The 55710-nt window shown below is 65.6% G+C and carries 50 protein-coding genes and 1 tRNA gene (2 of these 51 running past the window's edge); 14 read left to right on the forward strand and 37 right to left on the reverse strand.

Translation table 11 applies throughout. The features are described from left to right. A protein-coding gene (locus MA09_RS18095) for an aldo/keto reductase (protein WP_036251524.1) crosses the window boundary here: on the reverse strand, positions 1-143 show its beginning. It extends 781 nt beyond the left edge of the window; 143 of the gene's 924 nt are visible here — the first part of the coding sequence; it begins with the start codon at positions 141-143; its stop codon lies off the left edge, out of view. A gap of 103 nt (positions 144-246) precedes the next feature. Here MA09_RS18095 and MA09_RS23820 point away from each other — a divergent pair, with 103 nt between their 5' ends. Beyond that, complete coding sequence (locus MA09_RS23820; RefSeq protein WP_152594699.1) at positions 247-1527, forward strand: sialidase family protein; 1281 nt, start codon at positions 247-249, stop codon at positions 1525-1527. A 9-nt stretch (positions 1528-1536) separates the two neighbouring features. Here MA09_RS23820 and MA09_RS18105 read toward each other — a convergent pair whose 3' ends face one another. Beyond that, positions 1537-1875: a hypothetical protein gene (locus MA09_RS18105; protein WP_036251525.1), complete on the reverse strand. Its 339-nt coding sequence runs from the start codon at positions 1873-1875 to the stop codon at positions 1537-1539. 75 nt (positions 1876-1950) lie between these two features. Here MA09_RS18105 and MA09_RS25600 point away from each other — a divergent pair, with 75 nt between their 5' ends. Beyond that, positions 1951-2058, forward strand: a complete 108-nt coding sequence (locus MA09_RS25600) for a hypothetical protein (RefSeq protein WP_152594708.1) — start codon at positions 1951-1953, stop codon at positions 2056-2058. 16 nt (positions 2059-2074) lie between these two features. Here MA09_RS25600 and MA09_RS18110 read toward each other — a convergent pair. Beyond that, a tRNA-Gly gene (locus MA09_RS18110) sits at positions 2075-2148 on the reverse strand. Between the two features lie 244 nt (positions 2149-2392). On the opposite strand from MA09_RS18110, the gene MA09_RS18115 reads away from it, so the two are divergent. After that, entirely contained in the window at positions 2393-4096 is a 1704-nt protein-coding gene (locus tag MA09_RS18115) for a caspase family protein (protein ID WP_036251527.1), read from the forward strand. A gap of 1 nt (position 4097) precedes the next feature. Beyond that, on the forward strand, positions 4098-4979 hold the full coding sequence (locus MA09_RS18120; protein WP_036251529.1) for a hypothetical protein: 882 nt from the start codon (positions 4098-4100) through the stop codon (positions 4977-4979). A gap of 5 nt (positions 4980-4984) precedes the next feature. Here MA09_RS18120 and MA09_RS18125 read toward each other — a convergent pair whose 3' ends face one another. The 19 genes from MA09_RS18125 to MA09_RS18215 form a co-directional block, all read right to left on the reverse strand. Then, on the reverse strand, positions 4985-6016 hold the full coding sequence (locus tag MA09_RS18125; protein ID WP_036251531.1) for a TraB/GumN family protein: 1032 nt from the start codon (positions 6014-6016) through the stop codon (positions 4985-4987). Positions 6017-6100: 84 nt separating this feature from the next. Then, positions 6101-8131: a methyl-accepting chemotaxis protein gene (locus MA09_RS18130; protein WP_081897670.1), complete on the reverse strand. Its 2031-nt coding sequence runs from the start codon at positions 8129-8131 to the stop codon at positions 6101-6103. 16 nt (positions 8132-8147) lie between these two features. Next, positions 8148-8939 (reverse strand): TorF family putative porin, encoded by a 792-nt coding sequence (locus MA09_RS18135; protein ID WP_051933585.1) that lies wholly within the window; start codon positions 8937-8939, stop codon positions 8148-8150. Between the two features lie 171 nt (positions 8940-9110). After that, a complete protein-coding gene (locus MA09_RS18140; RefSeq protein WP_036251533.1) occupies positions 9111-10607 on the reverse strand; it encodes a UdgX family uracil-DNA binding protein in 1497 nt (498 codons plus the stop codon). Beyond that, complete coding sequence (locus MA09_RS18145) at positions 10604-11833, reverse strand: putative DNA modification/repair radical SAM protein (protein ID WP_036251536.1); 1230 nt, start codon at positions 11831-11833, stop codon at positions 10604-10606. Before MA09_RS18145 ends, MA09_RS18140 begins: the two co-directional genes overlap by 4 nt. Before the next feature lie 161 nt (positions 11834-11994). Then, positions 11995-14754 (reverse strand): pitrilysin family protein, encoded by a 2760-nt coding sequence (locus MA09_RS18150; protein ID WP_036251539.1) that lies wholly within the window; start codon positions 14752-14754, stop codon positions 11995-11997. Between the two features lie 157 nt (positions 14755-14911). Beyond that, the gene (locus MA09_RS18155) at positions 14912-16471 is read right to left on the reverse strand and encodes an SEL1-like repeat protein (RefSeq protein WP_081897671.1); all 1560 of its coding nucleotides are present in this window, start codon (positions 16469-16471) and stop codon (positions 14912-14914) included. 8 nt (positions 16472-16479) lie between these two features. Then, positions 16480-18696, reverse strand: a complete 2217-nt coding sequence (locus MA09_RS18160; RefSeq protein WP_036251542.1) for a bifunctional diguanylate cyclase/phosphodiesterase — start codon at positions 18694-18696, stop codon at positions 16480-16482. A 4-nt stretch (positions 18697-18700) separates the two neighbouring features. Next, complete coding sequence (locus MA09_RS18165) at positions 18701-20875, reverse strand: HDOD domain-containing protein (RefSeq protein ID WP_036251544.1); 2175 nt, start codon at positions 20873-20875, stop codon at positions 18701-18703. Between the two features lie 332 nt (positions 20876-21207). Then, positions 21208-22497, reverse strand: coding sequence for a multidrug effflux MFS transporter (locus MA09_RS18170; RefSeq protein ID WP_051933569.1), 1290 nt, complete (start codon positions 22495-22497; stop codon positions 21208-21210). Between the two features lie 7 nt (positions 22498-22504). Then, a complete protein-coding gene (locus MA09_RS18175) occupies positions 22505-23710 on the reverse strand; it encodes a class I SAM-dependent RNA methyltransferase (protein WP_373887855.1) in 1206 nt (401 codons plus the stop codon). Between the two features lie 82 nt (positions 23711-23792). After that, complete coding sequence (locus MA09_RS18180) at positions 23793-24206, reverse strand: CopD family protein (protein WP_036251549.1); 414 nt, start codon at positions 24204-24206, stop codon at positions 23793-23795. 21 nt (positions 24207-24227) lie between these two features. Then, positions 24228-25493 (reverse strand): glutamate-5-semialdehyde dehydrogenase, encoded by a 1266-nt coding sequence (locus MA09_RS18185; RefSeq protein ID WP_036251551.1) that lies wholly within the window; start codon positions 25491-25493, stop codon positions 24228-24230. Between the two features lie 69 nt (positions 25494-25562). Next, positions 25563-26576, reverse strand: coding sequence for a DNA polymerase III subunit delta (gene holA, locus MA09_RS18190; protein WP_036251553.1), 1014 nt, complete (start codon positions 26574-26576; stop codon positions 25563-25565). 17 nt (positions 26577-26593) lie between these two features. Continuing rightward, the gene (gene lptE / locus MA09_RS18195; protein WP_036251556.1) at positions 26594-27100 is read right to left on the reverse strand and encodes an LPS assembly lipoprotein LptE; all 507 of its coding nucleotides are present in this window, start codon (positions 27098-27100) and stop codon (positions 26594-26596) included. Positions 27101-27103: 3 nt separating this feature from the next. Beyond that, complete coding sequence (gene leuS / locus MA09_RS18200; protein ID WP_036251558.1) at positions 27104-29761, reverse strand: leucine--tRNA ligase; 2658 nt, start codon at positions 29759-29761, stop codon at positions 27104-27106. 150 nt (positions 29762-29911) lie between these two features. Further along, positions 29912-30238, reverse strand: a complete 327-nt coding sequence (locus tag MA09_RS18205) for a barstar family protein (RefSeq protein ID WP_036251560.1) — start codon at positions 30236-30238, stop codon at positions 29912-29914. 2 nt (positions 30239-30240) lie between these two features. Continuing rightward, positions 30241-31053 (reverse strand): 4-hydroxy-tetrahydrodipicolinate reductase, encoded by an 813-nt coding sequence (gene dapB, locus MA09_RS18210; protein ID WP_036251563.1) that lies wholly within the window; start codon positions 31051-31053, stop codon positions 30241-30243. 11 nt (positions 31054-31064) lie between these two features. Next, positions 31065-31673 (reverse strand): outer membrane protein assembly factor BamE, encoded by a 609-nt coding sequence (locus tag MA09_RS18215; RefSeq protein ID WP_200883087.1) that lies wholly within the window; start codon positions 31671-31673, stop codon positions 31065-31067. Between the two features lie 91 nt (positions 31674-31764). Between MA09_RS18215 and fur the strand changes: the two genes are divergently transcribed. After that, positions 31765-32193, forward strand: coding sequence for a ferric iron uptake transcriptional regulator (gene fur, locus MA09_RS18220; RefSeq protein ID WP_036251565.1), 429 nt, complete (start codon positions 31765-31767; stop codon positions 32191-32193). A 78-nt stretch (positions 32194-32271) separates the two neighbouring features. On the opposite strand, the gene hrcA is transcribed toward fur, so the two are convergent. Continuing rightward, entirely contained in the window at positions 32272-33288 is a 1017-nt protein-coding gene (hrcA, locus tag MA09_RS18225; RefSeq protein WP_036251568.1) for a heat-inducible transcriptional repressor HrcA, read from the reverse strand. A 71-nt stretch (positions 33289-33359) separates the two neighbouring features. Continuing rightward, positions 33360-34082 (reverse strand): HAD family hydrolase, encoded by a 723-nt coding sequence (locus MA09_RS18230; protein ID WP_036251571.1) that lies wholly within the window; start codon positions 34080-34082, stop codon positions 33360-33362. A gap of 268 nt (positions 34083-34350) precedes the next feature. Here MA09_RS18230 and MA09_RS18235 point away from each other — a divergent pair, with 268 nt between their 5' ends. Beyond that, positions 34351-34941 carry a hypothetical protein gene (locus MA09_RS18235; protein ID WP_036251573.1) on the forward strand — a complete coding sequence of 197 codons (591 nt, stop codon included), beginning with the start codon at positions 34351-34353 and terminating at the stop codon, positions 34939-34941. A gap of 29 nt (positions 34942-34970) precedes the next feature. After that, complete coding sequence (locus MA09_RS18240) at positions 34971-35615, forward strand: hypothetical protein (protein WP_036251576.1); 645 nt, start codon at positions 34971-34973, stop codon at positions 35613-35615. Positions 35616-35805: 190 nt separating this feature from the next. Here the strand turns inward: MA09_RS18240 and MA09_RS25090 are convergent, their stop codons facing one another. The 5 genes from MA09_RS25090 to MA09_RS18260 all read right to left on the reverse strand — a co-directional run bounded on the left by MA09_RS25090 (position 35806) and on the right by MA09_RS18260 (position 41876). Further along, positions 35806-35979 (reverse strand): hypothetical protein, encoded by a 174-nt coding sequence (locus tag MA09_RS25090; protein ID WP_200883088.1) that lies wholly within the window; start codon positions 35977-35979, stop codon positions 35806-35808. Between the two features lie 189 nt (positions 35980-36168). Beyond that, on the reverse strand, positions 36169-36936 hold the full coding sequence (rsmA, locus tag MA09_RS18245; RefSeq protein ID WP_036251579.1) for a 16S rRNA (adenine(1518)-N(6)/adenine(1519)-N(6))-dimethyltransferase RsmA: 768 nt from the start codon (positions 36934-36936) through the stop codon (positions 36169-36171). 27 nt (positions 36937-36963) lie between these two features. Further along, positions 36964-38028 carry a 4-hydroxythreonine-4-phosphate dehydrogenase PdxA gene (gene pdxA, locus MA09_RS18250; RefSeq protein WP_036251870.1) on the reverse strand — a complete coding sequence of 355 codons (1065 nt, stop codon included), beginning with the start codon at positions 38026-38028 and terminating at the stop codon, positions 36964-36966. Positions 38029-38038: 10 nt separating this feature from the next. Continuing rightward, positions 38039-39439 carry a peptidylprolyl isomerase gene (locus MA09_RS18255; protein ID WP_036251872.1) on the reverse strand — a complete coding sequence of 467 codons (1401 nt, stop codon included), beginning with the start codon at positions 39437-39439 and terminating at the stop codon, positions 38039-38041. Between the two features lie 157 nt (positions 39440-39596). Next, entirely contained in the window at positions 39597-41876 is a 2280-nt protein-coding gene (locus tag MA09_RS18260) for an LPS-assembly protein LptD (RefSeq protein ID WP_036251581.1), read from the reverse strand. Between the two features lie 96 nt (positions 41877-41972). Between MA09_RS18260 and MA09_RS18265 the strand changes: the two genes are divergently transcribed. From MA09_RS18265 to MA09_RS18280, 4 genes are read left to right on the forward strand one after another with little or no spacing between them, the layout of a single operon-like run. Continuing rightward, positions 41973-43031, forward strand: coding sequence for an aminoglycoside phosphotransferase family protein (locus tag MA09_RS18265; protein WP_036251583.1), 1059 nt, complete (start codon positions 41973-41975; stop codon positions 43029-43031). Positions 43032-43047: 16 nt separating this feature from the next. Next, positions 43048-43770 carry an N-acetylmuramate alpha-1-phosphate uridylyltransferase MurU gene (murU, locus tag MA09_RS18270; protein ID WP_036251586.1) on the forward strand — a complete coding sequence of 241 codons (723 nt, stop codon included), beginning with the start codon at positions 43048-43050 and terminating at the stop codon, positions 43768-43770. After that, positions 43767-45128 (forward strand): aminopeptidase P N-terminal domain-containing protein, encoded by a 1362-nt coding sequence (locus MA09_RS18275; protein ID WP_229440775.1) that lies wholly within the window; start codon positions 43767-43769, stop codon positions 45126-45128. Before murU ends, MA09_RS18275 begins: the two co-directional genes overlap by 4 nt. Beyond that, a complete protein-coding gene (locus MA09_RS18280) occupies positions 45128-46276 on the forward strand; it encodes a UbiH/UbiF/VisC/COQ6 family ubiquinone biosynthesis hydroxylase (RefSeq protein ID WP_036251590.1) in 1149 nt (382 codons plus the stop codon). The genes MA09_RS18275 and MA09_RS18280 overlap by 1 nt, the downstream gene beginning before the upstream one ends. On the opposite strand, the gene MA09_RS18285 is transcribed toward MA09_RS18280, so the two are convergent. The 4 genes from MA09_RS18285 to MA09_RS18300 all read right to left on the reverse strand — a co-directional run bounded on the left by MA09_RS18285 (position 46254) and on the right by MA09_RS18300 (position 49590). Next, the gene (locus MA09_RS18285) at positions 46254-46490 is read right to left on the reverse strand and encodes a hypothetical protein (RefSeq protein WP_036251592.1); all 237 of its coding nucleotides are present in this window, start codon (positions 46488-46490) and stop codon (positions 46254-46256) included. The two genes, MA09_RS18280 and MA09_RS18285, sit on opposite strands and share 23 nt — an antisense overlap. A gap of 150 nt (positions 46491-46640) precedes the next feature. Further along, positions 46641-48098, reverse strand: coding sequence for an NAD(P)(+) transhydrogenase (Re/Si-specific) subunit beta (locus MA09_RS18290; RefSeq protein ID WP_036251594.1), 1458 nt, complete (start codon positions 48096-48098; stop codon positions 46641-46643). After that, entirely contained in the window at positions 48095-48436 is a 342-nt protein-coding gene (locus tag MA09_RS18295; protein ID WP_036251596.1) for an NAD(P) transhydrogenase subunit alpha, read from the reverse strand. The genes MA09_RS18290 and MA09_RS18295 overlap by 4 nt, the downstream gene beginning before the upstream one ends. Before the next feature lie 41 nt (positions 48437-48477). After that, positions 48478-49590 (reverse strand): Re/Si-specific NAD(P)(+) transhydrogenase subunit alpha, encoded by a 1113-nt coding sequence (locus MA09_RS18300; RefSeq protein ID WP_036251599.1) that lies wholly within the window; start codon positions 49588-49590, stop codon positions 48478-48480. A gap of 248 nt (positions 49591-49838) precedes the next feature. Here MA09_RS18300 and MA09_RS18305 point away from each other — a divergent pair, with 248 nt between their 5' ends. Continuing rightward, positions 49839-50321 (forward strand): NUDIX hydrolase, encoded by a 483-nt coding sequence (locus MA09_RS18305; protein WP_036251602.1) that lies wholly within the window; start codon positions 49839-49841, stop codon positions 50319-50321. Positions 50322-50340: 19 nt separating this feature from the next. Beyond that, positions 50341-51444, forward strand: a complete 1104-nt coding sequence (gene mnmA, locus MA09_RS18310; RefSeq protein ID WP_036251604.1) for a tRNA 2-thiouridine(34) synthase MnmA — start codon at positions 50341-50343, stop codon at positions 51442-51444. A 108-nt stretch (positions 51445-51552) separates the two neighbouring features. Here mnmA and MA09_RS18315 read toward each other — a convergent pair whose 3' ends face one another. Then, on the reverse strand, positions 51553-53313 hold the full coding sequence (locus MA09_RS18315; protein WP_036251608.1) for a bifunctional diguanylate cyclase/phosphodiesterase: 1761 nt from the start codon (positions 53311-53313) through the stop codon (positions 51553-51555). A gap of 179 nt (positions 53314-53492) precedes the next feature. Here MA09_RS18315 and MA09_RS18320 point away from each other — a divergent pair, with 179 nt between their 5' ends. After that, the gene (locus tag MA09_RS18320) at positions 53493-54197 is read left to right on the forward strand and encodes a GAF domain-containing protein (RefSeq protein ID WP_036251611.1); all 705 of its coding nucleotides are present in this window, start codon (positions 53493-53495) and stop codon (positions 54195-54197) included. Positions 54198-54216: 19 nt separating this feature from the next. On the opposite strand, the gene MA09_RS18325 is transcribed toward MA09_RS18320, so the two are convergent. The 3 genes from MA09_RS18325 to MA09_RS18335 form a co-directional block, all read right to left on the reverse strand. Then, on the reverse strand, positions 54217-54615 hold the full coding sequence (locus tag MA09_RS18325; protein ID WP_036251613.1) for a response regulator: 399 nt from the start codon (positions 54613-54615) through the stop codon (positions 54217-54219). Positions 54616-54627: 12 nt separating this feature from the next. Beyond that, positions 54628-55413, reverse strand: coding sequence for a 5'-3' exonuclease H3TH domain-containing protein (locus MA09_RS18330; RefSeq protein ID WP_036251615.1), 786 nt, complete (start codon positions 55411-55413; stop codon positions 54628-54630). A 102-nt stretch (positions 55414-55515) separates the two neighbouring features. Continuing rightward, on the reverse strand, positions 55516-55710 hold the end of the coding sequence (locus MA09_RS18335; protein WP_036251618.1) for a glutathione S-transferase. 477 nt of this gene lie beyond the right edge of the window; the window shows 195 of its 672 coding nt (coding positions 478-672); its start codon lies beyond the right edge, outside the window; the stop codon is at positions 55516-55518.

The following is a 55710-nucleotide window of genomic DNA, read 5'->3' on the forward strand; positions in this document are numbered from 1 at the left end:
GCCGGCAGCTGCTCGCCGGAAGAGGGAATGGCGCGCGTCAATATCGCCGGCCGACCTTTGACGTTGGGCTGAGCGTGGGCGAAGGCCGGCAAGGCCAGCAGCGACGCGAGCAGGCGGCGGCGCGATCGGGAGACAACAGGCATGCGGGCGCTCCTGGTTGGACGGGACGAGTAGCATCGAGCATACCGCGCCGGCGCCGGGCGCGGCGCATCGTCGAGCCGGCGCGTTTCGCCCGGAGAAAACGCCATGCGGCCCTGTCTTCGCACCTGCCTGCCTGTCATCGTCGTGCTGCTGGCCTGCATGCCGGTCCTGTCCGCGCCTGGCAACAATCCGGTTTCCTGGCTACCCGTGGTGGAAATCGCCAGCGGCGGAGGCACCAAAGGCCCGTGGCGCCAGAATGATTCGCGCTACGACTACGTGGACGACGGCACCGTCGCCTTCATGCCGGGCGGCCGCCTGGCCACCGCCTGGGTCGACCAGCGCCGCAAGGAAGTCCTGCTGCAGGCGTTCGAACCGGACGGTCGCGCGGGCGGCCCACCGGTCGATGTCTCGCGCAGCCCGGCTACCTTTTCCTGGATGCCGCGCATCGCGGCGGGCGGCTCCGATACCCTGCACGTGCTTTGGCAGGAGATCATCTTCTCGGGCGGATCGCATGGGGGCGACATCCTGTATGCACGCTCCCTCGATGGCGGCCGCAGCTTTTCGCCACCCGCCAACCTTTCACGCTCGCTCGGCGGCGACGGCAAGGGGCGCCTGGACCGGGATACCTGGTCAAACGGCAGCCTGGACCTGGCCGTGGGCCCGGACGGCAAGGTTTATGTGGCGTGGACCGAATACGACGGCGCCCTGTGGCTGGCACGCTCGCGCGACGGCGGGCGCAGCTTCACGCCGCCCCAGCGGATTGCCGGCGATGACGCCCGTCCGGCGCGGGGGCCGTCGCTAGCCCTCGGCAACGGCACCACGGTCTACCTTGCCTGGACGGTCGGCGAAGACCCCGATGCCGACATCCGCGTGAGCCGCTCGCCGGACGGTGGCGCCAGCTTCGCGCCGCCGGTCCTGGTCGGCGCCAGGGCGGCGCGGGCCGATGCGCCGCGCCTGGCGCTCGACCGCCACCAACGGCTGCATCTCGTCTATATGGAGCAGGCGGGAAAGCTGCCGGCTGCGATCCGCCATGCGCGCTCGGAAGGTCTGGAGCTGGCGTTCGGCTCGCCGCGCACCGTGTCGGCCGGCGACGAGGCGGCAAAGGCTCCACACTTGGCAGCCGATGCACAGGGCCGTGTCCACATTGCATGGGAGTCGGCACAGGGACTACGCCACACCTGGGATGCCGGCGCCGGCTTCGTCGCCCCGGTCACGGTGCCGCACAGCGGACCGGATGCGGGAAGCCGCATGGGCAGCCAGCAAGGCCTGCTCGGCAAGAAGCTCGCGGCCGGCGACGGGATGGTCGCGCTCACCAACAGCAGCCTCGCGCCCGGCCGCGGCAGCCGGGCGTGGCTGATGCGCGGGCGCCTGCCCCATCCCCGTTGAGGAAGCCGCTCAGCCCTTGTCCCTTGAGGCAGGAGACACCCCCAGCGGGGTGGCGCGCACGGCGACGAACTCCCATCCGTCCGCCACTGGGCGCACCAGGGCGAAGGTGAAGAACTCGCGCAGGACGCGCCTGCCCTGCGCGCCGTCGGGCATCTCGATCGATACCGCGCTGTCGACGGCGAACATCTCGCCGAGCGGTTCGATGCGCTTGACCACCGTCCGGTGCGTCATCCCTTCCGGCAGGCCGGCGAAGGATTTCGTGAAGTGCGCCAGGATCTCGGGCCGCCCCTTGAGCCGGATCGCGCCGCCGATGCTGGAGGTGGCGTCCGGTGCATACAGTGCCGTCATGCCTGGACGAGCTGGGAAGCGAGGCCGGGATGCAGGTACACCGCAGCTGGTGGGTAGCGCACGGGGGTCGAAGCGATACGGCGCGACGCTGGCCGGACGGTGCTGATACTGAAGAATGGACTGGAAGTGCCGGTCAGCCGGACTTACCAGGCTGCGGTGCGTGACAAGCTGGCCTTGCCATAGGCGGAATCCTGAAGACTGGAGCGGGTGAAGGGAATCGAACCCTCGTCGTAAGCTTGGGAAGCTTCTGCTCTACCATTGAGCTACACCCGCAGCAGGATTGTTATTTTACGCGGTTTTGCATCTGTTGACATATTCCAATTTAAACAGAAAGCATGGCCAGCACCTTCACTGTAGCGTGCTCGAGATTGCTTGGCCAGGGCTCGGGGCACATCTCCTGTCACAGGCCGGTCGGCCGCAACTAAAAATTGCATTTTCAGAAAAACCGTGTGAAGATATCTTTATAAAATATTAATCTGGACCGGTTCTTTTGACTGGCCGGTATCGCATTCGGGGGATGGACATGACGCGTGCGGCAGTGCTGATTGGGGTAGCGAAAACGGGCGGCTTGCCGCAGCTGAGCGATGCCGTCGGGGGTGCCGAACGCATGAAGTCCTGGGCCATGCAGCATGGCTTTGCGGCCGAAGACCTGCATCTGATCACCGACAAGGATGGGCCGGTGAAGATTGCGGCGATCCAGCAAACGATCCATGCACTGGTTGACAGCGGAACCGTCGAACAGTTGATCGTTTACTTTGCCGGACATGGCGTGAACATCGGGCTCAGCGAATACTGGCTGCTCTCCGGCGCGCCGGTCGACGACACCGCGGCCATCAATCTCGAAGCGAGCGCCGCGCTCGCCCGCAGGGCCGGCATTCCCCACGTGGTCTTCATTTCCGACGCATGCCGGACGCCGGCCTCCACCATCCAGGCGCAGGGCATCCGGGGCAGTGCACTCTTTCCGAACGACCCGGTTTCCGGGCCGGAGCAGGAGGTCGATATCTTTTTCGCGGCAACCCTGGGCCGGCCCGCCCTCGAACTTGGGGAAACGCCGTTTTCCAAAACGGAATACCGCGCCATCTATACGGACGCCTTCCTGGACGGCGTGAGCGGCAAGCTGCCCACGGCCCTGGCTCCGGAAGCGCAAGACGTCCTCGTGGTGCGTCCACGACGCCTGAAAGCCTGCCTGTCTTCCGAGATTCCCCGGCGCTTCGCGGAAAAGGGGTTTGTCGGCACCATCCCTCCGATTCCCGACGCCCGCATTACTTCCGGCGACCAGGCATGGCTGGCACGGTTCACCGGCGCACACCCTCCCCCGCTCGGCGCCCCGGTGCCGGAAGCACCCGGTACAGGTGCTCCCGATGTGCTGAATGTCGACGTGCATGAACTGCTGCGCAGAGTACAACATACTTACACCACGCGCCGCGGACGCACGCGCGGCCCCGAGAAGCATGGAGACCTGCCCTTCCCGGACGTTTTCGACGACCGGCGCGGCTGGAGAAATTTTACCGATGCCGTGATCGGCGTCGAGGGAGCACGGATCATCGACTGCCTGCCGCGGACCGCCAGGATCGATTCGGCCGGACAGCGGATCGTGGTCGCGATGGAGGAACAGGTTCGCAGTGTCTTGCTGGTCCTGGCCGACGGCAGCAGCTTCGTTCTCCCTGTCATACGCGGCCATACCATCAGGGTCCGGGTGATGGACGGCGAATTGATGGATCTGATGTACCTGCCATGGGGCGACCAGGCACGGCCCGACTGGACCCGTCGTGCCAGACTGCTGACCCTGGCCCATGGAAAGGTGGCGCTGGCCGCCCAGACCGGCACCCTCACGCTCGAGGAAGATACCGTGCAAAGGATCATCGCGCAGATGGGCGAGCCCGACGGCGCCGATCCGGCCCTTGCACTGTATGCGGCCTATGCGCTGCACCGCCAGTACCTGCGCGAACCACTACGGGAACTGCACCGCTTGCTCTATGCACAGTACGGATTCTCCTTCTTCGATATCGCACTGCTGGCGGTGGTTGACGAGATGCCGTCTCCAGATTCCCTTCCCCAGTTTCCTTTGATGAGCCAGGGCTGGCCCTTGCTGCAAATACATGGCAGCACGGTGCCGGACTTCCTGGTCGAGCTCCAGCGGCACCTGATGCCGTCCATGTGGTCACAGTTCAGTCCAGAAGGCACGGCCCTGTTATATCCCCACTTTTCCAAAGGAGAGTAAATTGAACAGGCAACTCGTTTTCGTACACGGACGCGCACAGGAAGGCAAGGATTCGCTTGGCCTGAAGCAGGAATGGATCGCAGCCTGGGCCAAGGGATTGGCCAAGCATGGCCTTCAATTGCCCATCGCCGAAACGGATATCCGCTTTCCCTACTATGGCGACACGCTGGCCCAGATGACGGAGGGGAAGTCGGCCGACGAAGCCGCAAGGATCATCGTCCGCGGGGAACTCGACCAGGAAGAGCAATCCTTCATCCGCGATTACCTGGAGCAGGTGCAGGCTGCCACCGGGATCACGGATGAGGAAATACTGCAGGAAATGTCGCCCGAAGCACGTGAACGTGGCGTCCTGAACTGGGGCTGGGTACAGGCATTGCTCGAAGTGGTCGACCGGCACGTCCCCATGGCGAGTGCCGCCACCGTGGCCCTGTTCACGCAGGACACCTTCCGTTACCTGCATAACGTCACTATCCGAAACACCATGAACGACGGCGTACGCGCAGCGTTTGCAGAACAAAGGGAAACGGTCGTCGTCGGTCACTCGCTCGGTAGCGTGATCGCCTACAACGTCTTGCGCCATCAGGACAACGCCGGCTTGAAGGTCCCCTTGTTCGTCACGCTCGGTTCGCCACTCGGCATCAATGTCATCCGCAAGTCGCTCAGGCCGATCGGTCACCCGGGCCCTGTCGGCACATGGTTCAACGCCATGGATGAACGCGACGTGGTTGCCCTTTTCCCTTTGGTCAAGCCGCACTTTGGCATTGTGCCGGCCATCGAAAACAAGGTCGATGTCGACAACGATACCGTCAACCGGCACGGCATCAGCGGCTACCTGAGCGATCCCGAGGTCGCGCGGCGGATTTACGACGCGCTGGTTTCCTGACAGCCCTATTCCGGCTGCTCGACCGTATAGCCCTTCGCGGCCAGCGCGGCCATCAGTCCCTGCGGATCGAGCAGGTCTCTCATCGACAAGACCGCGAAGGTCGAGGTGTTCCTGGCTAGCGCGGCTTCCGCGTTGGCCAGCCACATGGCACGGTGGCGCTCTTCCGCCCCCTGGAAGGCCGGGTGGTCGCGCAGCACGGCGCTGTTGCGGATCGCGTTGCTGCAGCTTTCCTGTTCGTTGAAGTCGAGTTTGCGGATTGCGTCGATATCCCCCTTGGCCCAGGCATTGGCGCGCACCCGCATCGCATCGATGTCGGTTTCCAGGCGTTTCAAGGTGTTTGAAAAGCAGGCCACGTCGTCGAGCGGCGACTTCTTGAATTCCTTGATCAGCTGGCGCGGATTATCCACTTTCAGTTCATGGACCGTCCTGGTCACCTTGAGCTTCTTCTGCTCGACGATCTTCTCGACCTGCTTGCGCACATCCGTGCTGGAGGTCAGGCCGGCCTGCTTCAGCGCGGCGCTGAACAGTTCATTGGCCACGAAGAGCGGCCGGTCGCGCTCCTTGTTCTTGGGCAGGTATTTTTCCTTGAGCGGCAGCCAGCGCGCGTAGACCTCGGCCGGCAGGACATCGCGCAGCGTGGCGTCGTCCGGGTTCCTGTTGATGCCGATGAGGCTGGGCAGCGCCAGCGCGACCTGGAAATAGGACGTCTCGACCTTGCTGATCGGCGGCGCCAGGTATTCCTGCGAGCGCCCGATGACGGCTTCGACCTCGTGCGAGCGCCAGTCCATCTTGATGGGCAGCGGCGAATAGGTCCCGAAGATCCACAGCACGTGGTCGTCCTTCGACACCTTCCACATGCCGGGGCCCGGCTTCTGGCCGACGACGAGGATCTGTTCCGGCGCGGCCGGCGGCTCGTCGGCTGGAGCGGAAACCGAAGACGCTACGGCTGCATCGTTGGTCTGGGCAAGCGCTCGAGGCGAATACAGCGCTGCGCACAGGGCCAGGCACAGCGCCGGAAGAATCGCGAATTGGAGCATCAGGACATCCTTGTTGTTGGTTGTCCGTCAAGCTTAGCCCGGCAACATGAGCCGGAACTTAACAGGGCCCGAAGGCCCTCCCTTTCATGCCCCCTGCATGCCCAGGCGTGGCGCCGCCGCTTTCGCAAGCTGTGGACGCGCGGCCGGCTGCGGGTGCGCATCGCTCTCGATCTTGAACTCGCCCACCAGCGCCACCAGGGTCGCCGCCTGCTGCTGCAGGCTTTCCGCCGCTGCCGCCGCTTCCTCGACCAGGGCCGCGTTCTGCTGGGTCACGCCGTCCATCTGCACGATGGCCTGGTTGACCTGACCGATGCCGGTGCTCTGCTCCGCGCTGGCGGCGCTGATCTCGGCGACGATGTCGCTGACGCGGCGCACGCTCGACACCACCTCGTCCATCGTCTTGCCGGCTTCCTCGACCAGCATCGTGCCCATGCTGACCTTGTCGACCGAGTCGCCGATCAGGCCCTTGATTTCCTTGGCGGCGGCGGCGCTGCGCTGCGCCAGGTTGCGCACCTCGGTTGCCACCACCGCGAAACCCCGGCCCTGCTCGCCGGCGCGCGCCGCCTCGACGGCGGCGTTGAGCGCCAGGATGTTGGTCTGGAAGGCGATGCCGTCGATGACGCCGATGATGTCCACCACTTTCTTCGACGCGTCACTGATCGAGGTCATGGTGTCGACCACCTGGGCCACGACTTCACCGCCGCGCGTGGCGACCTCGCTCGCCGATTCGGCCAGCTGGTTGGCCTGGCGCGCGTTGTCGGCGTTCTGCTTCACGGTGCCGTTCAGCTCTTCCATGGAAGCCGCCGTTTCCTCGAGTGCTCCGGCCTGCTGTTCGGTGCGCACCGACAGGTCGGCATTTCCCTGGCGGATCTCGTCCGATGCAGTGGCCACGGCTTCGGAACTGGTGCGCACGCGTGCCAGCACATCCTGGATCTTGGCCACGAAGACGTTGAAGCCGCGGGCGATTTCCGCCAGCTCGTCGTTGCCCTTCACGGCCAGGCGTGCGCTCAGGTCGGCGTTGCCGCCGGACAGGTCGGTCATCGCGTGGCCCAGCACGCGCAGCGGACGGGTCAGTCGGCGCAGCACCGACACCATCACGAAGGCGGCGATGACGGCGCAGAGCACCGACACCATCAGCGCATAGCCGACCAGCGCGCGCGACGAGGCGGTGGCGACGGTTTCCGGAAAGGCCAGCGAGATCGACCACGGGGCGATGTCCGGATGGAAGACCAGCGGCTGCAGCAGGTGGATCATGCCGCCTTCGACGTATTCGTAGGGCTTGCCCTGACGTACCGCCTCGAGCGCGGCGGCCGGCAAGTCGTCCGCCTTCTTGCCGTTGCGCGCGTGATCGGCGTGGCTCGCATACAGGCCGCCGTTCGACACCAGCGCCAGCGTGCCGCCTTCGACGCGCTGCATCCCGGCCAGGATCTTGCCCAGGCCGACCAGCATGAAGTCGGCGGTGGTGACGCCCATGAACTGGCCATTCACGATGATCGGCGCGGCAAGCGAGGCGATCAGCTCGTTCTTGCCGTTGATCGGGTACATGTAGGGCTCGGTGAAGTGCGTCTTGCGCGTTGCCTTCGGCACGTCGTACCAGTCGTTGGCGCCCGGGGTCGTGCTAAAGACGATCGGTTCGGCGCGCACGCTGCCATCCGCGCTGCGGTTCCAGTAGGGCATGAAGCGGCCGGTGGCGTCGTATTCGGGCGATTTGCCGGCATACTCCGCGTCCTTGCCGTCGAATGCGTCCGGCTCGAAGGCGACGGAGATGCCAACGTAGTCTGCGCTCGCCAGCAGCGACGCCTTGACCATGCTGTTGACCTGCTCGCGCGCCAGCGGCAGCGCGGAGCCGCGCGCGGCTTCCATCGAGGTCGACATCCCCTGCACCTGCGCCACACCGGCGCCGATGCGTCCTTGCAGCGAGGCTGCGGCCTCGCGCGCGGCGGTGCGCGCCTGCGCCATCGCTGCTTCTTGCGACGAGTTGCTGCTTTCAATCCCGATGAAGGTGGAAGTGACGCCGAGGCTGAGCACCACCAGCGCGGTGGCGGTGGCGCAGATCTTGGCGGTCAGCGAAAGGGTCAGGCGGCCCGAACCTTGCGGCTGTTTCGTGTCAAGCATGATGTCTCCGTCGTATTCAGAAGGTGCGTGCCAGGCTCACGGCAAGCGTGCCCTTGGCGGGATTGGAAATGGCGATGGCGCCGTCGGCGCGCGGTACGCCCGTGGTGTAACGGTCATAGGCATCGGTGGCGCCCCAGGCACGGGTCCAGGCGGCAGCGATGCTCCAGCCGCCGTCGAAGGTCCTGGTGAGGCCCGCCTTCGCGTCGCGCCAATCCCAGATGGCGTTGCCCTCGCCCGCGACGCGGCCCTCACCCAGATGCAGGTTGAGCGTGTAGCCGCTGCCCAGGTCGTGGTTCAGGCCGACGTCGAGGTAGCCGGTGCCGCGCGCGTTCGTGATGCCGAAAAAGTCGCGCGACACCGTGCGGTAGTACTTCGCATACAGGGACTTGTAGCCCAGGCCGGGCACCACTTCGGTGTAGTCGTATTTCGTGCCGGTGGCGCCGATGCGTGCACCCGGATAGCGATAGTGCATGGCCGTCAGGCTGACATCCAGCGCGCCGAGCTTGCCGGCGTAGCCGCCATACAGGTCCCACTCGACGCGGCCGCCCTCGATGAAGCGGTCGCTGACGGTCGAGGTCCAGGTGCCGAGCGACCAGCCGCTCGGGTGCGCATAGTCGAGACCCGCCTGCAGCGCAGGGCGGCCCCAGGTCTGGCGCATGCCGCGCGACACGTACTGGGAAGCGAGGGTGACGGTGGTGCTCAGCGTCGCAGTGGGGGCGGCAGCAAGTGCCTCGTCGTCGCCGGCATGGGCCGGCACGGCAGCCGCCAGCAGAAAGGCCGTCAGCAGCCGATAAAACAGGGAAGTCATGTTCGTCTCGTAGATATTGCGCGGAAGCATGGCGCTCCGCTCGCTCAGCAATTAATGCCGTGTGGAAATTCTACGAGACGATTGTGAATATTCACGAAATTGTGGCGAGTTCGATAACGAGATTTTTACGGTTCTGCGTCACCGGCGCAACATTCGGCAAATCCAATAAATTTACGCTGGTTCCTCCGGCACGTCGGGGCGCTCCAGCAGCTCGTGCGCGAGCTTCAGGCCCTTTACCATGACCGAAAAGGCTTCCTGCTTGGATGCTTCGTCCGGCACCCGCAGCACATAGGAGGGATGGTAGATGGTCACCAACCAGCAGCCGTCGACGCGGACCGGCTTGCCGAGGAAGTCCTTCAGCGCCACTGTGCCCTTGCGCATCACGGACTTCAGCGCGGTCGCGCCCATGGCGACGATGACCTTCGGCTTGACGGCCGCCAGCTCTTTTTCCAGCCAGTAGTGGCAGGCCTCGATCTCGCGCTGGACCGGGGTCTTGTGCAGGCGGCGCTTGCCGCGCGGTTCCCACTTGAAGTGCTTGACGGCGTTGGTGAGGTAGATGGACTTGCGGTCCACTTCGGCCTGGGCGAACACCTGGTCGAGCAGCTTGCCGGCCGGGCCGACGAAAGGCTTGCCGGCCAGGTCTTCCTGGTCGCCCGGCTGCTCGCCGACGACCATGATCGGGGCATGCTTCGGCCCTTCCCCGCCCACGCCCTGGGTGGCGTACTGCCACAGCTCGCAGCGTCGGCACTCGTCGATCTTCGACGGCTGCTCGCGGTCCGGCTGCGCCGTCTCAGCGGAGATCGGGATGGTGGCGCCGCTCCTGCGGCCCACGGCCTCGACCTGCCCGATCTTGCGCGCGCCGAGCTCCGCCTGGCTCACCATCGCGGGCACGATCGCGCCTTCCGGCAGGTTCTTCCAGAAGCGCGAGGGAATGTGGCTCTGCATCAGCTGGGCATTGACGCGGGCCGGGTTGAAGATGCTGCGGTAATAGGTGAGCCAGAGCGCCTCGCCGGCATCGTCGAGTTCGGCCGCGCTCGACATCAAGGGGCCGGTATTGTGCAGGGTGTGGCCGTCCCACAGCACGCTGGCCTCGGGCGTGGCGATCATCCAGCTGGTCTTGCCCATGCGCGCGACAAAATGCTCGGCTACCTGGGGCAGCACGTCGTGGCGCGGCTCGAACCAGGCGACGAAGCGTGGGTCGCCTGCTCCAAGCGGACGCTCGCGGAATCGGATGTAGGCATGCATGTCGTGCTCCTCGCGGCGCACCGCCTTGACCATGCCGTGCAGGCGGCTGCCGTCGGGATCGGCGGGCGACTGCACATCGTGCTCGCCGTGCGTCCAGCGCCATAGCACGCGATACAGAAAAGCCCAGCGGTCCGGGGCGCGGAAGCACGCGGCTTTCTGGAGCATCTCCAGCAGCGATCGAGGCACGCGTGCAGCCGGCGGTGCTGGCGATTGCGCTTCTTGCAATCGGGTGCCCCGATTATCGTCCGGCCCGGGCCCGGCCGGCGCACCCGAGAACAGGTCACCGCCTTCGAGGGTGCCCCAGCTCGCCGCCTCGGGCGGCACGCCGGCCTTCAGGAGCTCGCGCGCCGCCTCGCGCCATTCGGCGAAGCTGTCCACCGCCAGCGGCTGGCCGCCGGTTGCAGCGATGGCGGCGGCGTTCATGCTGCCTGCAGTTCCGGCCACAAATTCATCTGCTCGGGCGCATCGGCCAGGTGGCGCCGCAGGATGTGGGAACTGGCCGCGCCTTGCGTGGGCTTGTAGTCGGCCGTGACGATGAAGGGCGCCAGCTTCTTCATGCTGCAACGCAGGCGCGACAGGTCTTCCCAGCGGATGCGGCGGATGCGGCGCAGCTCCACGATGCGCTTGGCGTTGCGGATGCCGATGCCGGGCACGCGCGCGATCATGGTCTCGTCGGCGCGGTTCAGGTCCATCGGGAAGTGCTCGCGGTTGCTGAGCGCCCAGCCCAGCTTGGGATCGACGTCGAGCGCCAGGTTGCCGGATTGCGGCATCAGTTCGCCCGCCGTGAAGCCGTAGCCGCGCAGCAGGAAGTCGGCCTGGTACAGCCGGTGCTCGCGCAGCAGCGGCGGCGGAGCGGCCGGCACGCTTTTCGGGCTTTGCGGGATCGGGCTGAAGGCCGAGTAGTACACGCGTTTGAGTTTATAACTGCCGTAGAGCGTCTCGGCGGTATTCAGGATGGTGTGGTCGTCGCTGGCATCGGCGCCGACGATCATCTGGGTGCTCTGCCCGGCCGGCGCGAAGCTCGGCGCCTTCGGCTCTTCAAGCTTTTCGTCGAGCTTGCGGCGGATCGAGCCCATCGCCAGCTTGATGGTGTGAACGTTCTTTTCCGGCGCCAGGCGGGTCACGCTGTCGTGGGTCGGCAGTTCGATATTCACCGACAGGCGGTCCGCCCAGCGGCCCGCTTCCTCGATCAGCGCCGGGTCGGCGTCGGGAATGGTCTTGAGGTGGATGTAGCCGCGGAACCCGTGCACCTCGCGCAGTTGGCGCGCCACGGCCACCAGCTGCTCCATGGTGTAGTCGGCCGACTGGATGATGCCCGAGCTCAGGAACAGGCCGTCGATGTAGTTGCGGACGTAGAAATCATGGGTGAGCTTCACCACTTCTTCCACCGAGAAGCGGGCACGCGGCACGTTGGAGCTGCGGCGGTTGATGCAGTACTGGCAGTCGTAGATGCAGAAGTTGGTGAGCAGGATCTTCAGCAGCGAGACGCAGCGGCCGTCGGGCGTGTAGCTGTGGCAGATGCCCATGCCGGTGGTGGCGCCGAAGCCGTCCTTGTCCTCGGACGAACGTTTCGGCGCGCCGCTGCTGGCGCAGGACGCGTCGTATTTCGCAGCGTCGGCCAGGATTTCCAGTTTGTCGTTGAGTTCCATCGCACGCATTGAACTGTATGGACATACAGTATACTATCGGGCGCGTATGCACAGGGTCGAATGGCTCAAGCGGACACTCTTGATGACGGTTCAAACACGGGACGAGATGGTAAAAAGCCCGGTCATCAGACCGGGCTTTCCAGGACAACAACGCGGTCCGATCAGCGCAGCGGCTTGCCGTCCGCGTCGACCACGGTCACCTCGCCCCAACCCAGCGAGCGCACGCCCGCCTCGATCTTGCGCAGGTCGCCAATCACCATCCACACCGCTTCATCCGGCTTGATGAACTTGGACGATGCCGCGGCGAGCTGCTCCGGCTTCAGCGCGCGCACGTTCGATGCGTACCTGGTCCAGTAGTCGTCGGCCAAGCCGAGGTTGACGGTTTCCAGCCCCGCCGCCTCGAGTGCGGCCAGGGTGGAGAAGCGGCCCGGCAGGCGCGAGGTCATGTTGCGCATGATGCTTTCGTACTCGGTACCCACCAGCGGACGCTCGCCCGCCACGCCGCGCAGTTCCTTGGCTACTTCCCGCATCGCCTCGACCGTCTTGTCGGTCTGCACCGGTGCGATGATGTAGAACGGACGCTGGCCGCGCACGTCGGGCAGGCGGGCCTGGGTACCGTAGCTCCAGTGCTTGTCCAGGCGCAGGTTGCGGTTCAGGCGCGAGGTCGCGATGCCGCCGAAGTTGGTCATCACCGGTTCCATCGCCAGGTCTTCCGGCTGGCCGTAAGCCTGCGAGATGTGGGTCGCGACGATGGTCGACTGCGGTGCATCGGGCTTGTCCACCAGGATCAGGCGCTTGCCCTGGGTTGCCGGCACGACTGCCATCTGCTTTGCGGGAGCGGTGCCCTGCTGCCACTTGCCGAAGCTCGCTTCCAGTGCCGGCAGCAGCTTGTCCATGGTGGTGTCGCCGGCGACGACGATGGTGGCGCTGCCCGGCTTGAACCAGGTGCCGTGCCATGCCATCAGGTCGTCGCGGGTGAGACCCTGGACACTGCCTTCGAACCCGGAGGCCGGCTTGCCGTAGGCATGCTCGGCGCCGTACAGCAGCGCTGGAATCAGGCGCAGGGCCAGGCTGTTCGGCTGGGCCTTTTCCTGGGCGATGCCGGCGATGCGGCGGCTCTTCGACAGCGCGAACTGTTCTTGCGGGAAGCTCGGGGTCAGCGCGGCTTCGGCCATCAGCGCCAGCGAAGGCGCCAGGTTGGCGCTGGTCGCCTGCAGGCGCACCAGCGACTGGTCCTGGGAGGTAGCGGTGCTCAGGCGCGCGCCCAGGTTTTCCAGCGCGTCCGACAGCGCGAAGGCGTCGCGGTTCTTCGTGCCCTTGTCCAGCAGGTCCAGCGCCAGCGAGGCAGCGCCGGCCTTGGCGGTGCTGTCCGAGGCAGCGCCGGCGTCGACCGCCAGCGAAACGTTGACGATCGGCGCGGTGTGGCGGGCCAAGAGCACGACCTTCAGGCCGTTCTTCAGTTGGGCGCGCTGCAGCGCCGGGAACTTGACGTCGGGCGCTTCGCCCAGGCCAGGCAGCTTCTTGCGATCCAGCGTGGACTTGGTCGCGGCCAGCTTGCTTGATGGGCGCACCGTCATCGTGTAGTGGTTGGCTTTCAGCCAGCGATTACCTGCGGCCTTGACCTGCGCCGGGGTGCTGGTGGCGAAGATCTCGAGGCGGTCGAGGTAGGCGTCCGGCTTGCCGCCGTAGGTCTGGCTCTCGGCCAGCACGTCGTTGCGGCCACCCATGCCGCCCACGCGCTCCAGGCTGCGCGCGAAATCGGCCAGGTCGCGGGTCTTCACGCGCTTCAGCTCAGCCTCGGTTGGGCCTTTGTCGAGCAGCTCGGCTACGACGCGCTCCATCTCGCGTTCGACCTCGAGCGGATCGACGCCCGGCTTGACGGTGACGGACAGGTTGAAGGTACCGCCCAGTTCCGCATCGTTCACATAGGCCGAGACGCTTGTTGCCATGCCCTTCTCGTACACCAGGCGCTTGTCCAGGCGCGCGTTCTTGGAGCCGGCCAGCACGCCGGCCAGCAGGTTCAGGCGCTGGGTGTCGGCATCCTTCCACGAGGAAGTGTGCCAGCTGCGGTAGATGCGCACCTGCGGCACGTGGTCTTCCATTTCGTCGCGGATGTTGCGGTCGAGTTGCGGAATCCACTTCTCGGTACGCGGCAGCGGCGGGCCCGGCGGGATCGCGCCGAAGTACTTGTTCACCAGCTCATAGGCGCGTTCCGGGGTGATGTCGCCGGCCAGCGAGATCACCGCGTTGTTCGGGCCGTAGTAGGTGCGGTACCACTCCTTGATGTCGTCCAGCGAGGCGGCCTGCAGGTCTTCCATGTAGCCGATGGTCGACCACGAGTACGGGTGCGAGTACGGATACATCTTGGCCGAGATTTCCATGCGCACGCGGCCGTACGGCTGGTTCTCGCCCTGGCGCTTCTCGTTCTGCACCACGCCGCGCTCGCGCTCCAGCATCGCCTGCGAGATGTAGTTGCCCAGGAAGCCCATGCGGTCCGATTCCAGGAACAGGGTGCGTTCCAGCGCCGACACCGGCACGTCTTCGAAGAAGTTGGTGCGGTCGGTGTTGGTGGTGCCGTTGCGGTTGTTCGCGCCGAGGTCGTCCATCGCCTCGCGGAAGCCGTGCGGATAGTTCTCGGAACCGTTGAAGAAGAAGTGCTCGAACAGGTGGGCAAAGCCGGTCTTGCCGCGCTTCTCGTTGCGCGAACCGACGTGGTACCACATGTTCACGCCGACCACCGGCACGCTGTGGTCGGTATGGACCAGCAGGGTCAGGCCGTTCGGCAGCACGAATTTCTTATGGTCGATGCTGTAGGCCTTGCGGTCGAAGACGGTTTGCTTCGTGGCAGGTGCTGCGGCGTGGGAAGGCAGGGCTGCTGCGGCCGCGAGACCGAGCAGGAGGGGCAGGGCGAGTTTTTTCATGGGGCGTCTCGTGGACAGGTTGTTGTATGTATGCGTCCCGTCGAATCACGCGTCGGTTGGACGCGCGGTCGGCTTAGCCGACCACCCTACAGGAAACGCTGAGCTCGCGCCAGAGGAAGCGGATGCATATGTTGGGCCGTGGGAACAGCCCGGCGTGTCAGGAAAACCCCTGCGCCTGCGCCAGCAGTTGCGGCTCCATGCGCGCCGCGATCTTCTTCAGGTAGCTCGACGCCGCGGCCACGCCCGCGCCGCCGGCGCGCTGCAGCCAGGCATAGGCCTCGACCAGGTCGCGCTGCACGCCCTGCCCCGCCGAGTACATCACGCCGAGGTTGAACTGGGCGCGCGCATGCCCTTGGCGCGCCGCGCACAGGTACCAGAAATGCGCCGCCTCGTAGTCGCGCTCGATGCCCTTGCCGCAGTCGTGGCGCAGGCCCAGTTCGAACTGCGCCAGCGCGTGGCCCTGGTCGGCGGCCTTGTGGAACCAGTCGGTGGCCTCGCGCGGATCGGCATGCTCGACGCGGTCCAGCAGCACGCCCACCATGTACTGCGCCGGCGCGTAGTCCTGGTGCGCGGCGCGGCGGTACCACTCGAGCGCCTGCGCCTCGTCGCGCGCCACGCCGACGCCGCCTTCGTAGCGCAGGCCGAGGTCGAACTGGGCGCGCAGGTGGCCCTGCTCGGCCGCCTGGCGGTACCAGTGGGCGGCCTGGGCGGGATCGTTCGGCACCCCGCTGCCGGCATCGAAGAGCTGGCCGAGGTGGTACTGGGCCGAGGGCAGGCCCTGCTCGGCGGCCTGGCGGTACCAGTGCGCGGCTTGCGCCGGATCGCGGTCGACGCCCTGCCCGTGCTCGTAGCGCACGCCCAGGTTGTCCTGGGCGCCGGCATGACCCTGCTCGGCCGCCTTGCGGTACCAGTGCAGGGCAAGCGCTTCGTCGCGCGGCACGCCGTGGCCGCTGTCGTAGACCAGGGCGAGGTTGAACTGGGAACTGGCATGGCCCTGCTCGGCGGCGCGGCCGTACCACAGGACGGCAAGCGCGCTGTCCTGCTCGACGTCCTGCCCCTTGTCGTAGCGCAGGCCGAGGTTGAACTGGGCCGGCGCATACCCCTGCTCGGCGGCCTTGCGGAACCAGTCCACGGCCTGGCTGCCGCTGCTGCGCAGCGCAAGGCTGAACTGCGAGCGCGCATAGCCCTGGCTTGCGGCGCGGCGGTACCACTCGGTGGCCGCCCCCTGGTCCTGGGGCACGCCCTTGCCGGTCTCGTACATCATGCCGAGGTTGTGCTGCGCGCCCGGTTCTCCCTGGCTTGCTGCCTGGCTGAACCAGTGCAGCGCCTGCTGCACGTCGTTCGGCACGCCCTGGCCCTTCGCATACAGCCAGCCCAGGTTGTACTGCGCCGGCGCGTAGCCCTGTTCGGCCGCGCGGCGGTACCAGTAGGCGGCCTGGCCGTAGTCCTGGCCAACGCCCTGGCCCTTCTGGTACATCACACCGAGGTTGTATTGCGCCAGCTCGAGGTCGGCGCTGGCCGCCATGCGGTACCAGGCGACAGCCAACTCGTCGTTCTGGGACACACCCTGGCCCCTCGCGTACATGAAGCCCAGGCTGTGCTGGGCGCTCGGCACGCCGCGCTCGGCCATCTCTTTTACGCGCAGGAATTCTGCGCTGTAGTGTGGTTCCACCTTGGGTCCATCCATGTCGCCGGCTTGGGCAGGGATATCGAGCATATCGGCGCTCAGGCCTGGACCGCGCGCAGGCCGAACAGCGTCGGCTGGGTACGCAGCGACTTGATGAATTCGCCCAGCGGGATCGGGCGGTAGTACAGGTAGCCCTGCATGGTCATGCAGCCGTTGGCGCGCAGGTAGCGTGCCTGTTCCTCGGTTTCCACGCCTTCCGCGATCAGGTTCAGGCCCAGGCCGCGCGCGATCGAGATGATCGCCAGGATGACGGGGTAGTGGCCGCCTTCCTCGTGGATCTCCTTCACGAAGGACTGGTCGATCTTCACGGTGTGGATCGGGAAGCGGTGCAGGTAGGACAGCGACGAATAGCCGGTGCCGAAGTCGTCGATCGCCACCGACACGCCGAGCTGGCACAGCTTGTTCAGCTGCTCGATCGCGTACTGCGGGTTGCGGATGCAGATGTTCTCGGTGATCTCGACTTCGATCTGGCCCGGCGCGATCCCATAGCGCACCAGGGCGTTGCGCATCTTCTCGAAGAAGTCGCCGCGGTCGAGGTATTGCGGCGACAGGTTCAGCGACAGGCGCACGTGGTCGGTGCCGGAAGCATTCCACTGGAGCATGTCGCGGCACAGCGCGCCGATCATCCAGTCCGAGATCGGCAGCATCAGGCCGTTCTCTTCCGCGAACGGCAGGAACTCGCCGGCCGACAGCAGGCCGCGGGTCGGGTGGTTCCAGCGCATCAGCGCCTCGGCGCCGACGATGCGGCCGGTGAGCGCGTCGATCTGCGGCTGGTAGTACATCTCCAGCTCGTCCTGCTCGAGCGCGCGGCGCAGCGCCTGCTCGAGGGCGATCTTCTGGTGCGAGATGTCCAGCATCGAGGTGTGGTAGAAGCTGTGGCCGTTCTTGCCCTGCGCCTTGATCTGGTACATGGCGATGTCGGCGTGGCGCAGCAACTCGTCGATCGATTCGCCGTCGGTCGGGTAGATCGCGATGCCGATCGAGGCCGAGATGTGCACTTCGTGGCCGTCCAGGTCAAAGGGCTCCTGCAGGGTCTCGAGGAACTTCTCGGCGACCATGCGCGCGTCGTCGCGGTCGCGCAATTCCGGCAGCACGATGGTGAATTCGTCGCCGCCCTGGCGCGCCAGCGTGTCGCCCTTGCGCAGGCAGCCCTTCAGGCGGGTGGCGGCCTGCTGCAGCAGTTCGTCGCCCTTCACGTGGCCGAGGGTGTCGTTGACCAGCTTGAAGCGGTCCAGGTCGATGAACATCACGGCCAGCTCGGTCTTCTTGCGCTTGGCCTGGATCACCGCCAATCCGAGGCGGTCCTTGAACAGGATGCGGTTCGGCAGGTCGGTCAGGATGTCGTGGTAGGCCTGGTAGGAGATGACTTCTTCGGCGCGCTTGCGGTCGGTGATGTCGCGGGCCACGCCGTAGGTGCCGAAGAATTCGAGCTTCTTCACTTCCTGGTCCGGCACGTGCATGCCGATCGCGTTGAGCGAGATCGTCATCAGGGTGTTGTTGAAGGTGCGCTCCGCGCTGTTGCCGCAGCCTTTCCGGCACTTCAGGCGCAGCTCGACGTTGCGCGAGGCGCGCTCGTCGACGCGGCGCTCGTTGAAGACGTAGCGCGCGCGTTCCAGGTCCTCCTCATGCACCAGCACGGAATAGTGCTTGCCGAGCAGCTCGTCGCGCGAGTAGCCGAGCAGCTGGTAGGCGCGATCGTTCACGAAGGTGAAGCGGCCTTCGTGGTTCAGCGTGTAGATGATGTCCGGCGAGGAGTCCACCAGGTAGCGGTACATCTTCTCGGAGTTTTCCAGCTGGGTGGCCATGCGCTGGTTCTCGAGCGACAGGCGGCGGCCCTTCAGTGCGTTGGTAACCGTGGCCAGCAGCTCTTCCCTGGCGTAGGGCTTGCGCAGGTAGTCGTAGGCGCCGCGCTTGAGCGCGCCGATCGCCGCGTCGATGCCGACCTCCCCGCTCATCACGATCACGTCGGCGTCGATGCCCTTCTGGTTGATGAAGTCCATGATCTCGTGGCCGCCGATGTCGGGCAGGCGCAGGTCGAGCAGGACCAGGTCGAAGCGCAGGCGCGACAGGTGGGCCAGGGCTTCGCTGCCGGAGGATGCGGTGGTCAGGGAATAGCCGCGGTCGCGCAGCAGCTCGTACAGCGACGAGAGCAGGCGCGGTTCATCGTCGACCAGCAGCAGGCGTGGCTGATTGTCGGTGTCGAGCGTCGGGCTGTATGGAGCCGGCTCGGACATGGCGTTGTGCGCGTTGATCATGATCTTATGCGGAACCGAGCGCGCGCGCCGGCAGTGCTACAGGACCACTGAGGCCCGTGCCAGTTGCAGTGCTGGCGCCGGACCACGCCGGCAGGAGAATTTCGAATGCGGTGCCGCTGCGGCCGCTGCGGCAGGCGATGTGGCCGCCCAGCTTCTTGACCAGGCTGTGCACGATCGACAGGCCCAGGCCGTGGTGGGCGCCGTCCTTGGTGCTCTTCACCGGCGAGAACAGGTGGGCCAGCACCTCGCGCGACAGGCCGGGGCCGTTGTCGCTGACCACGAGTTCCAGGTAGAGCTGGCGCTCGCGGTTCACGTGACCGCGGTTGACGATGTCCACGCGCCCGCCAGCGGTGCCGAGCGCCTCGATGGCGTTCTTCACCAGGTTCACCAGGATCTGCTTGAGCACGTCGGCGTCGCCCTCGATGCGGGTCGCCTCGTCGTGCATGGTCACCGCGATGTCCACCGTGCTGGGGACGAAGCCGGTACTGCGGAACAGGCGCTGCACCTCGTCCACCACCTTGGCGACGTCGGTCGGGCGCGGTCCTGCTTCGCTCGGCTTGAGCTCGGCCAGGCTGCTGACCAGCTGGCCCACGCGGTCGATCTCTTCGTTCAGGATCGACATCTCGGTGCTCACCGGCTCCTGGCGCGCAAGCTTGCTGTCGAGGACACTCAGGTAGTTCTTGATGATCGACAGCGGGTTGTTCACCTCGTGCACCACGCGGCGCGACGCCTCGCGGTACTCCTCGGCCACGTGGGCCAGCTGGCGTCTGGCATGGCCACGCTCGGACAGCATGTTCTCCAGGGCGGTGGCGGCCTGCGCCCCGAAAGACTGCATGAAGCGCTCGCGGCGCTGGCAGGCCGGGACCTGCCAGGCGGCGATGCCGCCGATCAGCACGCCCAGGCAGCGCGCGCCGGCGACCAGCGGCACGCAGACCAGGCTGTCGGTGCCGAGCATGCGCAGCAGCTGTTCTTCGGCCAGGCCGAGCGATTCGCCGTCACGCCCGATGAAGGCCGGACGGCGCTCCAGCGCGCTCTTGGCGATCGCGCCGCCCTTCGCGAGCGGCACGGCGAATTCGGCAATGCGCTGGCTGCCCTGGGTCGGTGCGCCCACCAGGGCGTGGCCGGTCGGGTTCTCCAGCAGGACGACGGCATTGCCGAAGTCGAACAGGATGCGCGCCGAGCGCGTCATCGCTTCCAGCAGGCCCGATTCGCCCTGCTGGCGCGCGAAACTTTGTCCCACTTCCGAGACCAGGACCATGTTGCGCACTTCTTCGGACAGGCGCTGCTGCACCGGGTCGAGCGTCGGCGGGGCATACGCCGGCGGCGCCGGAACGTCGTCGGCGCCAGCCAGGTCGATGCCGAGGTGGGCGGCGGCCTTCTCGACCTGGCGCGCGGCGCCCTCGAGCATCCGGGCGGCCTGCTCGCCGTCGATACCGCACAAGGCCGCAGCCTCGCATACCGCCGTCTCGTCGCTTGCATGGCTGGACAGCACATGGGCCAGGCGCACGATGCGGATCAAGGGATGGGCCGACTCCAGGCGCTCGCTCGGCTCGTGGTGGTACAGCACCGCGTCGGCCAGGAAGGAGTCGAGCTGCCAGCGTTCGATCAGCCAGGCGCCGGCCTCGGCGTGGGTGATCTGCAGGGTGCGCTGCTCGACGGCGCACAGGTCCTCGTCGTCGCGCGCGGTGAAGTTGTAGCCGTATTCCTTGGGGGCCGTCGCCAGCAGGGCCAGGCGGCCGACGTTGTGCAGCAGGCCGGCCAGGTAGGCTTCTTCCAGGTGCGGGTACTCGACGGTGCGCGCGATCTCCTTCGCGATCACGGCCGTGCTCAGCGAGTTCTTCCAGAAGGCGCGCAGGTCGGTACTGCCGGAATGCGGGAAGTTATTAAAGGTCTGGAACACCGAATCGCTGATGACCAGCGTCTTGATCATGTCGGTGCCGAGGGCGACCAGGGACTGCTCGAGGTTGACGTTGCGGTGGTGGCGCTGGTAGGCGGAGCTGTTGGCAACGGCCAGCAGCTTGCCCGTCATCCCGGCATCCTTCGCGATCAGGGCGGCGAGTTCCGGCATGCCGAGGTCGTCGGCCTGCAGGTGTTCAATGAGACGCACGAGGATCTGCGGCATTGCCGGCAGACGGGCAATCAGCAGACGATTGCGGATATCTTGATCCGAAGCTTGCATGGTCTCAAACGTGGCCGCTTGTCGAGGGTTGTCCTAGGCAGCCCAGGACGGGTTGCCACACAGTCTTGCTCGTTCATCTAGCAAACAGAACAATGTTTAAACGTTTGTTCTGAGCATGAAAAACTTATCTTAGCATATAGACATTTCTGCTCGGGAACAATACTTTCTGTAAAAAGTGTTGTCGAGACGTCGCTCTAAAGTGAGAGACGTGATCAGGGTATTTGGATAAAGATGAAAGATTATTTCACATATGCATGCATATATGAAATTTAATTTCATACTAGGGTGATCTGGTCCCGTGGACCAGATCACGGATTGCGACCACCCGGGGACTAGGGCATCGGGTGGCCGTCGCGGATCTTCTGGCGCCGGTAACGGCGTGCCGTGGCCCACAGGCCGATCGACAGCAGCGTGAAACCGGCCTGGCCGAGCGCCAGCGACAGCACCGAATGCGAGAGCATCGGCGAGATGAGGCCGGCCACGATCGCACCCGCCAGGGTTGTCATGAAGGACTGGCACGAAGCCACGGTGCCACGGATGTGCGGGAACAGGTCGAGCGCCATCAAGGTGGCGCCCGGCGCGATGATCGAGCTGCCGAAGGTGAAGAAGAACATGTGCGCCACGCTCCAGGGCAGCGAAGGCGGCAGGAAGCTGTGGTAGATCACGTTAAAGGCGACCGCCCCCAGCATGAAGAAGAATCCGATACGGATCTGGCGCGCGAAGCCCAGCTTGCCCGCCATGCGGTTGGCCGCCAGCGCGCCCAGGAAGATGCCGCTCACGGTCGGCACGAACAGCCAGGCGAATTGCGAGGGGCCCAGGCCCAGGTGCTCGGGCAGCATCACCGGCGCCGAAGCGATGTAGAGGAACAGGCCGGCGAAGTTCAGCGCCACCACGCCCGACTTCATGTGGAACAGGAAGGAGCTGAAGATGGCGCCGTAGCTCTGGGCCAGGAAGCGCGGGTTGAAAGGCTGGCGCTTTTCCTGAGGCACGGTCTCGGGGAGGTGCTTCCAGCAGAACCAGCCCAGGATGACGGTGTAGGCGCACAGCGCCAGGAAGATCGCGCGCCAGTCGGCCAGGGTCACGATCCAGCCGCCCAGCACCGGCGCGATGGCCGGCGCGATCGAAAAGATCATGGTCACCATCGACAGCAGGCGCGCAGCCTCGGCGTCGGAATACAGGTCGCGGATGATGGCGCGGCCCACCACCACGCCCGCCCCCGCCGACACGCCCTGCATGATGCGGAACACCCACAGGTAGTGCACGGAGCTGGCCGCCGCGCAGCCGAAAGTGCCGATCGCGAACACGACCAGCGCGAACAGGACGACGTTGCGCCGTCCGAAGGCGTCGGACAGCGCGCCATGCCACAGCACCATGCCCGCAAATGCGAGCATGTAGGCGGTGAGGGTCTGCTGCACTTCCAGCGCCGAGGCGTTCAGTTCGGCGCGGATCTGCGGGAAGGCCGGCAGATAGGCGTCGATCGAGAACGGCCCCAGCATCGACAGCGCGGCCAGCAGCGTGGCCAGGCCGCCGGCGGTGAGCATCGCGATCTTGTGGGGCGGGGGCAGCGGGACCGGCGTGACCGGATCCTTGGGCAAGTGGTCGGGGTCGGTCGGCGGCAGCATGAAGGGCTTATTGCTCCTGTTTTGGCTTGGCTTCCTCGCGGCGGTTGAAACCGGCCACCATGTCGAAGCGGAACAGGCGGCATTCCAGCGCGCCGTTGAAGAACGGGGTCTTGCGCGATTCCTTCAGGCGCAGCAGCTTCGGAAGCTGCAGGTCGGCCGTGAACAGGAAGGCGGTCCAGCCGGCGAAGCGCTGCTTCAGCGTGGTGCCCAGCGCCGAATAGAAGGACACCGCCATCTCGTCCTGCGGCACCGTGGAGTCGCCGCGCACGCCGATCCGCTCCCCATACGGAGGGTTGGTCAGCAGGATGCCCGGCTGGGAGGTGGGCGGCGAAACGTGCTGGGCCTCGATCTGCTTCAGGGGCACGTCGAACAGGATGCCGGCGATCTTCAGGTTGTGACGGGTCATGGCGACCATGTCGCCCGAGATATCGGAGCCGAAGATGGTCGGCTCGCTCGGCAGCGGATTCGGCTTGATCTCGGCCTTGAGCGCCGCCCAGGCTTCGCGGTCGAAGTCGGCGAATTTCTCGAAGGCGAAGCGGCGGCGCGCACCCGGCGGGATGCCCTGCACCATCTGGGCCGCTTCGATCAGGATGGTGCCGGAGCCGCACATCGGGTCGAACAGCGGAATGCCCGGCTTCCAGCCGGCCACGCGCAGCATGCCGGCGGCCAGGTTCTCGCGCAGCGGCGCGTCGCCGGTCTCTTCACGCCAGCCGCGCTTGAACAGCGCTTCGCCAGAGGTGTCGAGGTAGATGATGAAGTTGCGCTGGTCGAGGAAACCGACGATGCGCATGTCCGGCTCGCGGGTGTTGACCGAGGGACGCTTGTTGAACTGGTCGCGGAAGCGGTCGCAGACCGCGTCCTTGATCTTCAGCGTGGTGAACTCGAGGCTCTTCAGCGGGGACTTCACGGCGGTGACGTCGACGCGGATGGTGTGATGTACGGCGAACCAGTCTTCCCAGGGCTGCTCGAGCACCAGGTCGTAGATGTCGTTCTCGTTGTTGTAGCTGCGCTGTCCCATGCGCATCAGGACGCGCGAGGCGATGCGCGAGTGCAGGTTGATGCGGTAGGCGTCCACCAGCGAGCCGGAGCAGTGCACGCCGCCCGGCACCTGGTTGTGCACGCGCATGGTAGTGCTTTGCTGGGCGATTTCGCCCAGTTCTTCGGCAAGTGCCGCTTCCATGCCGCGCGGGCATGGGCAGAAATATGAGGCCATGAGGGGTACCCTTTGTCCGTTGATAAAAATGAGCCAGGTGCCACCGGTCCGCACCGGTGGCTTCAACATCGGATGATTCTGTTTAGAACGGCTTGACGACCACCAGGATGACAATCGCCAGCAATAGCAGCACCGGCACTTCATTGAAGTAGCGGTACCACTTATGGCTGCGCTGGTTCGCCCCGCGCTCGAACTTTTTCAGCAGCGAGCCGCAGGCGTGATGGTAGCCGATCGCCAGGATCACGAGCGCCAGCTTCGCGTGCAGCCAGCCGCCCTGGATGCCGTAGCCCAGCCACAGCCAGAGGCCGAGCACCAGGGCCGGCACCATCAGGATCGTGGTGAAGCGGTAGAGGCGGCGCCCCATGCCCAGCAGGCGCTCGAGCGCCGCCGGATTGGCTTCCTGGGCCAGGTTGACGAAGATGCGCGGCAGGTAGAACAGCCCGGCGAACCAGGACGCGATGAAGACGATGTGCAGGGCCTTGATCCAGAGATACATGCGGTTCTTTCTTGTTTCTTGTTATTGGCGAACTTCGCCGTGGCCGAACACGACGTACTTGAGCGAGGTGAGCCCTTCCAGACCGACCGGGCCGCGTGCGTGCAGCTTGTCGTTCGAGATGCCGATCTCCGCGCCCAGCCCGTATTCGAAGCCGTCCGCGAAACGCGTCGAGGCGTTCACCATCACCGAGGCCGAGTCCACCTCGCGCAGGAAGCGCAGCGCTGCGCTGTAGTCTTCGGTGATGATCGACTCGGTGTGCTTCGACGACCAGGTGTTGATGTGGTCGATCGCGCCGTCCAGCCCTTCCACCACGCGGATCGCCAGGATCGGCGCCAGGTACTCAAGGCTCCAGTCCTGCTCGGTGGCATGCGCCAGATACGGGTAGCCGGCCAGGATCGCATGCGCCTCGGCATCGGCACGCAGCTCGACCTCTTTCGTCTTGTAGAGCTCCGCCAGCCGCGGCAGCACGGCCGGGGCAATGGAACGCGCCACCAGCAGGGTTTCCATCGTGTTGCAGGTGCCGTAGCGGTGGCACTTGGCGTTGAAGGCCACCGGCAAGGCCTTGGCGATGTCGGCCTTGTCGTCGATGTAGACGTGGCAGATGCCGTCCAGGTGCTTGATCATCGGGACGGTGGCCTCGTTCATCAGGCGCGCGATCAGGCCCTTGCCGCCACGCGGGACGATCACGTCCACGTACTGCGGCATGGTGATCAGGGCGCCGACGGCGGCGCGGTCGGTCGTGTCGACCACCTGCACCGCATCCAGCGGCAGGCCGGCGCCCTGCAGGCCCTCGCTCACCAGCTTGGCCAGCGCGCGATTGCAATGGATCGCTTCCGAACCGCCGCGCAGGATGGCCGCGTTGCCGCTCTTGATGCACAGGCCCGCCGCGTCGACGGTCACGTTCGGGCGCGCCTCGTAAATAATGCCGATGACGCCCAGCGGCACGCGCATCTGGCCGACCTGGATGCCGCTCGGGCGCGACTTCATGTTGGTGATTTCGCCGACCGGGTCGGGCAGCGTGACGATCTGGCGCAGGCCCTCGACCATGGTCTTGATCGCGCCGTCGGACAGCGCGAGGCGGTCGAGCAGCGCCGGTTCCAGGCCGCCGGCGCGGGCGGCGTCCATGTCCTGCTGGTTGGCAGCGCGCAGCACGGCGGCATCGCGCTCGATGGCGTCGGCGATCAGGAGCAGCGCGCGGTTGCGGGTGGCGCCGTCGGCCCGCGCCATCGCGCGCGAAGCGGCACGGGCCTTGCGGCCCATGGAGTGCATGTGTTCGGTGATGTCCATCGTTTAGCCCGTTTATGAATCAAATGTGATTTGACCGAGGGTCAACCGGCATCGAAACAGCCGCGCGTATTAGCGTGCCACCCGCAGCGCCAGCTGCAGCATGGCATCCCATGCATCGCCCGCAAACGCTTTCGCGCGCAAGCCCTTGACCATCCGGTCCACCTGCGCCGCCTCCTGCAGCGCCGCTTCCAGCGTCGCCATCGACACGCGCCGCAGCGCCGGTTCCATCATCCGCTCGCGCGGCCCCCAGATGCGGTATTCCTTCAGCAGTGCGCCCAGCGGGCGCCCCTGCGCCATCCCGGATTTTAATTTTAGCAGCGTGCGGATTTCTTCACTGACGGCCCACAAGACCAGCGGCAGCGCTTCGCCCTCGCCTTTCAATCCGTCGAGCATGCGTGCCAGGCGCGCCGGGTCCCCTAGAAGCATCGCTTCGGACAGCTTGAACACGTCGTAGCGCGCCACGTTGAGCACGGCGTCATGCACCTGCTCGAACGTCAGCTTGCCCGGCTCGTAGAGCAGGCCGAGCTTCTGGATTTCCTGGTGCGCGGCCAGCAGGTTGCCCTCGACGCGGTCGGCGATGAAATCCAGGCTCTGGCGCTCGGCGCTCTGCCCCTGCGCCGAGAGACGCATGCCGATCCAGCCCGGCAGCTGGGCGCGTTCGACGTTCGGGATCTCGATGTAGACCGCCGCCTGCTGCAGCGCCGCCACCCACGAGGCCTTGGCGGTCTGCCAGTCCAGCTTGGGCAGGGTGATGAGGGTGAGGTTGTCCGGGCTCAGGTCCTTCGCATAGCCCTGCAGGGCGGCGCTGCCGTCCTTGCCCGGTTTGCCGCTCGGGATGCGCAGTTCGATCAGCTTCTTGTCGCCGAACAGGGACATGGCCTGGTTCGCCGCCAGCAGTTCGCCCCACTTGAAGTTGCGCTCGACCGTGAGCACGTCGCGCTCGGTATAGCCCTGGGCGCGCGCGGTCTTGCGAATACGGTCGGCCGCTTCCAGCGCGAGCAGGTGCTCGTCGCTGGTGATCACGTACAAGGGCGCGAGGCCCTTGGCCAGGTGGCCCTCGAGGGCCTCAGGCCGCAGTTGCATCGCTCGGTTCCACTACGTCAGACAGGTTTGATCGCGGCCAGCCGGCGCAGGATCTGCTGCACCAGGTCGGCCTGCATGTCGCGGTACAGCAGCTGCTCTTCCGATTCCTTGGCCAGCACCTGCGATTCATCGAAGGCGATGTTGCGGCGCAGGGTGATCTCGGTCGGGCCCAGGAGCTCCTTGTTGTTCGCGTCGCGCACGCGGAACACCAGCGTGTAGCTCAGCGAGTACTCGCGCACCCGGCCCAGGCTGTTCAGCGACAGGATCGATTTGCCGCGCGACTCGGACAGCACGTCGAACAGGGCCTGCGCCTTCGATGCATCGGTCTCGATGCGCACCGAATCGCCCGCGCGCAGGTTGCGCTTGAGCTCCGTGCCCAGCGGCGAGGTCTCGGGGAAGGCCAGGTAGATGCTCTGGAAGGGCATGTTGTACTGGCCGGTCGAGCCGCGCAGCTGGAAGCCGCAACCGGCGACGGTTGCAGCCATCAGGAATGCAGCGAGGGTGCGCACCACGGTTCTTTTCATCGGTTACACCACGATGTTGATGAGTTTGCCCGGCACGACGATGACCTTCTTCGGCGTGCCTTCGATGAACTTCTGGGCCGCTTCCGATGCCAGCGCGGCAGCTTCGATCGCCGCCTTGTCGGCATCCTTCGACACCTTGACCGAACCACGCAGCTTGCCGTTCACCTGGATCATCAGTTCGATTTCCGACTGCTCCAGCGCGGCCGGATCCACTTCCGGCCACTGCACGTTGAGGATGTCACCGTAGACGGCGGCATAGCCCAGGTCCTGCCACAGCGCGTGGGTGATGTGCGGCGCCACCGGGTTCAGCAGGCGCAGGAAGATCGAGAAGCCTTCCGCGATCACCGCATCCGATGCGGCGCCGTCGGCCAGCTTGCTGGACTCCAGCGTGTTGAGCATCTTCATGCAGGCCGACACCACGGTGTTGTACTGGATGCGCTTCAGGTCGTAGTCGGCCTGCTGCAGCACCTTGTGCACTTCGCGGCGCAGGGTCTTCTGGGCGTCATCCAGCGGAACGCCGCCCGGCGAACCTTGCTGCTGGCCTTTCAGGGCGGCAGCGATACGCTCACGCTGCGCGTAGCCGTAGGCCCAGACGCGGCGCAGGAAGCGGCTCGCGCCTTCGACGCCGCTGTTCGACCACTCCAGGGTCTGCTCCGGAGGCGAGGCGAACATGGTGAACAGGCGCGCGGTATCCGCGCCGTACTGCTCGATCTGCGCCTGCGGGTCGATGCCGTTGTTCTTCGACTTCGACATCTTCTCGGTGCCGCCGATCTGGACCGGCTGGCCGTCCGATTTCAGGACGGCGCTCTGCGGGCGGCCTTTGTCGTCGAAAGTGAGCTCGACGTCGGCCGGGTTGAACCAGGTCTTCTTGCCGCTGGCGTCTTCGCGGTAATAGGTCTCGTTCAGCACCATGCCCTGGGTCAGCAGGTTCACAAAAGGTTCGTCGAAGGTGAGCAGGCCGAAGTCGCGCATCACCTTGGTCCAGAAGCGCGCGTACAACAGGTGCATGACAGCGTGCTCGATGCCGCCGATGTACTGGTCCATCGGCATCCAGTAGTCGTTGCGCTCGTCGACCATCTTGTCGTTCGAGCCCGGCGAGGTATAGCGCATGTAGTACCAGGACGAGTCGATGAAGGTGTCCATCGTGTCGGTCTCGCGGCGCGCCGGCTTGCCGCACTTCGGGCAGTCGCACTTCAGGAAGGCGTCGTCCTTGTTCAGCGGGTTGCCGGTGCCGTCCGGGACCAGGTGTTCCGGCAGCACGACCGGCAGGTCTTGTTCAGGCACAGGGACGGCGCCGCAGTCGCCGCAGTGGATCATCGGGATCGGGGTGCCCCAGTAGCGCTGGCGCGAGATACCCCAGTCGCGCAGGCGGAAGGTGACCTTCTTGTCGCCCAGGCCCTGGGCGGCGAGGTCGCCCGCAACCGCATTGACCGCGGCGATGTAATCGAGGCCGTCGTACTTGCCCGAATTGATGGTGCGACCGTTTTCCTTGTCGCCGTACCACTCCTGCCAGCCGTCCAGCGAAAACTCCTGACCTTCCACGGCAACGACCTGCTTGATCGGCAGATTGTATTTGGTGGCGAAGCCGAAGTCGCGCTCGTCGTGGCCCGGCACGCCCATCACGGCGCCGTCGCCGTAGGTCATCAGGACGTAGTTGCCGACCCAGACCGGTACCTGCTCCTTGGTGACCGGATGGGTGACGAACAGGCCGGTCGGCATGCCCTTCTTCTCCATCGTCGCCATGTCGGCTTCGATGACGGAGCCCAGCTTGCACTCGGCGATGAAGGCCTGCAGTTCCGGATTGTTCCTTGCGGCGTGCTGGGCCAGCGGATGCTCGGCCGCCACGGCGCAGAAGGTCACGCCCATGATGGTGTCGGCGCGGGTGGTGAAGACGTACAGCTTGCCCTCGTTGATGAGTTCACCCGACTCGTCCTTGATCTCGTGCGGGAAGGCGAAACGCACGCCGGTCGACTTGCCGATCCAGTTGGCCTGCATGATGCGCACGCGCTCCGGCCAGCCCGGCAGCTTGTTGTCGACGTAGTCCAGCAGCTCGTCCGCGTACTCGGTGATGCGCACGTAGTACATCGGGATCTCGCGCTTCTCGATCAGCGCTCCCGAGCGCCAGCCGCGGCCGTCCACCACCTGTTCGTTCGCCAGCACGGTCTGGTCCACCGGGTCCCAGTTCACGGTGCCGGTCTTCTGGTAGATGATCCCTTTTTCCAGCATCTTGAGGAACATCCACTGGTTCCACTTGTAATATTCCGGCTTGCAGGCGGTCATCTCGCGCGACCAGTCGATGGCCAGGCCCATCGATTCCATCTGCCCGCGCATGTGGGCGATGTTCGAGTAGGTCCACTCGCTAGGGGGCACGTTGTTGGCCATCGCCGCGTTCTCGGCCGGCATGCCGAAGGCGTCCCAGCCCATCGGCATCAGCACGTTGTAGCCGTTCATCCGCAGGTAGCGGTACATCACGTCATTGATCGTATAGTTGCGCACGTGACCCATGTGCAGCTTGCCCGACGGGTAAGGCAGCATCGAGCAAGCGTAATACTTGCCTTTTGGGAAACGCGGGTCGTTCTCGATGGCCTTATAGGCGTCGATCGACTTCCAGTAGGCCTGGGCGGCCTGTTCTACTTCGGCTGGACTATATTTTTCTTGCATGATTTCTGCAGACGTAATGAGGGGTGGAACCGGACATTATACGACACTGAGCTGTCTCGTTTTGCACTGCGGCGAAAGGCAGAGCCGCAATAAAAAACCGCCATGCCTGCCGTGACAGGGATGGCGGTTGATCGGCTGAAATGCGGTGACTCAGCGCAGCACCAACTCCAGCGCCGGCTTCTCGCCGTAATCCTCGTAGCGCTCGTTGATGCCGCCCACGCAGAAGGCGATCTCGTCGAGCAGGTCCGGCACGGCGGCTTTCATCTTGCCGGCATCAAGGATGACGATTTGCAGCACCTCGTTCGGCTTCAGCCGGAACCTGGTCATGTTCTCTTCGTCGCGCAGATAGCTCATGCAGTCGACCCAGGCGTCGATGGAATCGGCATACGACTCCGGAAAGCCGAACGCGCGCCGGGATTCCAGATGGAAGGAAGCTTCGTCGACGATGGCGGCGCCGTTCAGTTCCGCGACGGCCATGGTCAAGCCTTCAGGCCCAGCACGTCGTGCATGTCGAACAGGCCGTTCGGCTTGCCAGACAAGAAGCGCGCGGCGCGCAGGGCGCCGTGGGCGTAGGTGACGCGGCTGCTCGACTTGTGGCTGATCTCGATGCGCTCGCCGGTGCCGAGGAACATCACGGTATGGTCGCCCACCACGTCGCCGCCGCGCACGGTGGCAAAGCCGATGGTCGACGGATCGCGCTCGCCGGTCACGCCTTCGCGGCCGTAGACGGCGCATTCCTTCAGGTCGCGGCCGAGGGCGCCGGCGATCACCTCGCCCATCTTGAGGGCGGTGCCGCTCGGCGCGTCCACCTTGTGGCGGTGGTGCGCTTCGACGATCTCGATGTCGTAGCCTTCGCTGAAGCTCTTGGCCGCCATTTCCAGCAGCTTGAGGGTGACGTTCACGCCCACGCTCATGTTTGGGGCAAACACGATGCCGACCTTCTCGGCGGCGGCGCGGATCGCGGCCTTCCCAAGCTCGTCGAAGCCGGTGGTGCCGATCACCAGCTGCACCTTGTTGGCGGCGCAGTACTCGATGTGGCCCAGCGTGCCTTCAGGACGGGTGAAGTCGATCAGCACGTCGGCGTCCTTCAGCGCGCTAGCGAGGCCGGACTGGATGATCACGCCGGTCAGCTGGCCGGCGAAGGCGCCGGCATCCATGCCGATCGAGGGCGAGCCGGCGACGTCGAGCGCGCCGGCCAGTTCGGCGTCCGGCGCGGCCTGGATGGCTTCGACCAGCATGCGGCCCATGCGGCCGCTGGCGCCGGCGACGGCGACTTTCAACTTGGTGCTCATGGCTGCGCTGTTCATGGCTGGATGACCGGGGCGCCGCCGACCTTGGCCGGTTCGACCGGACGCGATTCGGCCTTCGCCTTGGTCTTCGGGGCCGGGCCGGCGATGCGGTCGATGTATTCGCGCTCGGTCGGCAGGTTGCCGCCTTCGAAGCGCTCGACCTTGTCGTCCTTGAAGAAGACGGTGACGCGGCTGGTGGTCAGCTCGCCGTTGCCGCGCGCGAGGTAGAACGGGTAGTCCCAGCGGTCCTGGTGGAAGACGTCGTTCAGCAGGGGGCTGCCGAGGATGAAGCGCACCTGGTCGCGGGTCTGGCCGACCTTCAGCTGGTTCAGCATCTCCTGCGAAACGAAGTTACCCTGCTGGATGTCGGGGCGGTAGGGCGAGAAGATCCACATGAACTTCTGCAGCTTGGTGGCCTGGACGGTCTGGGCGCCGGCATTGGCGGCAGCCGCCGATTTCTGTGCGTCGGCGGCGACTGCCGCCGGGTCCGTGTCCACCGGCGGCGCGGGACGCGTCTGGTTGCGCCAGGCGGCGCAGCCGGACAGCAGCAGGGTGCATGCCAGGCCTGCCGCGACGACTGCCCGGCTTGAGAATCGGTGGAGAACGGCTTGTTTGACGCGCATAGGTAACCTCAAAACGTTTGAGCGGGAGCTCCAAAACGCTATATCATAAAGCACTATGCCAAACTACGAGCAAGAAACGTGAGCAATCCACATGAGTAACAACCCTACCGACCTGAAGGCCAGCGGCCTGAAGGCTACCCTGCCACGCCTGAAGATCCTGGAAATCTTCCAGAACAGCTCCGTGCGGCACCTGACGGCGGAAGATGTCTACAAAATTCTCCTCGCCGACAACATGGATGTGGGCCTGGCCACGGTATACCGCGTGCTGACCCAGTTCGAACAAGCCGGTCTGCTGAACCGCAACCACTTCGAGACCGGCAAGGCCATCTACGAGCTGAACGCCGGTTCGCACCACGACCACCTCGTCTGTCTTGACTGCGGCCATGTGGAAGAGTTCTACGACGAAGAGATCGAGTCGCGCCAGCACAAGATCGCGGTGGAGCGCGGGTACAGGATTGCCGAGCATTCGCTGGCGATTTATGGCAATTGCGTGAAGGTGGGATGCCCGCGGAAGCAGTAATTCCACTGGACTGAGACCAGATACGTAAAAAAAGGGGGAGCAATGCCGCTGGCATTGTTCCCCCCATTCGTATTGGAGTCAGGGCTGGCTCAAGGCATTCGACAACAGCTTCGCCGTAATATCCACGATCGGAATCACACGTTCGTACGCCATGCGCGTCGGCCCGATCACCCCCAGGGTGCCGACGATGCGGCCATTGACTTCGTAGGGCGCCGTCACCACGCTCATTTCGTCCATCGGCACCAGCTTCGACTCGCCGCCGATAAAGATCTGCACCCCGCCCGCCTTGCTCGACACGTCGAGCAGCTGCATCAGGCCGGTCTTCTGCTCGAACATCTCGAACATCTGGCGCAGGGAAGTCATGTTCGACGACAGGTCGGATACCGACAGCAAATTGCGCTCGCCCGCGATCACCATGTCGTCGCCCTCGGCCATCGCCTCGCTGCCTGCCTCCACCGCCACGTGCATCAACTTGCCCATGTCGTCGCGCAGCTGGCGCAGTTCGCCGGTCAGGCGGTTGCGCACCTCGTCGAAGGTAAGGCCGGCGTAGTTCTGGTTCAGGTAGTTGGCCGACTGCGTCAGCTGCCCCGGCGTGTAGTCGACGTCGGTGAGCAGCAGGCGGTTCTGGACGTCGCCGCGCGGGTCGACGATGACGAGCAGGATGCGCTTCTCGGACAGGCGCAGGAATTCGATCTGCTGGAACACCGACTCGCGCCGCGGGCTCTGCACCACGCCCGCGAACTGCGACAGCGAAGACAGCATCTGGGCCGCGTTGGCGATGATCTTCTGGGGCTGTTGGCTTGGAAGGCGCATGTGCTGGGCGCCGACAGCCTGCTCGTCGATGTGCTGCACGGTGAGCAGGGTGTCGACGAACAGCCGGTAGCCGCGCGGAGTCGGGATCCGGCCGGCCGAGGTGTGCGGACTGGCGACGTAACCCATTTCCTCGAGGTCCGCCATGATGTTGCGGATCGTGGCCGGCGACAGGTCGAGGCCGGAAATCTTCGACAGCGCGCGCGAGCCGACAGGCTGGCCGTCGGCGATGTAGCGCTCGACGAGGGCTTTGAGCAGGGTCTGGGCGCGGGGTTCGAGTTGCATGGGCTTGCTGGTTGCGGGTGGCGAAAGGTCGCTCTCCATATTATGCACGGGATGGCGGGCGCGACGCCAGTTCAGGCGTGCTCGCGCTTGAGCCAGTCCAGCAGGCCATCCAGGCTGCCCACTTCGGCGTCGGGACTTATTTTCTTCCCCTGCTGGTCCAGGATGTCGTTGACCTTGCCGATCCGGTTCATCCACACGGCGCGCAGCCCGGCGCGCTGGGCGCCCTGGACGTCGAGCAGCAGGTCGTCGCCTACGTACACCGCCTCGTGCGGCGCCACGCCCAGCAGCTTGCAGGCTTCCAGGAAGATGCGCGGGTCCGGCTTGGCGACGCCGAAGGTGGGCGCGGCAACCGAGGCGTCGAAATGGCGCGCCAGGCCAATCGTCTGCAGATCGGCATTGCCGTTGGTAACGGAACCGATCCGCACCCTGCCCTTCAGGCGCAGCAGGCCGGGCAGCACGTCGTCGTAGGGAATCACCGCGTTGCGGGCGGCGAAGAATTCGGTCATCGCCAGTTCCACCTTGGCTGCATCCTCGCCGGCCTGCTCGAAGGCGGCGACCAGGCCCGCCCGGCGCAGGGCGCCCAGGTCGAGCTGGAACTCGGGCTGGCGCGCCAGCAGCTCGAGCCGCGCCTGGCGCAGGCTCTCGATGGTGAACTGCTGCGCCACCCGCGGCGCATGCTGGCGCAGCCAGGCGAACAGGATCTGCTCGGCCTCCAGGATCACCGGGGCGATCGGCCACAGGGTGTCGTCGAGGTCGAACAATACGGCTTTGGGCCAGGCGCGGCGCTGGTTCATGGTTCGGGTGTGCGGGAAGGTGGATGCTTGACCCAAGGATAGCGAGCACGCCCGTAGAAATCAATCGAACGCCGTCACCTGATACCCACGGTTACACCGTGATACAAAGGCAAACCGTCCAGCTGCTTGTTAAATAGACTAAAATGCTGCGATTAATATTGGGCGGTTCATTTAATCGAGAATTGTCCGCCCCGCGTGTCCACTGCTCACTTGCACACGCTTTGCACGCGCTTCGCACCATTTACTAGTCAGATTTTTTGGAGAAATTATGAAGAGTTCGTACCTGCGCGCCGGTGCTGCGCTGGCATGCGCGCTGGCGCTGTCCGCTTGCGGTGGCAGCGATGGCGACCGGGTTATCGGCGGGCAGTTTTTCGGCGTCACCAAGCCCGGCCTGGTCCTGCAGAATAATGGCGGCTCCGACCTGGCCATCGAACCGAACAGTGTCGGCAGCGGTCGGTTCTATTTCCCCAACCTGGTGGAAACCGATTCCGGCTACAGGGTCACGGTCAAGAGCATTCCAAGCAACGCATCCGGCTGCACGGTGGAAAACGCATCGGGCAAGGTGGCATTCGACATCGGCAACATCTACGTGACCTGCACCATCCGCCAGCATGAGCTGAAAGGGACGGTCGCCGGCCTGACCGGCAATAACCTGGTACTGGTCAACGGCGCGGACCGCGTCCCGGTTCCTGCCGGCGCCACTGCGTTCACCATGGCCAAGGTCAACGAAGATGCCCCCTACGGCGTCGTCATCCTGAGCCAGCCGGACAACCAGACCTGCACGGTCGCCAACGGCACCGGCACGATGGGCGCAAACGACGTCACCAACGTGACCGTCAACTGCGGCCCGCGCACTTGATTAACACTGAGCACCCTGGAGCAAGCTTCATGAAGTTTTCCCTGATTCGTCCGGCAAGCATGCTGGCAATGGCACTGGTCCTGGCATCTTGCGGTGGCGGTGACGACGACGACTTTACGGTGGCCGGCAGCGTCGAAGGCATCGTCTATCCGGGCCTGGTACTGACCATGAACGGCGCCGACATCAACGTGGCGCCGCCGGCCAAGGCCGGCGAGGCGGTGTCGTTCGCCTTCCCGAACAAGCTGGAGTACGGCGATACCTACGAGGTGCGGGTCAAGACCGATCCTCAGCACCAGAACTGCGCCGTCCACCGGGAGGCCCCGCTGAGCTATTCCGGTACGGCTGGTCAACTGGCCGTGATCAACGCGCGCTTCCAGTGCTTCATCGATGAGCACGATATCGGCGGTACCGTCACCGGCCTGACCAAGGACAATACCGGCCTGGTGCTGGCCAACGGCAGCACCACCGGCACCACGTTGATCGTGCCGGCCGAAACCAACACCACCGGCGCCGCCTTCCCCTATGCGATGACGGTCCCGGTCCAGTATGGCCAGACCTATGGCGTGACCATCGTGACCCAGCCGAAAGACGCCGTCTGCACGGTCCAGAACCCGACGGGCGTCATGGGCGATAACGACATTACCAATATCAACATCAACTGCGTCCGCAGCTGAGATATTCGAAAAATTTATGTCGAATATTTGAAAGGAAAATTGGATTTATATGCTGTGACGCAGCATACTAACTCCTGTCTCCTCCAACTCTCCTCAGAAAAGAATTGGATTTCAAGCCCGCTCACAGAGCGGGCTTTTTTTTGTCCGCGCGCCGGCTCGAGGAAAAAGTGCCCGGCAGCGCTCTGGCGGATCAGGCCAGGCGCTTGGCCGTCACCTTTACCACGGCGACCTGCGAAGCGCCGACCGACACCTGGGCGTGGTACGCGTCGGCGGCGCGGCTGGTGGCGGCCTGCGCATAGCTGCTGACGCCGGCGAGGACCAGGGTGGCGAGGAAGATGGCTTCCATGTGCTTGAGGATGTTCATGTGCGTGCTCCTTCGATGAGTTTGCGGGCCGCTTTGTGGTGTCTTGCGGCTGTCGATGGAAGCACTTTAGCCATTGCCCGCCGGAGGCTCCAGCGGGGTGCGACGGACTGCAGGAATTGGCGGATGAAGGGACGAAATGCGGGATGCGCTGTCATTGTGCAGCGCAATGTAGAGCAGGGTTTCGGGGGATCAGAGCAAGTTGGCCAGCGCCACGTACTGCTCCAGCCCCACCGCCTCCGGCCGCGCCCCCGGATCGATCCCGGCTTCGATCAGCTGCGCCTCGGTGAACATCCCTGCCACGCAGTTACGGATCACCTTGCGGCGCTGCGAGAAGGCCTTGGCCACGACTTTTTCCAGCGTGGCACCATCCACTTCCAGCTTCTGGCGCTTGGGGATCATGCGCACGATCGCCGAATCCACCTGCGGCGGCGGGTCGAAGGCGGTCGGCGGGACGATGAACAGCAGGTCCATGTCGTAGCGCCACTGCAGCATCACCGACAGGCGGCTATAGGCCTTGGTGCCCGGCTCGGCCACCATGCGCTCGACCACTTCCTTCTGCAGCATGAAATGCTGGTCCTCGACCAGCGGCGCGAATTCGGCCAGGTGGAACAGCAGCGGGCTCGAGATGTTGTACGGCAGGTTGCCGACCACGCGCAGCTTCTGCCCTTCCGGCACCGGGATCGCGCCGAAATCGAACTTCAGCGCGTCGCCCGAGTGCACGGTGAGCTTCTCGCGCGGGTAGGCTTTTTCCAGGCGCGCCACCAGGTCGCGGTCCAACTCGACGACGTGCATGTGGTCGAGCGACTTGAGCAGCAGCGCGGTCATGGCGGCCAGGCCTGGTCCGATCTCGACCATCGCCTGGCCGCGTTGCGGACCGATGGCGTCGATGATGTTGTCCAGGACGAGTTTATCGGTCAGGAAGTTCTGGCCGAAGCGCTTGCGTGCGACGTGTTTCATGGGTGCTTTCTTGTTGCTTGTTTTTTATTATGGCTTGCGTGCCGCCCCTTGGGCGGCACCCATCTGCATGGCGGCGCGGATCGCCTCTTCCATGCTGCCGCAGTCGGCCAGGCCCAGCCCTTGCGCCGCGAGGTCGAGCGCAGTACCGTGGTCGACCGAGGTACGCACGATCGGCAGTCCGAGCGTGACGTTGATGCCGCGCCCGAAGGTAGCGTGCTTCAGCACCGGCAGGCCCTGGTCGTGGTACATCGCCAGCACGCAGTCGGCCCCCGAGAGGTACTTCGGCTGGAACAGGGTATCGGCCGGATAGGGGCCGCGTGCGTCGATGCCGCGCGCCCGGGCCCCCTCCAGCACGGGCGTGATGACCTCGATTTCCTCGCGCCCCAGGTAGCCGTTCTCGCCCGCATGGGGGTTGAGGCCAGTGACCAGGATGCGCGGCGCGGCGATGCCGAATTTGTTCTTCAGATCGGCATCGATGATGTCGATGACCTGCGCCAGGTGATCGACCGTCAGCGCGGCCGGGACATCCTTGAGCGGCAGGTGGGTGGTGGCCAGCGCCACGCGCAGGTAGGCTTGATCTCCCGGGGGCTGCCCCGCCAGCATCATCACGACCTTCGGCGTATTGGTTTTTTCAGCCAGGTATTCGGTATGGCCGGAAAAGGCGACGCCGGCGTCGTTGATGGTGCTTTTCTGGAGCGGCGCGGTGACGATCCCGTCGAACCAGCCGGCTTGTGCGCCTTCGATCGCGAGGTCCAGGGTGGCCAGCACGGCGCGCCCGTTCTCGGCGTCGAGTGTGCCCGGGGTGACGTGGGCGGCGAGCGGCACGTCGATGACGGCCAGGCGGTCCTTGCCGAAGTGCGGCAGGCCGCCATTGCGCAGGGCCTGGATCGACAGTGCCGACAGGCGGATGGCGGGGTCGATCAGGCTGGCGGTGAGCGCCAGGAAGGCGGCGTCGCCGACCAGCACGCAGTTGGCCGATTCGCGCAGCGCCCAGGCGGCGCGGATCGAGATCTCGGGGCCGATGCCGGCCGGCTCGCCGACCGTGACCGCGAGGGTTGGCCGCCGGAGCGCCGTACCGCCTCCGCTCGGCATCACCATGGCCTTATTGCTCCTCGCGGAACTCGACGTAGGCGCGGTCGCGCACCTGGCGCATCCAGTCTTCCATCGCTTCCTGCATCTTGCGCTCACGCAGGACCTGGCGTGCATTATTACGTTCGCGCTGCTTGCTCTGGTCTTCCGACTTGCGCTCGGTGACGCGCAGGATGTGGAAGCCGAAAGGCGACTCGATGACGTCCGAGATCTCGCCCGGCTTCAGGGAGGTCAGGGCCTGGTCGAATTCCGGACCGGCATCGCCCGGCTCCAGCCAGCCCAGGTCGCCGCCCTTGGCCGCACTGGCCGGTTCCTGGCTGTTCTGGCGCGCCAGGTCTTCGAAGGTCGCGGTCTTGTTGACGATCTTTTCCTTCAGCTCGAGCAGCTTCTTCCTGACCTCGGCCGCGTTCATGGTCGGCGTCGGCTTCATGAGGATGTGGCTGACGCGGGTCTGCTGGACCACGGCCTCTTCGGCCGGGGCGGCATCGGCCAGGTTGCGCTTGTCCGCCATCTTGAGGATGTGGAAGCCGACGTTGGTCTTGATGATCGGGGTGACCTGGCCGGCGTTCAGCTTGCGCAGCTGGGTCGCGAAGACCTCCGGCAGGCGGTCCGGGTCGCGCCAGCCGATCTCGCCGCCCTTCAGGGCGTCGGGCGCGTCGGAATAGGTCGCGGCCATCTTGCTGAAATCGGCGCCGGTGCGCAGCTGGCGCGCTACTTCCTCGGCGCGTGCGCGGCGCGCAGCGATCTGCTCGGGCGAGGCATTCTCGGGCACCGCCACCAGGATCTGCGCCAGGTTCATCTCGACGCGCTCGGCCGCGGCGGCCTTCGAGGCGGCGAGGTAGGTGTCGATCTCGGCTTCCGAGACCTGGATCTTGGAGTCGACCTCGTGCTCGCGCAACTGCTGCATCATGATCTCGTTGCGGATGTCCTCGCGGAACTGGCCGAAAGGCAGGCCCTCTTTCTCCATCTGGTTGCGCATTTCCTGCACCGACATCTTCTGGTTCTCGGCGATACGGGCGATGGTGGCGTCGAGCCTGCGGTCGTCGACGCGCACGCCCATTTCCTTGGCCAGCTGGATCTGCGCACGCTCGACGATCATCGCCTCGACCACCTGGCGCTCCAGGGCGGACTGGTCAGGCAGCTGCATGTTGCGCGCCCGGAGGTTCTGCGCGGTCTGGGCCACGCGGTTGCGCACTTCGTTTTTCGTGATCACTTCGTCATTGACGACGACGTGGATCGAGTCGATCACCTTGGCGCTGCTTGACGCCGGCGGCAGGAAACCGCTGCCCGGCTTGGCGGCCGCAGCCGGGGCTGCAGCAGGTGCAGCAGCCTGGGCCAGGACCTGGCCCGCGGTCAGCGCGCACAGCAGGGCTGCGGCGAGCTTAATAGTGTGCAAACGGGTGGTACGCGTCATCTGGAAAGCACTCATTCAGGTGAAGAATCATTCAATTGCCGACCGCAGAGTGTACTCCACGGCGGTTAAGGCGTCCTTAAAAAGTTCACCTCGAAAACCTACTTCGCGTTGCAGTGGCGGTTTGCGATGCTTGCCACGGTTTTTCGAGGCGAACAATTCAGGGGCGCCCCACATTCGAGGTCAGCTGCTGGTAGCCCGGAACGGCCTTGTTGAAGGCGTCGAGCGGGTTGCCCGAACCGAGGCGCGACAGTCCATTGAGCTCGAGCTGGAAGAAAATCGGCGTCGAGGTGGTCTGGGCTGCGGTCACGAAGCGCTGCGCGCCGAAGCGGAACACCCAGCAGTCGGCCTTGTACTCGAGGCCGATCAGGCTTTCGAGCAGCTTGCCCTTGCCCGGCTCTAGGCTGCCCACGGTGTAGGAGCGCAGCGCGTAGCTCACGCGCCCGACGCCATACCAGCGCGACGACAGCGGCCACTGCCCCGACAGGTCGACGTTGCGGAAGCTGCCGCGTTGGTAACGGTATTCGGCGTTCAGGACCTTCATCGGGGCTGGGCGCCACTGCGTGCTCAGGTTCGAGCTGTACAGGTTGCTGCCGGTCGCGTCGTATTGTACGCCGCTGTCGAAGCTCCAGGTCTCGGAAATGCGGCCGGATGCCGCCAGCAGCACGTCCGAGCGGCTCTGGTGCACCGGCTCGCCCGGCAGGCGCACACGCGGCTCGTCGAAGTAGATGCGCTGGCCGAAGGCGAGGCGCAGGCGCTCGGCGCCATCGGCCTGGATGTAGCGCGACACCACGGCGGCGGTCAGCTGGTTGGCGTCCGACACGCGGTCAAGCCCGACGAAGCGGTTCTCGCTGAACAGCTGCGCGTAGTTGAAGCCGGCGCGGCCGGTGTCGAAATTCGGGAACAGGCTCTGGTCCTTGTACGGCGTGCGCACGTAGAACAGGCGCGGCTCCAGGGTCTGGGTGATGGAGCTGCCGAACAGCGACGCGTCGCGCTCGAACACCAGGCCGCTGTCGAGCGAGAAGGTGTTCAGGCTGCGCGAGAGCTTGGTCGGACCGGTATAGCCGTTCTCGCGGTCCAGGTCGTACCTGGTGTGGTGGCTGATCACTTTCGGCGTCATGAACCAGCCCGGGCGCACGATGGGATAGCTGACCTGGGCCACGGCCACGGCGCGGTTGCCGCGCAACAGGTCCGGGTGCCAGAAGCTCACCGCCTCGGCGTCCACCGCCCAGTCGAAGCCCCTGACGTCGTAGCGGCCGGCGTGGAAGTTAATCTGGGGCAGGCGATCGTAAGGGCGCGGCACCGTCAGCCTCGGGTCGTCGATCGCGGCCGGGTCTTGCAGCACCTGGTAGTTCTGGGCGCGCGCACTCAGGTTCCAGTACTGGCCCACCAGATCGGTGCGCACCTCGCGCAGCAGCTGGCGCTCGGCGCTGGCGGCCACGGTACGCGAGAAGTCGCTCGGGTACTCGTCGTCCGAAGCCGCATGCAGGTTCCAGCCGTAGGACCAGCCCGGGCCCAGGGCCTGGGTGTGGACCGAATCGATGCGCCAGCGGTCTTCGCCGGTCTCGCGGTCCTTGCGCAGGCCTTCGACGTGGGTCTCGCCGTTATAGGCGCCGAGGTCGGTGACGCCCAGGTAGCGCCCCGTGGCGCCGAGCTGCAGGCCGCGGTCGAACATCAGGCGCGGGTAGACCGTCAGATCGCGGTTGGGAGCGATGTTGAAGTAATACGGCACCATGACCTCGGCCTTGCCCTTGGAACCGAAGCCCACGGTGGGCGCCAGCCAGCCGGAGCGGCGCGCGCCCGACAGCGAGAACGACAGGGCCGGGGTGCCGATGATCGGCACGTCCTTGAAGTAGATGACGGTCTTGCCGGCCAGGCCGACATCGCGACCGCTGTCCAGGCGCAGCGTGCTGGATTTCAGGTACCAGTCCGGGTCCGGTCCTTCGCAGGTGCTGTAGGTGCCGTCGCGCACCAGCGCCACGTCCTCGCCGAGGAAGTCGATGCGCGAGGCATTGCCCTGCGCGTTATTCAGTTGCAAACGGTACTCGGGGCGCAGCACATATCCCTTGCCCGTCTCGAGGTTCAGCTGCAGTTCGTCGCCCTTGTAACGGTCGCCGAAGCGCCACATATTGACGTTGCCGCTAGCGGTGACCTGGTCTTCGACGCGCAGGTAGCAGGCGGTGTCGGCGGTCAGGCGGGTCTGGCCGCGTGTCAGTTCGACATTGCGTTCGAGGTTGATCTGGCGGTCGGGACGACCGCTGATGTCCTCGGCGCGGATCGTGATCGGCAGGTCCTGCTCATCGCGCGATGCGCTCGACTGTGGCGTGGGTGCTACGTCCTGTGCATGTAGCGGCAGCGAGACGCCGGCGGCCGCGCTGGCCAGTACATACAATGCGAGCGCTTGTCGCGGGGGAAATGGGTGGGCCGAAAACCAGCTCATGGAGAATCTGCGTGCGCCATAAAGGGCGGTATTTTTGGAATGAATCCCTTATTATATGGGAATAACTTTGATCAACCCGATTCACCAGGCCGCTTCATGTCTTCTTTGTATCAAAATTCTTCCACTTCCGCTGACAAGGACGCGCGCCTGCAGCAGCTGAACGAATGGCTGGCCTCGACCGGCCTGGTGGAAGTGGAAACCGGCCGTCCGGCATCCGCGGATGCCAGCTTCCGTCGTTACTTCCGCTACGACGTCGTCCCCGCCATGCGCGAGAAGCTGGGCGCGACCCTGGTGGCGATGGACGCCCCGCCCGAGCGCGAGAACGTGCCGGCCTTTATCCACGTGCAAGGCCTGCTGATGGACGCCGGCGTCACGGTGCCGGCCATCGTCGCCCGCAAGGTGGAAAGCGGCTACCTGCTGCTGTCCGACCTCGGCGTGACCACCTATTTGCAGCGCCTGGATTCGGACAATGCCGCCTTCATGTATTCGGACGCGGTCGACGCCATCCTCAAGTTCCAGCTCGCCAGCCAGCCCGGCAAGCTGCCGGAATTCGACCGCGCTTTCGTGCTCCGCGAGATGAACCTGTTCCCGGAGTGGTTCATCGAACGTCATCTCGGTGTGAAACTGGATGCGAAGCAGCAGGCGCAGCTGGACAAGGTGTTCGAGGCGATCACCGCCAACGTGCTGGCGCAGCAGCAGGTCTACATGCACCGCGATTTCCATTCGCGCAACCTGATGTGGCTCGAACAGGGCAACCCGGGCGTGCTCGACTTCCAGGACGCCGTCTACGGCCCGATCACCTACGACCTGGCCTCGCTGCTGCGCGACGCCTACGTCCAGTGGGACGAAGAGATCGTGCTGGACTGGGTGGTGCGCTACTGGCAGAGCGCGAAACAGGTCGGCCTGCCGGTCAACCCGGACATCGACGCCTTCTACCGCGACTTCGAATTCATGGCCCTGCAGCGCCACCTGAAGATCCTCGGCATCTTCTGCCGCCTGAACTACCGCGACAGCAAGCCGAACTACATGGGCGACCTGCCGACCGTCATGGATTACGTGCGCCGCACCGCCAACCGCTACACCGAACTGAAGCCGCTGCTGCGCCTGCTCGACTCGCTCGAGGACAAGGCGCCGCAGGTCGGCTACACCTTCTGAGGACGAGTCCCCTCTCATGAAAGCCATGATTTTCGCCGCCGGCCGCGGCGAGCGCATGCGTCCGCTCACGGACGCCTGCCCCAAGCCGCTGCTCAAGGTGCGCGGACGGCCGATGATCACCTACCACGTGCTGAATCTGGTGCGCGCCGGGATCACCGACATCGTCATCAACCACTCCCACCTCGGCCACATGATCGAGGAAGAGCTGGGCGACGGCAGCAAGTACGGCGCGCGCATCGTGTACTCGCACGAGCCGACTCCGCTCGAGACCGCGGGCGGCATCGCCAATGCCCTGCACCTGCTGGGCGACGAACCTTTCCTGGCGGTGTCGGGCGACATCTACGCGCCCTACTTCGACTATTCCCAGGTGTTCGACGTCCTGAAGGACAAGGACATGCTGGGCATTCCCTACCCGCCCGACAAGCGCGACATCGCCTGGCTGTGGCTGACGCCGAACCCCTGGCACAACCCGGAAGGCGACTTCGCCCTCGACATGTACACCCTGCGCAACGACGGCCCGGCCAAGTGGAACTTCGCCGGCATCGGTGTCTACCGCCCCGAGATGTTCGAGGGGATCAAGGCGGGCGAGTTCGTCAAGTTCGGGCCCCTGATGCGCAAGTTCATCGAGCAGGGCCGCGTGGGCGGCGAGCTGTACGAAGGCCAGTGGGTCAACGTCGGCACCGCGCGCCAGCTGGACGAACTCAACGCGCCGCTGGGTGCGGCCAAAACGGGTTCATGACTGCGTCTGGGGTCATGACCGCGCCGGTCGCGTCCTGCATCGAACGCCGTGCGCGCCTGGCGGCGCGCATGCAGCCGGGATCGGTGGCGGTACTGGCCACCGCGCCGGAAGTGCTGCGCAACGGCGACAGCGACTACCCCTACCGGCACGACAGTTACTTCTATTACTTGACCGGTTTTACCGAGCCGGAAGCCGTGCTGGTGCTCGCCGCCCCTTCGGGTGACGTGCCAGCGCGTTCGATCCTGTTCTGCCGCGAGAAGAACCTCGAACGCGAAATCTGGGACGGCTACCGCTACGGCCCGGAAGCGGCGCGCATCGCCTTCGGTTTCGACGAGGCCTATCCGATCGGCGAGCTCGATGCGCAGATGGCGAAGCTCCTCGCCAATGCGCCGGCGCTGTACTATGCGCTCGGCCACAGCGCCGCGCTCGACGCGCAGGTGAGCGCCTGGCTCAAGGCGGTGCGCGCGCAGGGCCGCAGCGGCATCACGGCGCCCGCATCCACCCACCACCTGCTCGGCATGCTCGACGAGATGCGCCTGCTGAAGGATGCGGGCGAGCAGGCGCTGATGGGGCGCGCCGCCGCCATCGCCGCGGCCGCCCATGCCCGCGCGATGCGTTTCACGCGCCCCGGCGTGTTCGAATACGAGATCGAGGCCGAGCTGCTGCACGAATTCCGCCGCAACGGCGCCCAGTTCCCGGCCTATACCCCGATCGTCGCCTCAGGCAGCAACGCCTGCATCCTGCACTACAACCAGAACGACCGCCGGTGCCGCGAGGGCGATCTGGTGCTGGTCGATGCCGGTTGCGAGCTGGACGGCTATGCCTCGGACATCACGCGCACCTGGCCGGTCAATGGCCGTTTCAGCGCACCGCAGAAACGGCTGTACGAGCTGGTGCTTCGGGCCCAGGAAGCCGCCTTCGCCGCGATCGTGCCCGGACGGGCTTACAGCGGCATGCACGAGGCGGCGGTGCGGGTGCTGGCCGAGGGCATGCTTGATGTCGGCCTGCTCGACCGTTCCAAATACGGATCGGCGGAAGATGCGATTGCCGACAAGGCGCACCTGCAGTTCTACATGCACGGCACCGGCCACTGGCTCGGGATGGACGTGCACGACGTCGGGCCTTACCGCGACCTGGGCGTGGCCGAGAAACCCTCGCGTCCCCTGCTGCCGGGGATGGCGCTGACGGTGGAGCCGGGCATCTATGTGCGCCCCGCGGAGGGGGGGCCGGCGGAGTTCTGGCACATCGGCATCCGGGTCGAGGACGACGTGATCGTCACGGAGGACGGCTGCCGCGTGCTGTCCGGGGATGCGCCGAAAGGCGTGAACGAGATTGAAGAATTGATGAAGGAGCGTTGATGGCGGAAGAACGCCTGGATGTCGATGTGGCGATCTGCGGCGCCGGCCCTGTCGGGCTGGCGCTGGCGGCCTTTCTGGTCCGGCGTGGCGTCGAAGGCAAACGCATCGCCCTCATCGACGGCAAGTCGCTCGGTCAGGCCATCACCGACCCGCGCTCGATCGCACTGTCCTGGGGCAGCGTGCAGCTGCTCGACGAAGTGCGCGCCTGGCCGCTGCCGGCCACGCCGATCCACGAAATCCACGTCTCGCGCCGCGGCCAGCTGGGCCGCAGCTTGATGGACCGCGCCGAGCACGGGCTGCCAGCGCTGGGTTATGTGGCGCGCTACGGCGACGTGGTGGATGCGCTGGCGCGTGCTTGCGACAAGGCCGGCGTGGCTACCTTGCGTCCGGTCCGTGTCGCCTCCTTCGACGAAGATGCCGACAGTGTGGCATTGCGGCTGGACGATGGCCGTACCGTGCTCGCCCGGGTGGCGGTGCAGGCCGAGGGCGGCGTATTCGGCCAGCAGGACAGCCGAGCGCAGCAGCGCGACTACGGGCAGACCGCCCTGATCGCGCGCGTGAGCGTGGGCGAGCCGGTTGCGCGCCGCGCTTTCGAGCGCTTTACCGACGAAGGCCCGCTGGCGCTGCTGCCCCAGGATGGCGACGATGGCCACCAGTACGCGCTGGTATGGTGCATGCGCCCGGAACGCGCAATGGACGTCCAGCTGCTCGACGATGCCGGTTTTCTTGCCCAACTGGGCGAGGCCTTCGGCACCCGCCTCGGCAAATTCACGGCGGCCTCGCCGCGCGTCGCCTTCCCGCTCGGCCTGAACGCCGAAGCGCGCGCCACCGCACGGACGGTCGCGATCGGCAATGCCGCGCAAACGCTGCACCCGGTCGCCGGCCAGGGCCTGAACCTCGGCCTGCGCGATGCCGCCGTGCTCGCGCGCCAGCTGGGTAGGGGCGCCACGCCGGCAGCCGTCGAGGGCTTCATGCGCGAACGTGCGCAGGACCGCCGCCTGACGATCTCCCTGACCGACACAATGGCCCGCGCCTTCACCCTCGGCGGCCCGCTGCAGCCGCTGCTGGGCCTGTCGCTGGCCGCGCTCGATATGGTCAAGCCCGCGCGCCTGCTGCTGGCCGACCTCATGATGTTCGGCCGCCGCTGACCAGGAGCTCGACCGTGTTGCGCCTGGGAGTGGCGTCTTCATGGAACAGGTCGGCCAGGTATTCGGCCAGCCCATCCTCGGTGATATCGGCGGGGATGACAAAGCCGGCCGGCCGGCGCGTCCCGTCGCTCCCGGGATAAAACGCCTGCCACGCACCCGGCTTGCCGCTGATGGCAACCAGTCTGCCGAAGACCTTGAAACGGAGCGTGTTCATATGCTGAGGGAATTAGGGTCAGAGTCGAATGATCCGCCAAGCGTTCCTGATCAGTTGAGGAGGCGCCATGTTCGATGAAGGCGCGACTGATCGTGGGATCACTTGGAAAATCATTCGCCTCTGACCCTAATGGGGTGTGCAAGAAGTGGATTAATCGACGGCCTTGACCATCGCTTCGATCACCTTCTTGGCGTCGCCGAACACCATCATCGTGTTCGGCTGGTAGAACAGGTCGTTGTCCAGGCCGGCGTAGCCGCTGGCCATCGAGCGCTTATTCACGATGATGCTCTTGGCTTTATAGGCCTCGAGGATCGGCATGCCCGCGATCGGCGACTTCGGGTCCTTGGCCGCCGGGTTCACCACGTCGTTCGCGCCCAGCACCAGCACCACGTCGGTCTGGCCGAACTCGCCGTTGATGTCTTCCATCTCGACCACCTGGTCATAGGGAACCTCGGCCTCGGCCAGCAGCACGTTCATGTGGCCCGGCATGCGGCCCGCCACCGGGTGGATCGCGTAGCGCACCTGCACGCCGTGCTCGGTCAGCTTGTCGACCAGTTCCTTCACCGAGTGCTGGGCGCGCGCCACCGCCAAGCCGTAGCCGGGGACGATGATCACCGATTCCGCATTTTGCAGGATGAAGGCGGCGTCGTCGGCCGAGCCGGATTTCACCGGGCGCTGTTCCTTGCTGCCGCCGTCGTCCGCGACCGCTTCCCCCCCGAAGCCGCCCAGGATCACGTTGAAGAACGAGCGGTTCATCGCCTTGCACATGATGTACGACAGGATTGCGCCGCTCGAGCCCACCAGCGAGCCGGCGATGATCAGCATCGAGTTGTTCAGCGAGAAGCCGATGCCCGCCGCCGCCCAGCCCGAGTAGGAGTTGAGCATCGAGACCACCACCGGCATGTCGGCGCCGCCGATCGGGATGATGATCAAGACGCCCAGCACGAAGGAGAGCGCGGCCATGATGATGAACGGGGTCCAGGCCGGCGCCACATTGTCGTCGAAGCAGAACACCAGCCCCAACGCGATGATGGCGATCGCCAGCACCAGGTTCAGGATGTGCTGCCCGGCGAAGCGCACCGGCGCGCCCTGGAACAGGCGAAATTTGTACTTGCCCGACAGCTTGCCGAAGGCGATCACCGAACCCGAGAAGGTCACCGCGCCCACGAAGGTGCCGATGAACAGTTCCAGGCGGTTGCCGAAGGGGAGCGGAGTCTCGCGCGTGGCGATGTTGAAGGCCCAGGGCTCGGACACGGCGGCAATCGCGATGCACACGGCGGCCAGGCCGATCAGCGAGTGCATGGCCGCGACCAGTTCCGGCATCTTGGTCATCTCGACCTTCTTGGCCGCCACCGCGCCGATGGCGCCGCCCACCACCACGCCCAGGATCACCAAGGTGAAGCCCATGCCGCTTCCGGTAGCCAGTTCGGCCTGCAGCTTGAGCATCAGGGCAATGGTGGTGACGACCGCAATCGCCATGCCGGCCATGCCGAAGGTATTCCCGATGCGCGCCGTCGACGGCGAGGACAGTCCCTTGAGCGCCTGGATGAAGCAGACCGAGGCCACCAGGTAGAACAGGGTCACGAGGTTCATGCTGATGAAGTTCATGCCCGCTCCTCCGCGCCGGTAGCCTTTGCCGCCGGAAGCCCGGCCCCCTTCGGCTCCTTCTTCTTGAACATCTCCAGCATGCGGCGTGTGACCATGAAGCCGCCGAAGACGTTCACCGCGGCCAGCGCCACCGCCAGCGTGCCGGCCACCTGCCCGGCTAGCCCTTCGGTGAGCCCGGCGGCCAGCATGGCGCCGACGATGACGATGGCGGAGATCGCGTTGGTCACCGCCATCAGGGGCGTGTGCAGCGCGGGGGTGACGTTCCAGACCACGTGGTAGCCGACGTAGATGGCCAGCACGAAGATGATCAGGTTGATGATGGTATGGCTGATTTCCATGCTCCGCTCCTCGGATCCTCGTTATTGGTCTAGGTACGTACTCATTTGCGTAAAACTGCGCCGTCGGCGCACACCAGCGTGGCGCGCACGATCTCGTCTTCGCGGTCGATCATGAACTTGTCTTCCTTGTCGATGACCAGCTTGAGGAAATCCAGCACATTCCGGGCATACAGGGCGGATGCGTCGGCCGCCACCATGGACGCCAGGTTCGGTTCGCCGACGATGACCACGCCGTGCTTCACCACCGTGCGGCCCAGCTCCGTCAGCGGGCAGTTGCCGCCCTGCTCGATCGCCATGTCGACGATCACCGAGCCCGGCTTCATGGCCTGCACCGTCTCTTCGCCGATCAGGGTCGGCGCCTTGCGGCCCGGGATCAGCGCGGTGGTGATGACGATGTCGGCCAGCTTGGCGCGCTCGTGCACCAGCGCGGCCTGGCGCTGCATCCAGGCGGCCGGCATCGGGCGCGCGTAGCCGCCGGCGCCTTGCGCGATCTCGCGCTCCTCGTCGGTTTCATAGGGCACGTCGATGAACTTGGCGCCGAGCGACTCCACCTGTTCCTTCACGGGCGGGCGCACGTCGGAGGCTTCGATCACGGCGCCCAGGCGCTTGGCGGTGGCGATCGCCTGCAGGCCGGCCACGCCGACGCCCATGATCAGCACGCGCGCCGCCTTGACCGTGCCGGCTGCCGTCATCAGCATCGGCATGAAGCGCTGGTAGGTGTTCGCCGCCAGCATCACGGCCTTGTAGCCGGCGATGTTGGCCTGGCTCGACAGCACGTCCATCGACTGGGCACGCGTGATGCGGGGCGCGGCCTCGAGCGCGAAGGCGGTCAGGCGGGCATCGGCCAGCGCTGCCAGGTTCTCGGTATCGAAGGGATTGAGCATGCCGACCAGGACGGTGCCGGGGCGCATGCGGGCGCGCTCGGCGCCATCGGGGCTGCGCACCTTGAGGACCATGTCGGCCCCGAAGGCGGTGGCGGCATCGACGATGCCGGCGCCGGCCGCTTCGTACGCCGAATCGGGATAGGATGCGCGCACCCCGGCGCCGCTTTCCACCAGCACCTGGTGGCGTGTGGCCAGCTTCTTGACGGTTTCGGGAGTTGCAGCAACGCGGGTCTCGCCCGGCCTGGTCTCGGCCGGTATGCCAATTCTCATGAATCCCTCCGTTCAGTGGACACATCTGTCCACAATCTATCATGTAATTACGCGAATTGCTCAACAACAAATACTAAAAAAATAATATTTGATTGTCGCGAAAACCCGGACGTGGAACCAGTACCATTGAATGATTGTTTGCAATAAATCAAGGCCATTTAACGACAGGCAAGCGCACCGTAGCGTGGGTGGATGAGCAGAGATGCTCCCTGTCAAGGTAAAATGTCGGCTCATTTTCAAGGACGCGCATGACCGATATCTTCAAACCATCCGTGACCGTCGCCGCGATCATCGAGCGCGATGGACGTTTCCTGCTGATCGAGGAAGAGACGAGCGAAGGCGTGAAGCTGAACCAGCCGGCAGGGCACCTCGACCCGCACGAGTCGCTCGAGCAGGCGGTCGTGCGCGAAGCACTGGAGGAAACCGCGCACGAATTCATCCCGACCGCGCTGGTGGGCATGTACATGTCGCGTTACCATTCGAAGTCGCGCGGCACCGATGTGACCTACCTGCGCTTCACCTTCTGCGGCCATGCCGGTCGCGAACTGGACCAGCCGCTCGACGAAGGCATCCTGCGCACCATGTGGATGACGCGCGACGAAATCGCCGCCACCGCCGACCGCCACCGCAGCCCGATCGTGCTGCAGTGCGTGGACGACTACCTGGCCGGCCACCGTACCCCGCTGCACCTGCTGTACACCCACCCTTCCGTATTCGAAGGCGGGATCTGATTCAAGAAACGGAACAACAATGAGCAAGAAAAAAGTCGTGATCGGGATGTCGGGCGGTGTCGACTCCTCGGTCGCGGCGTGGATGCTGAAGGAACAGGGCTACGAAGTCATCGGCCTGTTCATGAAGAACTGGGAAGACGACGACGATTCGGAATACTGCTCGACGCGCCAGGACTGGATCGACGCCGCCAGCGTGGCCGACGTGGTCGGCGTGGACATCGAGGCCGTCAACTTCGCCGCCGAATACAAGGACCGCGTGTTCGCGGAATTCCTGCGCGAGTACCAGGCCGGCCGCACGCCGAACCCGGACGTGCTGTGCAACGCCGAGATCAAGTTCAAGGCCTTCCTCGACCATGCGATGAAGCTGGGCGCCGACCTGATCGCGACCGGCCACTACGCACGCGTGCGCGAGAACGACGGCCGTTTCGAACTTCTCAAAGCGTTCGACCACACCAAGGACCAGAGCTACTTCCTGCACCGCCTGAACCAGGCCCAGCTCTCGAAGTCGCTGTTCCCGCTGGGCGAGATCCCGAAGACGGAAGTGCGCAAGATCGCTGAACGCCTGGGCCTGCCCAATGCGCAGAAGAAGGACTCGACCGGCATCTGCTTCATCGGCGAGCGCCCTTTCCGCGAGTTCCTGAACCGCTACCTGTCGCACAAGCCGGGGCCGATGAAGCTCGACAACGGCCAGGTCGTGGGCGAGCACATCGGCCTGTCCTTCTACACGCTGGGCCAGCGCAAGGGCATCGGCATCGGCGGCCTGAAGTCGCACAAGAACGCGGACGGCACCAGCGAGCCGTGGTTCGTGGCGCGCAAGGACGTGGCCAGCAACACCTTGTACATCGTGCAGGGACACGACCATCCATGGCTGCTGTCGCCGCACCTGGAAGCCGGCCAGGCCAGCTGGACCGCGGGCGAGCCGCCTGCCAGCGGCAAGGCATTGTCGGCCAAGACCCGCTACCGCCAGGCGGACGTGGCCTGCACCGTGCGTGCCGACGGGGGCGACCGTTTTGCGCTCGATTTCGAGGAAGCGCAATGGGCGGTCACGCCGGGGCAGTCGGCCGTGCTGTACGACGGCGACGTGTGCCTGGGTGGCGGGATCATCGACAGCAACGCTGCCTAATTTGTAGGGTGGGCGGGTTCCCCGCCCACGCGGTGATAGTTTGGTTGTAAATAGCCTCGCGGGCGGCATCACCGCGATTTGAACGCGTGGGCGGGAGACCCGCCCCCCCTACCGCCCTGCCAGCCACTCGGCCAGCGCCGCCGGCGCCATCGGGCGCCCGTAGTAGTACCCCTGCGCCTCGTCGCAGCCCGCCGCGCGCAGCTGCTGCGCCACTCCCTCCGTCTCCACGCCTTCCGCCACCACCCGGTGGCCGAGGTCGTGCGACAGCTTGATCATGGTCGTCACCAGCGCACGCGTGCGCTCGTCCTTCTCCATGCCGCGCACGAACGACTGGTCGATCTTGACCACGTCGGCCGGCATGTCCTGCAGGTAGGACAGGCTGCTGTAGCCGGTGCCGAAGTCGTCGATGGCGATCTTCACGCCGCCCGCGGCCAGCCGCGCCATCGTGTCGTGCGCGGCCTTCGGCTTGCGCATCAGCGCGCTTTCCGTCATTTCCAGGGCCAGGCAAGCGGCCGGCAGGCCGTGGCGCGCCAGCCCCTCCAGCACGCGGTCGCTGAAGTCCGGTTCCTCGAGGTTCACGGCGGAGACGTTGACCGCGACCTGCAGGGTCACGCCGTCGGCATGCCAGGCCGCCAGCTGGCGCAGGGCCGCCCCCAGCACCCATTCGGTGGTGGCGCGGGCCAGCGAGGTGGTCTCGACGATGGGCATGAATTCGCCCGGCGGAATCGGGCCGGCATCGGGATGGTTCCAGCGCAGCAGGGCTTCCACGCCGAGGCAGCTGCCGTCGAACAGGGAGACCTTGGGCTGGAAGGCGAGGTGCAGCTCGCTCGGCTGGGCCAGTGCGCGCCCGAGTTCGCTGATCAGCCAGAAGCGGTGGCGGTAGGCGGCATCCTGCTCGGGCGAATACACGCGCAGGCCGGATTCGGCGTCGCGCGCATCGTGGGCGGCACTGTGCAGGTTGCGCAGCACGTCGAGCGGCGCGTCCTGGCCCACGGCGAAGCGCACCAGGCCGACCGTGGCCGTGGTCAGGAAGCCGCCCTGTCCCATCGGCGTGCGTTCCCCCAGCCAGGCCATCAAGGTGCTGCTGAAACGCACCAGGGACAGGCCGAGCGGCGCCAGGAAGGCGAACTGGGTCGGTGCAACGTGGTAGACCTTGCCGCCGCCGGCCAGCCCTCGCAGGGCCGGCACGGCTGCGCGCACGATGTCGTCGAGCCAGGTGCTCCCCATCACCCGCATGGCGTCGCTCAGCTCTTCCGGCGTCGCCAGGCTGACCAGGGCCGCCAGCTGGGGTTCCCCCTCGGCGGTGACGATCGCCAGGTCGCGCACGTCGCTGACGAACTGGTTCCGGTTGGGCAGGCCGCTGACCGGATCGATACGTCCCAGCGCATGCTGCAGCTCGATCTGCGCCATGACCATGGCCGCCAGGTCGCTCAATGCGGTGCGATCGGTATCCGTCACCGCGCGCGGTTCGGTGCCGAGCACGCACATCGCTCCCAGGCAGTGTCCGGTCTTCGTCACCAGCGGCGCGCCCAGGTAGAAACGGATCCCGCTGTCGGCCAGGGGGCTGTCGCGGAAGCACTCGCTCTCCAGCAGGTCCGGCACTTCCAGCATCTCGCCGCTGTCCGCCACCGCCGCACAGGGCGCCTTTACGCGCGGGATCGCATTGTGCTCGACACCCACCTTCGACTTGAACCACTGGCGGTCGGTGTCAGTCAGCGAGACCGCGGCGATCGGCAGCTGGAACAGCTGGGAAGCCATGCGGGTGATGCGGTCGAAGGCTTCGCTGGGTGCGGTGTCGAGCAGCTCCAGCTGGCGCAGCACTTCGATGCGGTCGGCTTCCTGGAGAAATGGATCATGCCTCGTATTCATGGGGCGCCCTGGCTTCGCACACCGAAAGGCGCACGTATTTATCGGAAATGCCGATTATAGCGGCATTTTTCTGCAATACGATGCTTGCGGTCAATATTTCCCTAACTCCGTGCGCATTTTCGTCAAATATTGTCGCATTTCGGGTAGAATGCCTGCACTTACTACAAATCACCAAGAACATGAGCGAGGACGATCCGATCCTGACGACGCGGGAAGCGGCGCACATGCTGGGCGTGGCCGTCAGCACCGCGCAGCTCTGGATGGAAAGCGGGGCACTGCCGGCATGGAAGACACCCGGCGGGCACCGGCGCGTGCGACTGAGCGCCGTGCGCCGTCTGCAGGCGAAACAAGGCGCCGCCGGCGTCGTGCCCGGGGAGCCCGAAGCTGCGGGCTTCACGTCTCTGCCTGCCAGTGCAGCGGCCGCGCCGCAGGACGTCGAAGCGCTGTCCGGCCATGCCCTGCTCGACACCGCGCCCGAGGAAGTTTTCGACCGCCTGGCACGGCTGGCCGCACAGGTGACGGACTGTCCGATGGCGCTGGTCACGGTGCTGGCCGGGCAGCGCCAGTGGTTCAAGGCGCGCGTGGGCGTCGGTCTGCAGGAAACGCCGCGCGAATGGGCATTCTGTGACCACGCGCTGGCGAGCGGCGAGGCGTTCGTGGTGGTCGACGCCGCCAATGATGTGCGCTTCGCCGCCAACCCGCTGGTGACGCGGGCGCCGCACGTGCGCTTCTATGCCGGCGTGCCGCTGGAAGACGCGCAAGGCCGCCGCTTCGGCACCCTGTGCGTGCTGGACCGCGAGCCGCGCCGGCTGCGCGAGCGCGAGCTGCGCGCCCTGCACGAGCTGGCGGAAATAGCGTCGGAAGAGACCAAACGTCGCGGCTGAGCGCCGTTCAGTTTTTCTGTTACGCCGCGTTACCCGCCGCAGCCTGCTGCTTGCGAACGACCGCGATCACGGTATTGCGGATGGTCTTGAGCACGGCCTCGGCCTTGAAGGGCTTGACGATGAAGCCGTGCACGCCGCGCGCGAGCGCGTCCTGGATGGCGGTGGCATCGAGCGTGCCTGACACCATGAAGATCATTGCCTTCGGCAGCTGCACGCGCAGTTCCTCGACGATGCGGCTGCCGTCCTCGGCCTGCTCGCGCGCGATGCAGACGATCTGGGGGCGGTGCTTCATCGCCAGGCCGAAGCCAAGCGTGCCGGTATGCGTCTGCGCGACGACGTCGTAGCCGCCATCAAGCAGTACGGTGTTGAGCAGGCCGCGCGCAATGGCGCTGCCGTCCACGATCAATACCTTCAGCATCGGCGCTTTCCTTCAGTATGATTCATAGGCCAGCATATTCCAGGTGACGCCCAGCCGCACGTCCAGCTTGAGCGACACCAGGCAGCGCGACACCTCGAGTATCTCACGCTCGGCGCGCAGCCTCTCGCCCAGCGGGGTCTTGAGGATGCCGGCGCCCGCCACCACGGCGTCCAGGCTGCCGTAGGCATTGAGCAGGCGCGCCGCGGTCTTCATGCCGATCTTCGATACGCCCGGCACGCCGTCGGTCGGGTCCCCCATCAGCGCCAGCAGGTCGTGCAGCAGTTCCGGCGCCACGCCGAAGCGCTGGCGCACCCAAGCGTCGTCATGCCATTCGTTCTTGAAATGGTCCCACACCAGCGCGCCGTGCGCGATCAGGATGTGCAGGTCCTTGTCGGTGGTGGCCACGATGGCTTCGCCCCGCCCTTCCTGCAGCCAGCGCATGACGCCGGTCGCGATCACGTCGTCGGCCTCGACCTCGGGCACGGCCAGCACGTGCAGTCCGGCCTGGCGCAGGCGCTCGTGGAAGCCCGGCAGGGCCTCGCGCAGCGGCGCCGGCATGGCGGCGCGCCCTTCGCGGTAGCGCGGATACAAGGCATGGCGCCAGTTGGGCCCCCCGTAGTCGAAGGCAGCCAGCACGTGGGTCGGCGCGTGCGCTTCCAGCACGTTGCGGAAAGACGAGAACGCGTGGCGCAGCGCGATGCTGGCCTTCAGGTCGGAGTCCGGTTCGGGGCTGGCTTCGTAGACGCGGCGCACGATGTTCAGGCCGTCGATGGCGAGCAGCTTTCCCTGTTTGCTCATGGTGGTGCGGTTATCGGGGTGGGTTGCGGCGGCGTCATGATAAACCGGGCGCGCCGCCGAGGAAAGCGCTGGGCCTGCACCCAGCAGGCAGGCATCCCGGGCTCACTTGGCGTACGCGTATTCGCCGCCGCGCTCCAGCGCGCGCCTGTAGGCCGGACGCGCATGGATCCGCTCCAGGAAAGCCGACAGCTTCGGATACTGGCTGCCGAGCCCCCCGCGCGAAGCGGCCGCTTCCAGCGCAAAGCTCATCTGGATGTCGGCGGCGCTGAACTCCTCGCCGGCAAACCAGGTCGAGTT

This window comes from Massilia sp. BSC265 (assembly GCF_000740675.1).
Taxonomy (GTDB): Bacteria; Pseudomonadota; Gammaproteobacteria; order Burkholderiales; family Burkholderiaceae_D; genus Telluria.

Excerpts from the sequence above, each read along its gene's own strand:
- MA09_RS23820 (WP_152594699.1), top strand. The coding sequence starts at position 247 with ATGCGGCCCTGTCTTCGCACCTGCCTGCCTGTCATCGTCGTGCTGCTG.
- MA09_RS18105 (WP_036251525.1), bottom strand. The coding sequence starts at position 1,875 with ATGACGGCACTGTATGCACCGGACGCCACCTCCAGCATCGGCGGCGCG.
- MA09_RS18115 (WP_036251527.1), top strand. The coding sequence starts at position 2,393 with ATGGACATGACGCGTGCGGCAGTGCTGATTGGGGTAGCGAAAACGGGC.
- MA09_RS18125 (WP_036251531.1), bottom strand. The coding sequence starts at position 6,016 with ATGCTCCAATTCGCGATTCTTCCGGCGCTGTGCCTGGCCCTGTGCGCA.
- MA09_RS18130 (WP_081897670.1), bottom strand. The coding sequence starts at position 8,131 with ATGCTTGACACGAAACAGCCGCAAGGTTCGGGCCGCCTGACCCTTTCG.
- MA09_RS18135 (WP_051933585.1), bottom strand. The coding sequence starts at position 8,939 with ATGACTTCCCTGTTTTATCGGCTGCTGACGGCCTTTCTGCTGGCGGCT.
- MA09_RS18140 (WP_036251533.1), bottom strand. The coding sequence starts at position 10,607 with ATGAACGCCGCCGCCATCGCTGCAACCGGCGGCCAGCCGCTGGCGGTG.
- MA09_RS18145 (WP_036251536.1), bottom strand. The coding sequence starts at position 11,833 with ATGGAACTCAACGACAAACTGGAAATCCTGGCCGACGCTGCGAAATAC.
- MA09_RS18150 (WP_036251539.1), bottom strand. The coding sequence starts at position 14,754 with ATGAAAAAACTCGCCCTGCCCCTCCTGCTCGGTCTCGCGGCCGCAGCA.
- MA09_RS18155 (WP_081897671.1), bottom strand. The coding sequence starts at position 16,471 with ATGCTCGATATCCCTGCCCAAGCCGGCGACATGGATGGACCCAAGGTG.
- MA09_RS18160 (WP_036251542.1), bottom strand. The coding sequence starts at position 18,696 with ATGATCAACGCGCACAACGCCATGTCCGAGCCGGCTCCATACAGCCCG.
- MA09_RS18165 (WP_036251544.1), bottom strand. The coding sequence starts at position 20,875 with ATGCAAGCTTCGGATCAAGATATCCGCAATCGTCTGCTGATTGCCCGT.
- MA09_RS18170 (WP_051933569.1), bottom strand. The coding sequence starts at position 22,497 with ATGCTGCCGCCGACCGACCCCGACCACTTGCCCAAGGATCCGGTCACG.
- MA09_RS18175 (WP_373887855.1), bottom strand. The coding sequence starts at position 23,710 with ATGGCCTCATATTTCTGCCCATGCCCGCGCGGCATGGAAGCGGCACTT.
- MA09_RS18180 (WP_036251549.1), bottom strand. The coding sequence starts at position 24,206 with ATGTATCTCTGGATCAAGGCCCTGCACATCGTCTTCATCGCGTCCTGG.
- MA09_RS18185 (WP_036251551.1), bottom strand. The coding sequence starts at position 25,493 with ATGGACATCACCGAACACATGCACTCCATGGGCCGCAAGGCCCGTGCC.
- holA (WP_036251553.1), bottom strand. The coding sequence starts at position 26,576 with ATGCAACTGCGGCCTGAGGCCCTCGAGGGCCACCTGGCCAAGGGCCTC.
- lptE (WP_036251556.1), bottom strand. The coding sequence starts at position 27,100 with ATGAAAAGAACCGTGGTGCGCACCCTCGCTGCATTCCTGATGGCTGCA.
- leuS (WP_036251558.1), bottom strand. The coding sequence starts at position 29,761 with ATGCAAGAAAAATATAGTCCAGCCGAAGTAGAACAGGCCGCCCAGGCC.
- MA09_RS18205 (WP_036251560.1), bottom strand. The coding sequence starts at position 30,238 with ATGGCCGTCGCGGAACTGAACGGCGCCGCCATCGTCGACGAAGCTTCC.
- dapB (WP_036251563.1), bottom strand. The coding sequence starts at position 31,053 with ATGAGCACCAAGTTGAAAGTCGCCGTCGCCGGCGCCAGCGGCCGCATG.
- MA09_RS18215 (WP_200883087.1), bottom strand. The coding sequence starts at position 31,673 with ATGCGCGTCAAACAAGCCGTTCTCCACCGATTCTCAAGCCGGGCAGTC.
- fur (WP_036251565.1), top strand. The coding sequence starts at position 31,765 with ATGAGTAACAACCCTACCGACCTGAAGGCCAGCGGCCTGAAGGCTACC.
- hrcA (WP_036251568.1), bottom strand. The coding sequence starts at position 33,288 with ATGCAACTCGAACCCCGCGCCCAGACCCTGCTCAAAGCCCTCGTCGAG.
- MA09_RS18230 (WP_036251571.1), bottom strand. The coding sequence starts at position 34,082 with ATGAACCAGCGCCGCGCCTGGCCCAAAGCCGTATTGTTCGACCTCGAC.
- MA09_RS18235 (WP_036251573.1), top strand. The coding sequence starts at position 34,351 with ATGAAGAGTTCGTACCTGCGCGCCGGTGCTGCGCTGGCATGCGCGCTG.
- MA09_RS18240 (WP_036251576.1), top strand. The coding sequence starts at position 34,971 with ATGAAGTTTTCCCTGATTCGTCCGGCAAGCATGCTGGCAATGGCACTG.
- MA09_RS25090 (WP_200883088.1), bottom strand. The coding sequence starts at position 35,979 with ATGAACATCCTCAAGCACATGGAAGCCATCTTCCTCGCCACCCTGGTC.
- rsmA (WP_036251579.1), bottom strand. The coding sequence starts at position 36,936 with ATGAAACACGTCGCACGCAAGCGCTTCGGCCAGAACTTCCTGACCGAT.
- pdxA (WP_036251870.1), bottom strand. The coding sequence starts at position 38,028 with ATGCCGAGCGGAGGCGGTACGGCGCTCCGGCGGCCAACCCTCGCGGTC.
- MA09_RS18255 (WP_036251872.1), bottom strand. The coding sequence starts at position 39,439 with ATGACGCGTACCACCCGTTTGCACACTATTAAGCTCGCCGCAGCCCTG.
- MA09_RS18260 (WP_036251581.1), bottom strand. The coding sequence starts at position 41,876 with ATGAGCTGGTTTTCGGCCCACCCATTTCCCCCGCGACAAGCGCTCGCA.
- MA09_RS18265 (WP_036251583.1), top strand. The coding sequence starts at position 41,973 with ATGTCTTCTTTGTATCAAAATTCTTCCACTTCCGCTGACAAGGACGCG.
- murU (WP_036251586.1), top strand. The coding sequence starts at position 43,048 with ATGAAAGCCATGATTTTCGCCGCCGGCCGCGGCGAGCGCATGCGTCCG.
- MA09_RS18275 (WP_229440775.1), top strand. The coding sequence starts at position 43,767 with ATGACTGCGTCTGGGGTCATGACCGCGCCGGTCGCGTCCTGCATCGAA.
- MA09_RS18280 (WP_036251590.1), top strand. The coding sequence starts at position 45,128 with ATGGCGGAAGAACGCCTGGATGTCGATGTGGCGATCTGCGGCGCCGGC.
- MA09_RS18285 (WP_036251592.1), bottom strand. The coding sequence starts at position 46,490 with ATGAACACGCTCCGTTTCAAGGTCTTCGGCAGACTGGTTGCCATCAGC.
- MA09_RS18290 (WP_036251594.1), bottom strand. The coding sequence starts at position 48,098 with ATGAACTTCATCAGCATGAACCTCGTGACCCTGTTCTACCTGGTGGCC.
- MA09_RS18295 (WP_036251596.1), bottom strand. The coding sequence starts at position 48,436 with ATGGAAATCAGCCATACCATCATCAACCTGATCATCTTCGTGCTGGCC.
- MA09_RS18300 (WP_036251599.1), bottom strand. The coding sequence starts at position 49,590 with ATGAGAATTGGCATACCGGCCGAGACCAGGCCGGGCGAGACCCGCGTT.
- MA09_RS18305 (WP_036251602.1), top strand. The coding sequence starts at position 49,839 with ATGACCGATATCTTCAAACCATCCGTGACCGTCGCCGCGATCATCGAG.
- mnmA (WP_036251604.1), top strand. The coding sequence starts at position 50,341 with ATGAGCAAGAAAAAAGTCGTGATCGGGATGTCGGGCGGTGTCGACTCC.
- MA09_RS18315 (WP_036251608.1), bottom strand. The coding sequence starts at position 53,313 with ATGAATACGAGGCATGATCCATTTCTCCAGGAAGCCGACCGCATCGAA.
- MA09_RS18320 (WP_036251611.1), top strand. The coding sequence starts at position 53,493 with ATGAGCGAGGACGATCCGATCCTGACGACGCGGGAAGCGGCGCACATG.
- MA09_RS18325 (WP_036251613.1), bottom strand. The coding sequence starts at position 54,615 with ATGCTGAAGGTATTGATCGTGGACGGCAGCGCCATTGCGCGCGGCCTG.
- MA09_RS18330 (WP_036251615.1), bottom strand. The coding sequence starts at position 55,413 with ATGAGCAAACAGGGAAAGCTGCTCGCCATCGACGGCCTGAACATCGTG.